The following is a 57,025-nucleotide window of genomic DNA, read 5'->3' on the forward strand; positions in this document are numbered from 1 at the left end:
TTCTTGATCGCGCTGGTGCCATTCCATGCGGCAGAGCAGGGAGGCCTCGCTTTTGAAATCACAAGCCTCTTGCGCTCAAGCCGCCACTTTTGCTAGATTGGTGCCTTGGAGCAAGAAATCCGCCCGCCCGAAAAGCATTGGGACGCCCCCATCCCAATTGGTTCACCCGCCCCCTGTTCATCGAAGTCACAGCCTCTCCATGCGATACCTCCTCGGAATAGCCGTAGCACTCGTCTTTTTGGCCTTGTTCCTGGCGCTGCTCTTCATGATGCCCGTGGAGTTTGGTGTGTCCTCATGGCATCTGTGGCGGGCCGATGCTGCCACAAAGGGCCGGGTCATCTCCTCTGATTCGAAGAGCCATCGTGGCAACACGCGCTCCCTCATCCGTTACCGCTACACGGTGGATGGACGCAGCTACGAGAGCGACCGGGTGCGGGCAGGCTGGATCAGCAACAAGGCCTACGAGTTCGGTGCCGGGGACCTCGCCAAGTCCCTGCGCCCAGGCAGTCAGGTCAGCGTTCGCTATGACTCCCATCATCCCGAGTTTGCCCTGCTTGAATATGGGTGGCCGAAGTGGAGCCTCGGATTCAGCCTGGTTGTTTGGGGGATGTGGCTTGGCAGCTATGTTTTTGACTCCCAGGACCGCAGGCCCAAAAGCCATGTGTTGTATGGTCTGACCCGTGGGATGTGCCTGCTGGGTTTCGTGATCATCTTCCTGCTCCCGCCCACGCTAGAGCCGAAGATCATTCCCACTCTCCTGGGCACTGGCCTTGCTCTCAGTGTCGTGGCCGGAGTTTACAGCTTGGTGCGTTACTCTCGGGTGGCACCAGGGGACCTCTTTTTGAAATAACGAGCCTCTTGCGCACAAGCCGTCAGTTTGGTTAGTTTGGCGTGTCAGGGAAGCATATCCGGCAGCCCTAATGGCGTCGGGACAAACCCAGCAAATCAGTTCACCATCCACCTGTCAGACGACTTGCCATGCGTATCTTTTTAAACACGCTTTTGCTGATTGTTCTCGCAGCGTGTTCCGAGTGGTCGTACGACACCCAATAGAAGAGCGGCGATTTTCGTCTCATCGCCATCGACACCCTGTCTCAGATGACCCTATTGCACGAGCCTTCGTCGATGTTCCTCGTCGAATCGACAATCTTCGCTGTCGGAGACGACGAAAAGCACATCGTTCTCAAGCAGCATCCATCAACCGAAGGCGGAAGGGAGTTCGATCGTTCAGTCACGAATTACTTCATTGTTGCGCGAGACAAGACTGTGCGAGGACCGCTCACCAAAGAACAGTTTGGCGCCTTAAGCACCTCGCTTTCGTTGCCGCCATTCACCAAAGTTTTCGACGAGTTGCAATGAACCGAACGTCGCAAGCGAACTCACCACCACCGCACCCATCCCATGAGCAAACTCCGCGTCGAAAGCTTCACCCTTTCCCTTGATGGCTTCGGCGCAGGCCCGGACCAGAGTTTGGAGAACCCGCTGGGCATCGGCGGCACGGCCCTGCATGGCTGGGCCTTCCCGACACGCACGTTTCAGACGCAGCTCTTCGGCAAGGAGGGCGGAGAGACCGGGATCGATGACGACTTCGCGGCACGCGGTTTCCACAATGTGGGCGCCTGGATCATGGGCCGGAACATGTTCGGGCCCGTGCGCGGCCCCTGGCCGGATGAGAGCTGGCGCGGCTGGTGGGGTGACAACCCGGTGTATCACAAGCCCGTTTTCGTGCTCACCCATCACCCGCGTGCGCCCCTCGTCATGGAGGGCGGCACCACCTTTCATTTCATCACCGAGGGCATCCACGTCGCGCTGGAACGCGCCCGCGCAGCCGCCAACGGTCAGGACGTCCGCATCGGCGGCGGTGCCTCCACCATCCGGCAATACCTGGAGGCGCGCCTGATCGATGAACTCCACCTCGCCATCTCCCCCGTCCTGCTCGGCGCAGGCGAGCGCTTGTTCGAAGGCATTCACCTGCCGGATTTGGGATACACCTGCACGCAGCATGTGGGATCGGAGCGGGCCACGCACATCGTGCTGACGCGCACGTAACACCTGCCAGCGCAAGCAGAGCAGCCTTGTTGCTGTGCAACAAAGAAGAGCCCTCTCCATCACACTGACATCACGGGCCCTAGACACGCTTCAGTTGGCCAAGCAGGGAAGGGATGATCGGCTGCTCAACCTGACAGCCCGGGCCCATTCCTGCTCCATAGGAACCGGGCTGCTTTATGGCGTTGTGTGAAATTGATTTTCCCCAAAGCGAACGTGCAGACGCTCGACGGCGCTTGGAGGACCAAGCGCCCTACCTCGCGCCGGGCCTGCGCATGCCCAGGGCAGGTAGGGCTGGTTGTCCTCAACCAGCCGCTGTCGAAGCCCATGGTCCTCGATCAAGAAACAGCCTGCAAAACGGCAATGACTTTTGCGAAGCGCTCCAGTCTCCGCCCTTGGACCTTCCCCTCATTCACCCCCTGACACCACTGCAGGGCGCACGGTGTGGCTCAGGGGCCATGAGGCGCGTTCGGGGCTGGGGTAGGGGCCTATTTTCTCCAGTGGGATGGACTTGAAGCCCAGCTTCCAGGCCGGGGAGTCCTCCTTGAGCCGAAAGTCTCCCTGCGCGGCATTCACAAAGCGGGGGTCCGCATCGATCAGATTGTTCTCAAAGGTCACCAGCGGTTTCGCCACATTGGCCAGGCTGCTCCACACGCCGCCCACGCAGATGTTTCGCGCGATGAGGTGGCCCTTCGGCAGCATCGGCTCGTCATCGAGAAGGGTCACCAGTCGGGGGTATCTGCCGGCCCACAGCTCGCTTTTGTAGGGCATCTGGTCCAGCTTGGCCTTCAGGCGGTCAAACCACACCTGTCCGCGTGTGGACACCTCCACCGCAGGCTGGCAGTCCACAAAGACGTTGTTGGTGATGGTGCAGTCCCGCCCGCAGGTGGACACCGCCGCCTTCATCGCTTTGGCGGAGTTTTCGATCTTGTAGAAGACATTGCCGGTGATCTCCGTGCCGCTGTTCATGTCATCCAGATACACGCCCAGGCAGCCGCGCCCATCCAGGCCGCTGAGGTGGTGCAGGTAGTTGTGGCGGATCACGGTGCCGCGCTCCGTCCAGTCCTCTCCCGCGTAGATCGCGCCGCCGTCATTGGCCTCGTAGCACACGCTGTGGATTTCGTTGAACTCGATGCGGTGGTCGTTGCCAGTCCACCAAAGGGCCTGGTGCGGGGCGTTGTCGATCAGGTTGTGGCTGGCCACATTCCCCACGCCGTTGATCTTCAGCGCCGGCTTGGTCATGCGCTTCCAGCGCGAGAAGTGGTGGACGTGATTGTTGTCGATCACCAGATTGCCCGGCGTCAGCGTCTTGCGGTCTCCGCCGGTGAGGTGGATGCCGCCGTAGCCCAGCTCTGAGAGATCGCATCCGGCGATCCGGCAGTTCTGCCCCCGCAGATCGATGCCCCAGCGGCCCGCATTGCGGACCGTGCAGCCGATGATCTGGACGTGCTCCACGTTCTTGAGCAGGATGGCCGTGCCCTGGCAGGCTTCAAAAATGAGGCCGCGAAAGCTCACGTGCGCGAGGTCGTGCATGAAGAGCAGGGTGGGCGCGATGGACACCACCGCCTTGCCCTGGCTGAGAGGAGCGGGCGGCCAGAAGTAGAGGATGCCGGTATCGCGGTCATGGTACCACTCGCCGGGGCTGTCCAGCTCCGGCAGCAGATTGAAGGCATAGTAATGCTGCCCCTGCCGGTAGCCTTTGGCCGGGTAGGGCGGTGCCAGCGTGATGACGTGGCGGCCCGCATCGATCGACTCGATGGGCTGGCGCGCATCGTTCCACTCCCAATACCAAGAACCGTGGAGCCAGGCGTCTTTTTCGTGAACCCACCGGCTGGGGCGGTCGCCCTCGTAGACGATGCGTCCTATCTTGCTGACCCTCAGGCCGCCGGGCGCTGTCTCCGCCTGATCATCGTCCACGTCTTTGATCCGTGTGGGGCCCTCATTGGGCCAGCGCGCCAGCGTCATGACCTTGTCCTGAAAGAACAGCTCCAGGCGGTCATGGTTCTCATCATCCAGCCCCACCGCCGAGCCCAGTTGTTTGATGCCCATGGCGTTCAAGTCTGCCTGCAGCACCTGCGGCCGCGCCGCCTCGTCGATGCGCTTCAGCGCTGCGGGATCCGTCACCGGCTTGAAGTCTTGGATCTCCACTCCGCCCGTGATCCGCACCACCTCGCCCGCCCGTGCCTGCCACACGATGGGCGCGCCCTCCGCGCCGGAATCCTCCGGCTCCAGCAGCAAGTTGGCCGTCAGAGGATATACCCCGCCGCGAATCTCCACCACGATGCCGCCCGCCGGCAGGCCCTGGGTTTTCCTGAGCTTGCGGATCTCATTGCGTGCCCGGCCCAGCGTGGCAAAGCAGCCGTCTGTCTTCGCTGCATTAGGCGCGTCCAGCATGCCGGACCACGCATCATTGCCATCCGGCCCCACATGGAGCGTCAGGGCAGAGCCCGGCGTGGCCCACGCCAGCGCCACCGCAAGGATGGCCGCCCTGAGGGGAAATGACCGATGGGAAACCTGGAGCACTGCGGGGAATTTCATGGGTGGAGTCATACGAACCCTCCCCGGCCTTTTGTTGGCCGAAACTGCCCGCGCCTTCGCTTTTGGCGGCAGCCAGTGCAAATCACCAACCGGCAAAGGGAAGATCAGGCGAGTCGAACACAAAACCCCTTGCATGATGAACCTATATCATGCCTTGATGTGTCCCCATGAGCGACGAAGCAACGCGGCGGGCAATGAGTCTTGAGTTTGTGGCGAAACTTCAAGGCGACCCTCTGGAGAAGCGCTGCGCACGGGCCACTCTGTGGTGCAGCGGCGACCTTCCGCCAGCGAGCGGAGAAATCCTCTGTGAACCCTCTCTGGATCAGGTGGCCCGGGGTCTGTTTGAGCCGGACAACTCAGCTTCTTTGGAAACGCTGGCATCCACAGCCCGCTACCTTTCGCTGGAAGTTCCTCATCTCCTGCCGATTCGGGTCACGGAGATTCACCCCGATTGTGAAGACCCCCATTTTCACTTTGAGGTCACCGGCCCCGCCACCAAATTGCGTCTGCCAGAAGCGTAAGAGCGGGCTCCTTCGCGGCCCATCTGGCTGGGAGACCTGCACGCCTGGAAAGCCCCCCCGGCTGCATCGGGTTGGGGTGCTCACCCCATGGCGAGAAAGACGGTGGCTGGTTAGTCTTGAACTGAGGGCAGTGTGAATCTGCCTTCGTTCCCGACTTATGAAATCCCATCCATTGATCCTCCTTGCTGCGGTGCTGGTCTGCTACGGCCCTGCCGCCGCCCAGAGCGGCATCCCACGCGCCTTGGAATATCAGCCCAAGGCGAGTGAGACGAGCACGGTGCATGACGGCATCGTGTTCTATCGCGGCCAGACCTACCTCATTCGCCACAGCCGTGCGGCGCTGGTGGATGTCACCTTGGTGCCGAGGGGCCAGGTACTGACCGCAGAAGGGCGGCTCGTGGCGCTGCCGTCCGATTTCGCCAATGCCTCCACCCCGACGCTGCGCGAGGGGCTCTTCGCCGTGCTAGGACAGGCTTATCTGATCCGCCACGGCCGCATGCAGCGGGTGAATGCAGAGCTGGTGCCGGAGGGGCAGGTGCTGACGGCGGAGGGGCAGCTCGTGCCGCTGCCTTTGGACTTCAGTGGTTTTGTGCTGGATCGTGCGCCGAATGGCTCGGTGCTGCAAGCGCCGCTCGTGCAGCCGGGGCCGCAGGTGCTCTCGCGTCAGGCGAGTGTGCCGCAGGTGCCCAGCGTCATTCCCAAGTCAGGCCCGCAAGTGCTCTCGAGGCATGCCGGTGTGCCGCAGGCGCCCACCATCATCCCCAAGGCAGGCCCGCAGACACCCACAGTCATCCCCCAGCGCACGCAACGCAGGTTCACGCCGATCAGCCTTGATTTGCCGCAAGTCGTGGCAGCCCCGGCAGCCGATTTGCCACGCATCGCGGCAGCCCCAGTCGCCCCGATAGCCGAGGAGATCCGCGCCGCAATGCCCCTGCCGGCGAACCTCCTCCCGCCAGCACCCCCAGCCAAGTAAACCCCGTGATGTGCCCGGATGGAAAGAGGTGGCCCACCCTTTCCTGAATGCCTTTCTGCGAGTGCCCATGAACTGCAGCCCCATGGGCTCACCAGCGATCATTTCAGAGAGAGGCTCAGGGTCACAGGGTCATTTCAGGTTCACAGGGTCACGACCTATATATAGGTCGTGACCCTGTGACCCTACGGGCCCGCCCAAGGGGCAGGGGGGACCTTCCTCCAGCCACCTTATGTGATGAAATGGTATCAAGCATCACAGGGGTATCAAATCGGTATCATGATACCAAACCAGAGCCCAATGGGTGATACTGGCAGACGAGGATCATCCTGATCCTCCGGGCTGGATGGAGCGAGCACGCTGGGTGTTGCGGGAGCGTGAGGGATCGGGACGATCCCTCTCATCTGTCAGCCAGTTGCCGCCGCCCTCAGAGACTCCAAGGGGGAGTTCTTCAACCGGCTGCCAACGCACCCCTTTTGACCCCATGGCGGGCATGCGCAGAGCAGTGATTCCAAAAATGAACTGGAATGGGGGCACCAGCAGCGACCGACTAGCTCATTTGATAATGCATATAAGTTGCGTTAAAGAGGTTATAATGCAATTTGTTTGCGTTATAGAACTTCACCCACTGATGCAAATAATGACACCGAAGCTCCCTGTCACCGTCCTCTCCGGCTTCCTTGGAGCTGGGAAAACCACCTTGCTCAATCACATCCTGCGAAACCGCGAGGGACGCAGAGTTGCCGTCATCGTCAATGACATGAGCGAGGTCAATGTGGATGCCCAGCTGGTGAAGGCAGGCGATGCCCAGCTCTCTCGCACCGAGGAGAAAATGGTGGAGATGAGCAATGGCTGCATCTGCTGCACGCTGCGTGAAGATCTGCTCAAGGAAGTCTCAAAACTGGCTCGCGAAGGCCGCTTCGACGCTCTGCTCATCGAGTCCACAGGAGTCTCTGAACCGATGCCAGTGGCCGAAACCTTCTCCTTCACTGACGAGTCAGGTCGCAGTCTCGGCGACCTCGCACAGCTCGACACCATGGTCACCGTGGTCGATGCGCGGAACTTTCTCAACGACTACTACGGCACTGAAGAACTCAGAGATCGTGGACAGCAGGTGTCAGAGGAAGATGGCCGCACCATCGTGCATCTGTTGACTGATCAGATCGAGTTTGCCAACGTCATCCTCATCAACAAGACAGACGCCGTGAACGCTGAGGAACTGCAGGACATTCGCGGGGTCATCCAAGCTCTGAATCCGAAAGCGAAAGTCCATGAAACACGCCAGTCGGAAGTGCCTCTGAGCGCGGTGCTAAACACCGGCCTCTACGAACAAGCGGAGTCTGAGCAAGCTGAAGGCTGGCTGGACTCCCTCAAGGGTCATACACCCGAGACCGAGGAGTATGGCATCAGCAGCTTCGTGTTTCGCGCACGGCGTCCGTTTCATCCGCAGCGGCTCCAGGAACTGCTCAACGCCACCTGGGAAGGCGTGATCCGCGCCAAGGGCATGTTCTGGCTGGCCACGCGCATGGAAATCGCCGGTTATCTCTCCCAGGCCGGCGTCCTGCGTGACACCCGCGCCTTTGGCTTCTTCTGGAGTGCCGTCAGCGAGTCCGAATGGCCCCAAGACGAGGAATCCCGCGCAGAAATCCGCCATCACATCGACGCCCTCTATGGCGACCGCCGCCAGGAAATTGTCATCATCGGTCGCGACATGAACCAAGCCGGCCTCATGACCCAATTCGACGCCGCACTGCTCACCGCAGCCGAATTCGACCAAGGCCCCGATGCCTGGATGCAACTGCCTGATCCTTTTCCAGAATGGCTTCCGAATGAGCCTCATACGCACGCTGCGTGAACCATTTCGCAGGATGTCCCGGCGGCCTTGGCCGGGGAGCCGGGAAGGGGGCCTCGCTGGGAGGGCAGGGGCCATCGGTTTAAGCCCTGCCACCGTCGTAGCTATACCCGACGGTGGCCTGCCGACTCGCAGGCCTGATCACTTACTGCGCGCAGTTCACGCGCCAAGTGAAGCATGCCTAATGGATGCCGCAACCTACTGAATTACAGATGAATACACAATCGGCATGCGTACTAAATGCCTGGCATCTTTTCTGGCATCTTTTCCGCTACGTAGTCGTAGGAATATTGATGCGATGAACATTTTACTTTGGTTTCTGAAGTGATTACCCTGACAAATGCAAATGCTTTGTGATACACCACTATCCAGCCAGACCGCCCAAGTTTGGGAGCATTGGGCATTGATCGGTGGCGTCGACGAATCGGTGGATTGCCTGAATAAGTGTTTGAGCCTGTTTTCTTTTAGAAGGGTCGCGATCCACGAGATGAGCAGAAAACTTCGTCTGATCTATGCCTTGCCGTGGCATGAACTTGATCCAGATGATTCTGAAATTAAAGTCTCGATCGAGTTTCATCGCGCCTGGTTGGTTCACAGTTGCCTTGGGGATATGGAATCGCTTAGCAGAGGGTACTTAGTATTTTTGGTGTCATCATTTGCAGCCGACGATCAAGGGGAACATTTGCCGGATGGTGGGTTAATGAAAAGGTGGGGCGACGGAGAAAGGATGGTTCACCGCGTGATACGAGCACTCCGGCTGCTAAAAAAGGGGGACTTTCGCACGACATCTTCATTCCTATTGAGCCCTGACGATGGAAAGCCTGGTGGAATCATGACTTCATCTTCAGGCCTTCCGTATGAAATTTCTTCTTTTTGCTCAAATGATCGTGAAATGTTTGATCGCTTGATGCAGATTCCTGATCAAGGCAACGAGCCCTATAGAACGGCTTTGGAATTTTTCGAGGCCTCCTATCGCGCAGGGGGAATCAGTCGTTTTCTCCTACAGGTAACTACGTTGGAAGCTATTTTCAATTCGGGCAAGGATCAGATAAGCCAGTCTTTCGCAAGAAACGGTGCTTTAATTATGGCGGAAGGCAATTTGGAGAGCTTCAGAGGCCATTATAAGCAATTGAAAAAGGCATATAGTACTCGTTCAGCCTTAGTTCATGGAGGAGCGCATAAATCGGTTCCTCCAGAGATTATGAATGCAGTTGATGAATGTGCGCGGAAGGCTCTTGTGATGTGGATATTGAATCCCATTGCCAAAAGCGAATTGGCTGATCTCTTCTTGGAGATGGGTTTTAACTTGGATTTTGGACCAAAACCGTCGGCGTAGCTGAGCCCTTCAAAATTTAATGCCCGGCATGGCCAAATGGCATTCACGATACACTAAATGACTGGCATCTTTTTTTTCACTTCCAGCTCTGAATGGAAGAACGCAAGGGGCCATCCGACAAACTAAACGACTGCTGGAACCACTTATTGGTGACGGGATCAAACACTTTTTTAACAAGCTCAGAGGAATCGTCCGGGAAATTTAAAACCCTGATTTCAACTTTTCCTTCACATGGGCATGTGCAGCGAAACTCGTATCGTTTCAGTGCTTCGTCGTTTGCTACAAGCACGACACCGCCAATGGAATCCTTGGCATCCCAAACTTCGTAACCGATGGATTTTGCGGACTCAATGTAGTCGTTGAAAAACCTACCGGTGTGAAATGTAGTGGATATCCATTCAGGGTTCATGGTCGGAAAGAAAAAACGTCATTGGTTTAATGCCTTGTCGGGCGTTTGCCCTATGAACTGAGAATCTCAAAGGAGGGCTGAGAGAGTCGAAGAATCAACTTTATCAACTTTCAATTGATACCAACCGTTTTCAACCTGCCATCCCCGCACCTTAATACTTTACATTACATTGATTGTTGGTAGTTAATATGGAAGGTTTTGGCAACCCTGTGAAGGGCTGTTTCAGTTCCATTCGGTTCGCAACGGGCGACCTACCCAACCAGCTTCAGTGTCCGTTTCTCCTGGGCGCTTTGGAATGCGGTATCGACGATCTGCTGGCCGATGCGGGAGATGTCGAGGCGGAGCGGGCCGATGAGGGGCGCGCCGGTTTCGAGGTGGTGGATGACGTGCTCGACGGGATTGCGGTTCGGGGCGAGGACGGGATCGACCGGGATCTCGTAGCCTTCCGGGCGGGCGCGGGTTTGGACGCGGACGGTGGGTTCGTAGTCGTAGCACGAGAGGGTGCCGTCGGTGCCTTTGAGGACGAAGCCGCACTTGGGCTGGGGCTGGTGGGTCCAGGGATCGGTGAAGGTGCCCCAGCGGGTTTCGCTTTTGCTGAGGCCGAAGCTGTAGCGGATGATGGCGACGGCGTGCTCGTCCACCTCAAGCCCGGCGGGTTCGTCCCAGACGCCGGTGACTTCCAGCGGGGCCCGGCCGCCGAGGTGCCATGTGCCGAGGGTGGTGCCGTAGCCCATGTAGTCGAGCAAGGAGCCCCCGCCCTGCGCCTTGCTGTAGAACCAGCTCGCGGCTTTTTCGGCGGCGCTGGGTTCTTTTTCGATCTTGTCGGCGCCGTGGTAGAGCGGGCCGCGATTGCCGCCGTGGTGGTGGAATTCGCGGACTTCGCCGATGAGGCCTTCCTGGATGAGGCGGTGCGCGGTCTGCTGCCCGGCATCCCAGACGAGCGGCCAGTTGACGGTGAGGAGCTTGCCGTGCGGCTGCATGGCGGCGATCATGGCATCGGCCTCGGCCAGCGATCCGGCGAAGGGTTTCTCCATGATGATGTGGGTGCCAAAGGGGGCGATCTTGGAAACCCAGTCGCCGTGACTCGAAGCGGCGGGACAGAGGATGACGATGTCGGGCTTCGTCTGCTCCATGCAGGCGCGGTAGTCGGTGAAGACTTGGGCATCGGTGAGGCTGAAATTCCGCTGGGCGTCCACGAGGCGTGCGGGCTGCTCATCGCAGATGCCCACGATCTCCGCGTTCGGATGCTCGGAGGTCTGGCGCAGGAGGTCGCCCATGTGGAAGTGATCGAAATTGATGCCGGCGATGCGCCATTTTTTGCTCATAGGGCAGCATCGAAGCCGAAGGGCGCGGGGATGACAATCGAAATCCCCCTTGCCTTGAGGCGGCGGTTCCCCTTTCATCGCCCCTGCCCCATGGCTGCCAATGAAATCCGCGACACCCCCGGCCGGCTGCTGCTGGGCTGGGCGGTGCTGCTCACGTCGCTGGTGATTCTTTCGTGGCGCATTCATCTGCGCCCGGCGGACTACGAGTGGACGGAATATCCGACAGCGCTGGGTGATGCGAAGTACTACACTATGCTGGGCAAGGATGATCGCTACGAGCCGAACCTGCGCTTTGCCGGGCAGGACGAGGGGCTGTTTCGCCGGGTGGAGGAGGCGGTGGAAATGGATGACGCGACAATGATGAAGCTGGGGCTGGATGCGACGGGGCGGCACTTCATTTATCAGCCGGAGGGTGCTGGAGAGAAGGGTCCCCTGCCCGTCTATCTGAAGAGCGGCGAGAACCGCTACGTGGAGTTTGGAGCGCGGAAGTTTTACCCGCCGTTTGTGCCGAAGGCGGGGCCTTGAGGGCGCGGCGTATTGAATGCGGTGGGTGAAAATGGGCGGATTTTAACCGCTGATTAGACGCTGATATGACGCTAATATCAGAGGTCCGGGAATGGGTGCGCCGCACGTGGCTGGCTACGCGATCAGCTCCAGAAAAGCCGCTGGGGCAGCGAAGCAGATAAGGGCGGCGTAGATGGCATCAAACCAGACCACGGAGAGCACGGCACCGATGTGGATCACGAAGACGACGGGAAAGGCGATGATGCGCAGGAGCCAGGAAGCGCCGGGTTTTCGAATGGCTGCCCAGAGGCTGTTGGCATCTCCGGTGCTGGGAAAAGCGTGCATGGCGACGGAGAATCCCACCCAGCCGAGCAGGAGATTCACCATGCCCAAGCCTTCATGGGCCAGCGCCACCGGCAGGCAGATGAGCAGGCCGACGATGGAATTGAGCAAAAAGGGCGCGACGGAAATGACGAAGTGTTTCCAGCCGGAGGAGGGTTCGTCGTGAATGACGTAGCCTGCGGGGTTGCCCGTCTGAAAATAGCAGACCTTGAGCACCGGGGTGCCGGTGAAGCGGCACATGAGCTGGTGCGCGGCCTCATGCACGATGACGCCGGGAAAGGTGGCCAGTGTGATGATGAATCCAGGGATGAAGATCATGAGGGTGGCGGCGGCGGGTTCAGCGGGTCTGAATCTGGATGGGGACGTTGTTCAACTGCAGAGGCTGCCCCAGCAGGATCTGGCCGGCGGGAGCTGTGTTCATCGGACTGGGCTGTCCTCCAAGCTGAATGGCTGGCTTGTCGGGCTGGAACGCGGAACCTGTGTCGGTCATTTGTAAAGACGGCCCTGGGGGCAGGAAGCTTCCAGTGGGCCGCTGCAGCTGATAGATCACTGAATTGGCGCGATGATTTTGGTCCTGTGTGGCCTCACGGCCGGAAAGCGATTTCATGGCCCCCGCTGCATCCACGGTGTGGCCGCTGTTCAGGGCGGCTTCGGCATAGCTCAGCAGCGTCTCGGTGTCATCGTACTCTTTGATGAGGGGGTGATAGCTTTGATAGGACTCCTCCCAGCGTCCTTCGCGTTTCATCTTTTTCGCATGGGCGATTTGAACGGCGGCATGAATGCGCTCGCGAGACAGAACCAAGGAGACAACCACCAAGGCCGCGATGACTGCGGCGGCCGCTTTGACCCACAGCGGAAAGGGAAACTTGATCAGGTCCACACGGCAGGGCTCGCACACCGGCAGCTTGGTCTGGGTGCTGAGGCGGATGGAGCCGCAGTTCACGCAGGCCTTGGGCGCGACCTCGTCTGTGGTTTCGGACGAAGGAGGCGGCGGTGGCGGCAGGCTCATGGGTTAAAGCAATGGCTTAAACCATTTCAGCAGCCGGGACGGATTGACAAGCAAATATCACCCTCAAGAAATTCCTCCCTTCGCAAGGCACAAAATTGGCTCGTGAAATGCGCTTGGCACCCCCATAATTCTCCCTTTAGTCCGCGCCCCCGAACTTCCTCCCAAGACACACATGCCCATCGCCCGCGCCCTGCTTTCTGTTTCTGATAAATCCGGCCTCCTCGACTTCGCCAAAGGACTGGCGGCGCTCGGGGTGGAGCTGCTTTCCACCGGGGGCACGTCCAAGCACCTGAAGGACGGCGGCCTGACGGTCACGGATGTGTCCGACCACACCGGCTTTCCGGAGATGTTTGACGGTCGCGTGAAGACGCTGCACCCGAAGGTCCACGGCGGCCTGCTGCAGCGCCGTGACAATGAGGAAGACAAGAAGAACGCCCAGAAGCACGACATCCCGTGCATCGACCTCGTGGTGGTGAATCTCTATCCCTTTGAGCAGACCATCGCCAAGAAGGACGTGACGCTGGAAGAGGCCATCGAGAACATCGACATCGGCGGCCCGTCCATGCTGCGCAGCGCGGCGAAGAATCACCGCTGGGTGACCGTGATCACCGATCCCGCCGATTACAGCGTCGTGCTGGAAGAGATGAAGGAGCACGCCGGAGACACCACCCTGGGCACCCGCGAGCGCCTGGCCTGCAAGGTGTTTCAGCGCACCGGCGCCTACGACACCGCCATCGCCGCCTACCTGAACAAGGAGCAGACCACGCAGAAGACCTTCAACCTCAGCCTGCCACTGTACGCCGAGCTGCGCTACGGCGACAACCCGCACCAGAAGACCTCCCTCTACGGCAACTTCGGCGACTACTTCGTGAAGCTGCACGGCAAAGACCTCAGCTACACCAACGTGCTGGACATCCACGCTGCGGCCGAGATCGCCCTGGAATTCCGCCGCCCCACCGTGGCCATCCTCAAGCACACCAACCCCTGCGGCGTGGGCTGCGCGGATGAAGATCTGCGCGAGGCCTGGCAGAAGGCTTTTGAAACGGACAAGCAGGCTCCGTTTGGCGGCGTCATCGTGGTGAACCGCAGCATGACGCTGGGCCTGGCCCGCATCATCTCGGAGATTTTTACCGATGTGATCATCGCCCCGGATTTCGATGCGGACGCACGCGCGCTGCTGCAGAAGAAAAAGAACCTGCGCCTGATCCAGATGCTGCCCGGCGTGGCCGAAGCTCTTACCGAGCCCGTGATCCGCTCCGCTCCTGGCGGCGTGATGGTGATGGACAGCGACTCCCGCGCCCTGGGCCTGGACGATCTGGAATCCAAAGTGAAGACCATCCGCCCGCCGACCCGCGACGAGCTCGAAGCCATGCGCTTCGGCTGGCGCGTGGTGAAGCACGTGAAGTCCAACGCCATCGTCTTCGCCACCAGCGACCGCACGCTGGCCATCGGTGCCGGTCAGATGAGCCGCGTGGATTCCTGCCGCATCGCCATCTGGAAGGCCAAGGAAGCCGGACTTTCCCTCAAGGGCTGCATCGTCGCCTCAGACGCCATGTTCCCCTTCCCGGACGGCCTGATCGCCGCTGCCGAAGCCGGAGCCACGGCTGCCATCCAACCCGGCGGCTCCGTGAAGGATGCCGAGGTCATTGCGGCTGCCGATGAGCACAAAATGGCCATGTGTTTCACCGGCGTGCGTCACTTCCTGCACTAGGATTGGCGCGTGTAAAAGGTGGCCAGTCCACTCAGGCTTAACTATTTAAGCATAGTAAATAGTTAAGCCATCTTAAATTAAGAGCAGTTGATCCCTGTAGGCCGGAGAGCTGACTGCTGAATTTTGTTCCTTGTGCGGACGCCGCTCCCGTCCATGCCTTGTGCCCCATGATTTTCGCTTACTACCTGCACGACCTCAGCCCGTTTGTGATCAAGTTCACGGACAAGATTGCCGTTCATTGGTATGGCCTCGCGTATGTGCTGGGGTTCTACCTCACCTACCGGGTGATGTACTTTCTGGCGAAGCGAGGGCTCTCGGAGATCAAGCCCGAGGCGGTGGCGGACTTCATCACGCTGGTGTCGCTCTTCGGCCTCGTGCTGGGCGGGCGGCTGGGCTACATGCTGCTGTACAACTTTGACGAATTCATCCATGCGCCGTGGACTTTCTTCCTGCTGAACCAAGGCGGCATGGCCGCCCACGGCGGCATCGCGGGAACGACGCTGTTCTGCGGCTGGTATGCGTGGAAGCACAAGATCTCCTGGGCGGGCATCGGCGACTCCATCGTGTGCGGTGCGCCGCTGGGCATCTTTCTGGGCCGCATCGCGAACTTCATCAATGGCGAGCTCTTTGGCCACGTGACCACGGTGCCGTGGGCGGTGAAGTTTCCGACGGAGCTGCTGCACGAGGACTTCGTAAAACAAGGGGGGGATCCGGCCCTGATGCACGAGATTTATGTGAACGGCCTGCAGCACAGCCAGGACATCATCGCTTACTTTGAGCAGCGTCGCGGTGGCCTTGCCGAGCTGGAGCAGATCCTGCACCCGCGCCACCCCTCCCAGCTTTATGAGGCTTTCGGTGAAGGCCTGCTGCTCAGCGCCATCCTGATCTTCATCCGGCTGCGCTTCCCACGGCTGCGCCAGGGCATCATCGCCGGCCTGTTCTTCATCCTTTATGCCATCGCCCGCATCGCGCTGGAGTATGTACGGCAGCCGGACAGCGGATCAGCGATGATTCTGGGCCTGACGAAGGGGCAGTTTTACTCCACCTTCATGTTCATCGTCGGTGGTCTTTTCATCGGCTACGGACTGAAGTGGGGCAAGAGCCCGCCCGGGCCTGATGCGGCCAAGGCTTGATTTTTCAGCAAGGCTATACAAAAGCCGGACCTTGTGGCGTTAGGGTGGACGTATATGTGTTGAACATGTACCTTCCCGCATGGAATCCGCCTTCGATTGGAAACAAACGTTTGATCACCTAGCTCCGCAGCTGGTGCTCTATGCGCGCCAACTGGTCGACTCCAAAGCCGATGCCGAAGACGTTGTCCAGCAGGCCTTTGTGCGCTGGTGGCGGCGCTTTCCCGAGGGGGACTCCAGCCACATTCCCCTGCTCTACGCCGCCGTCCGCACCATCGCCCTGGATCAGCGCCGCTCCGACCACCGCCGGGTGAACCGGGAGGCAAAGTCCGAGATCGCGGTGGCAGGTGAAAACGCGCCCGCCTTTGATCCCAAGCCCGAACAGAAAGAGACCGCCGCCATCGTGGACAAGGCGCTGCAGACCCTGCCCGAAGATCAGCGCGAAGTCATCACGCTGAAGCTCTGGGGCGACCTCACCTTCAACGAAATCGCCGCCATGACCGGCAGCTCGATCAACACCATCGCCGGTCGTTACCGCTACGCGCTGCAGGCGCTGCACAAGAAGCTCGGGCACCTGCGTGCCGATCTTCTCGGTGAATCCCCCTCTCCCGCCATCAACATCCTACCCTTTTCACCCACCACGGAGGCCATGTCATGAACAACGAAATCAATGAACAAGAACTCGAAAACCTGCTGCGCGGTCTCGCGCCGGCAGCAGCCTCCCCTGCCCTGGTGCAACGGGTGGATGATGAACTGAAACTGGACATGAGCTGGCTCAGCACCAGCCGCCGTAAACCGCATCGTCAGCCACGCTGGCTCATGTCTGCCGGCTGGGCCGCCATGGGTGCCGCCGCTGCCTTTGCCGTGATGAGCTACCTGCCAACGCAGCGCTCTCAGGGCGGTGCAGCATCGCTGGCCGCTGCGCCCGCCACCATTCGTGAATGGGATGACGAGCATGGCAACAGCCTCCACCGCGGCCGCAGCCTCAATGATGACAAGCTCGCCCTCGTCGTGTCCCGCGAGCTCGGAACCTGGGTGGATCCCCGCTACAGCTCACAGATGACCGTGGACATCTCCAGCAAGCAGCAGCTCCTGCAGCCGGTCTCCTTCAGATAAGCAAGGGTCCAACCAGCCTTTAGCTCCAGCCTTTCCCAACCATGAAACTGCCTCACACATTCCTCATCGCCTGTCTCGGCGTTGCACCGCTGTGTGCCCAGCAGGTGGAGCCGAAAACGGAAGCTCCCAAAACGGCCCCTGCTGAAGGGTCCGGTGCCAGTGGTGAGGGGAAAACCGAAGGCCGAGCCTCCAACGCTCCATCCGGCCATCACCATTCGCGTGGCAATGCCCAGGCTCAGCCAGAGCAGAAGCCGGTGGCCTACATCGGTGTGCTCACCCGTGAGGTGCCAGCGGAGCTGCGGGCGCAGTTCTCCCTGCCGGAAGGCTTTGGCCTGCTGGTGGATGAAGTGCTGCCCGACTCTCCCGCCAAGACCGCCGGATTGAAAGTGTACGATGTGCTGGTGAAGTTTGAGGACCAGCAGCTCGTGAACATGGAGCAGTTCATGGCGCTGGTGCGGGCAAAAAAGAAGGGCGACGTGGTGCAGCTCAAGGTCATCACCGGTGGCAAAGAAACCCAGGTGTCAGTCACGCTGGGCGAGCATCTGGTTGCTGCCAAAGAGCACCCTCAGCATCATCAAATGGGAGGGATGCCGCCGAATGGCATGGCTCCCTTCAATGGCGAGAAGTTCCGTGGTGGTGAGCAGCGCGAGCATGGCTTTCAGAATCACAACAACGCCCTGCATGAGCAGTTCGAGCGCCTGCGGAATTTTCAGAAGGAGCTGCGCGAATACCAAGAGCGCATTCAGGAGTGGTCGAAGGGCGGCAGCAAAGGCCCCATACCACAAGCGCCCATGCTTCAACTTCCCGGTCACGCTCAGCAGCCTGAAGGCGGCGGACACCGCCGCAACGGCCGTCAGCCACAAACCGGCCTCTCCATTCCACCCGGAACCGATCTGCAGCGCTTCCATTTCTCCCAGTCTCAATCCGCCGCCAACGTGACCCGGCGTGACGATACCGGTGAGTACACCCTCAAGAACGAAGACGGCAAAAAGACTTTCATCGCCCGTCCGAAAAACGGTCAGGAACAGAGCTGGCCCATCAACAACGACCAAGAGCGCGAGGCCGTGCCGCAGGAGTTCTGCGACAAGCTGCGCATGATGGATGGCGCGAACGGCGGCGTCCGCATTGAGATCCATCCCCGTCCGGACATGAATGCACCGGGCAATCCTGCGCCTGCAGGTGGTGGTAATGCTCCGGCTCTTCCGCCGGTCAAAGCGCAGACGACTTCGGCGTAGGGGATGGTTTGGGGAATGCGGCAAACGGCATGCATCTCCTGCCTTTCCAAGTTCAAAGGACGGCGCACCTTTTTGAGCGCCCACGACGCCACAGACCCGAAACTTCGGACCCGCACGGCGGTTCCCTACCAGCCCTGCGGCACGCGCTGCTCTGGGTGGTAGGGATGCGCTGTGCGCGTCCCTAGAAGTCTTCGTCCCATCGTGGGCTGCTGCCTCATCGCCTGCCCCCCTTTTCAAAAGCCCCGCCCCCCAGCGCACTTGATGCGTCCTGCATAATCGGGGCGTGGAATAGCGACACCTCCCATCAGACTCATTACATAAAAAGCGGCGACAACTCATTGAGTCATCGCCGCTTGGAGGAATGGAACTACCGAGCAGCTCCGCTTTACTTCGCTGCCAGGGCTTCTTTGATCGCGGCAGTGACTTCCGGGGAGTCTGGCTGCACCTTGGGCTCGAAGCGCTTGAGGATCTTGCCGTCTTTGCCGACGAGGAACTTGCCGAAGTTCCACTTCACATCGCCCGGGAAGGGAGAGGTCGGGCCGCTGAGCACCTGATAGAGTTCGCTCTTGTTGGGGCCTTTCACGGCTACCTTGTCAAACATCGGGAAGGTCACCTTGTACTTGAGGGAGCAAAACTCTTTGATCTCGGCATTGCTGCCGGGCTCCTGGCCGCCGAAGTCGTTGCAAGGAAAACCGAGCACGGCCAGTCCATCCTTCTTGAACTCCTGATTCAGCGCTTCGAGTTGCTTGTACTGCGGCGTGTTGCCGCACTTGGAAGCAACATTCACAATCAAGAGCACCTTGCCCTGATAGGCCTTCAAGGAGGTGTCTTTGCCATCGATGTCTTTCAGCGGCACATCGTAAACGGACTTGGGAGCGTCAGCCGCGCTGAGCGCAACGGCAAGGAGAAGAGAGGAGGCGAGGGTGAGCAATTTCATGGGACGACACCTACGCGCCAAACCTCGCTCCTCTTTGCAACAATCGCAGCTCCATCGGGAACATCACCTCCCCAGCACCAGCGTGGCGAGAGGAGGAAGATCAACGACGATGCTCCAAGGCTGGCCCTGCCACGGTGTTGGCTGGGCCTGGAATCCTGCGCCGGCGCTGACGCCTGAGCCGACGTAGTTCGGGGCGTCGCTGTTGAGCAGTTCGCGGTAGCTGCCGGCATCGGCAACGCCGACGCGATAGTCCTTGCGGGTTACGGGGGTGGCGTTGACGAGGACGGTCACCTTGTCGCCGTCCGACGAAGAGCGGGTGTAGGCAAAGATGCTGTTGTCCGCATCGTTGGCGTCCAGCCAGTGGAAGCCGCCGGGTTCGTGGTCCTTGGCATAAAGAGCCGGACGGGTGGTGTAGAGATGGTTGAGGTCTTTGACAAGCTTTTGCAGACCGCTGTGCTCTTCACCCAGGAAGAGATGCCAGTCGAGGCTGCTGTCATGCCGCCACTCATTCCACTGGCCGAATTCACCGCCCATGAAGAGAAGTTTTTTGCCGGGGTGCGTCCACATCCAGGAGAGAAACATCCGGAGGTTCGCGAACTTCTGCCAGCGGTCGCCGGGCATCTTGTTGATGAGGGAGCCTTTGCCGTGAACGACTTCATCGTGGCTGAGCACGAGGATGAAGTTTTCATCGAAGGCGTAAATCATGGCGAAGGTGGCCTCGCCGTGGTGATACTTCCGGTGCACGGGATCCTCGGCCATGTAGTGCAGGCTGTCGTTCATCCAGCCCATGTTCCATTTGAAGCCGAAACCCAAGCCGCCGGTGCTGACGGGTTTGGAGACGCCGGGCCACGCGGTGCTTTCTTCGGCGATGATGGTGGCACCGGGGTGCTTGGCGTAGCAGACGGAGTTCAGCTCGCGCATGAAGGCGATGGCCTCCAGGTTCTCGCGGCCGCCAAGGTGGTTGGGAATCCACTCACCGGCATTGCGTGAATAGTCGAGGTAAAGCATTGATGCCACCGCATCTACGCGCAGGCCGTCAATATGGAACTGCTCCAGCCAATAGAGGGCGTTGGAGATGAGGAAGTTCTTCACCTCATGGCGGCCGTAATTGAAGATGAGGGTGCCCCAGTCTTGGTGCTCGCCGAGACGTGGGTCTGCATGTTCATACAACGCGGTGCCGTCGAACTTGGCGAGGCCGTGGGAATCTTTCGGGAAGTGTCCGGGCACCCAGTCGAGGATGACGCCGATGCCGGCCTGATGGCAGCGATCAATGAATTCACGGAACTCGTCCGGGTTTCCAAAGCGGCTGGTCGGCGCGAAGTAACCGGTGACCTGATAGCCCCAGGAACCGTCAAAGGGATGTTCGGCGATGCCCATGATCTCGATGTGCGTGAAGCCGAGGTTTTTGACATACGGAATGAGATCGTCCGCGAGTTCACGGTAGGACAGCCAGCGGTTGCCCTCGCTTTCCTTGCGCTTCCAGGACCCGAGGTGGACCTCGTAGGCGCTCATGGGGGCGTGGTAGAGATCGCACTTCGCCCGCTTCTGCATCCATTCATTGTCGGACCAGCTGTAGCGCTCCATGTCGAAGACGAGGCTGGAGGTCAGCGTGCCATGCTGGGCGAAGACAGCGTAGGGATCGCTCTTCAGGCACATGTGGCCGTGGGCACCCACCACCTCAAACTTGTAATGCGTCAGCTCGGTGATGCCGGGGATGAAGATCTCCCAGATGCCGGCTTCGATGCGGTTGCGCATCACGTGCATGCGGCCGTCCCAGCGGTTCCAGTCTCCCACGACGGAGACGCGCTGTGCATTCGGGGCCCAAACGGCAAACTGGCAGCCGGCGATGCCATGCACTGTCTTCAGCCTTGCGCCCAGCACCTCCCACAGGCGCTGATGGCTGCCTTCGCGGAAAAAATAAATGTCCTGATCTCCGAGCAGCAGGCCAAAGGAGTAGGGATCGCTGAGACGGGTGGTCTCACCTTCAAACGGGGTCACTTCGAGCTCGTAGAGCCCTTTGGGCGTGACGGCTTCGAAGTAGCCGTCCTTGTGCAGCTTATCGGCCACGACGCGTTCATTGCCCACAATGACCGCCACTTCCTTGGCGTAGGGCTGCATGGTGCGAACCACCTGCTTCCCTGCCCCGGCCTCATGCGCCCCGAGGAACGCGAACACATTTTGATGTCGTGCAGCCAGCACGGCTTCGATCTCGGCATTCTTGGAATATGGACTCATTGAAGGCACTCATGGAGCCTTTCGACCAGAAAGCAACGGCTCTAACATCTCCTGTACAATTCGTGACCAGGCGAGCCGCGCCATCATCTGCCGCTGCGACTGCCTCATCTGGATGGCGGTGTCTTTTTTGATCTTGCGTGCGAGAGCCTTGGGGGAGGCTGTGAGCTTGAAAAAAGTGGCTCCCACCGCCACCTCCCGATGCGCCGGAATGCAGGAGCAGTACACGGGCACACCATGCATCGCGCCTTCGATCAGAGGAAGTCCGTAGCCTTCCTGCGTACTGGGCAAAAACAGCAGATCCGCCATGTGGTAGAGGCTGCGCACGTCATTGTCGGTCAAAGGGGCCTTTTCACCGAGAAAACGTACGCGTTTGGTCACGCCAAGTTCTTTGGCCAGTTGCTTCAATTCACGGAAGTACTTCGCTCCATCGGACTGATGCGGATCAGGAGCCGCCGTGACAATGTACAAGGCCTCAGGCAGTTCTGCGAGCAGCCGCAGGCCGAGTTCGATGTTCTTCCGCCGCACGAAACGCGTGGGCTGCAGCAGTACCAACCCCTGGTGCTCGAGCTTCAGGTCTCGAACACGTTCAGTAAGGCCCAGAATGGCGGCAGAGTCACAGCCATTGGGAATGACGTGGATCGGCTCATCCGTCACCAGCGCGTAGTCCTGCCGCCGGAACTCGGAAACCGCCACATGCACGGCCTCCGGCACTTGATCCCACCAGCGCACGTCATGCACCCAGTTGATCCAGCGGATGTCGGGGCGTGAGCGTGTGAGTGCGATAAGTTTCTTCGTCCAGGCAAGATCGAAGGGCATGGTGAAGACGTTATGAACGATGACCGCATCCCAAGCTGCCATGTGCCATTCCTCACGCGTGAGGACTTCCACCTCATGTCCCAGCATGCGCAGCGCGGCGGCCTGCTCGCCAATGACACGTTCCACGCCACCAATGACGGGAGGTTTTGAGTAATGAAGAATAGCTATCAACATGAATGAGGGGGCAATAGTGTCACTTTATGGTAATTATAGTTTCCTGAGGAACGAGCTTTATTTGAGTGTGGATTGATTTATTTTATTTAAGCCAGATTCGAAGTCCGCCCACCCTGCTCTTCCAATCTCGAACCTAGAACAGGAATGAATGCAAGCAACTCACAGTCAATGGGTTAACTTATAAATATGATTTTGTGACTGATGCGGTTACATGGGAAAAGTGCAGGCAGTCCATTCACTCTGAGTAAGACAGCATTCGGCCTCAAAGGCTCATTTATTTTACCACCCATCTTAACTTTTAAGTTCGGTGCAATTTGTAGGAGCTTTATATGACGTATAAGAAATGGAATTCTTTCGCAGCCCCATGACCAAACTAGGCAGCTCACCACATCCTCTTCAATGGGCCAGACTCGAACCACGATCCTCCCACCCTGCCCAGCATGACGATGAAGTTTTCGCCGGACTTTTCCGCATTCCACCATAGTTTGTCTGCTTGGTGGAAAGTGAGTCATGACCACCCACTTAGAAAAGGATGTACGCATGATACTTGACAGACATCAGCATTTTAACCTATGACGTCAATGTCATGAAAACGACTACACACTTAGCCTGGATTGTTTTTTCCCTCCTTATCGTCGCCTTGATGCCAGCACAGGCCAAAGACGAAACGGTGCGCCTGTCCTACCCATCCAAAGTCGAGTCATCGAAGGGCAAAGAGCGCGAGAAGCTTTTTACGCCGTGGATGAGCTACGACGCCCTGCGCATCCAGGTCGAGGAGAAGCGGGCCAAGGGCGAGCAGATCATCTACTTTGAATATAATGGCAGCATCTCCCAGGCCCGCGCCATTTTTGTGAACAAGCTCAAGCTGAACGGCCCCTACTCACGCTGGTATATGGCAACAGAGCAGGCCATGGAGGACAAACTCAACAGCGAGATTAAGGGCGGCCTCCAGACCGCCTTCGTCGTTCGTAACCTCAGCGGCGGCTACACCATGCTGTTCGTCTCACCACAGGACATGACGGCTGTGCGCGCACAGCTCACGACACTTGGCATTGGTGAGCCGAGGCTGAAAAAGTGATCGCGCTGGTCTGAATGTCTCCTGCTCTTGAAGCCATGAAAACGACTGCACACTCTGTCTGGTTTGCCTTGTCTCTCGTTTTGGTCGTCTTGAACCCGGCCCGGGCCAAAGACGAATTGAGGGTGTCCTATCCGTCCAAAGTCGAGTCATCGAAAGGCAAGGAGCGCGAGAAGCTCTTTTCCAAATGGATGAGCGCCCAGGCTGCCGTGGCTTATAACGAGGAAATGTGGAAGAAGGGTCAGCAGCTTGTTTACTTCGAGTACGACAGCACCCAGAACCAATGGCGCGCCATCCATTCCAGCAAGTTGAAGTTCAAGAGCCCCTACTCCTGGCGGGCGTTCATTGATGAAAAGGAGATGGAGACCCAGCTCAACACTGAGATCAAGCTCGGCCGCCAGCCAGCTTTCATCGTTCGGGAAAATGGTGCTTACGCCATGCTCTTCGTCACGCCGGAGGATCTGGACGCCGTGCGCCCAGAGCTCAAGGCACTGGGCGTCGGCGAGCCGAAGCTGAAGAAGTGAGCAGGCCGGGCTGCCGCTGAACAGCGTGGCTTACACCACGATGTTCACCAGCTTGCCCGGCACGACGATGATCTTCTTCGGTGTCTTGCCTTCCATGAACTCCTGCACGCGGGCGCTGGCGAGGGCGACCTTTTCGATCTCCTCCTTGGTGGCCTGAATGGGCAGGCGGGCTTTGTCACGCAGCTTGCCATTGACCTGGAAGACGATCTCCACCTCGTCCTCGATGAGGGCGGCGGGATCATACTTCGGCCAGGTGGCGTCGCTGAGCAGGCCCTGCACGGCCAGCGCGGGGAACTTGCTGGCGATGCGGGCATTCAGATCATCCGCGATGTGCGGCGCGAAGGGGCTGAGCACCTTGAGGAAGGTGACGACTGCGGAAGCAGGCATCACTTCTTCAGCCGTGAAGGTCTTGGTGCAGATCATCATCTGGCTGATGGCGGTGTTGAAGCTGAGCTTCTCAATGTCCTCACCACATTTCTTGATGGTCTCGTGCAGGGCTTTGGTGACCTGCTTGTTGGCAGGCACGTCTTGCAGCGCAGCGGACACGCTCCACACGCCTTCTTCACTGACTTCCATGACGAGACGCCAGACGCGGGCAAGGAAGCGGTACACGCCCTCCACACCCTTCATGCTCCAAGGCTTCACCTGCTCCAGCGGGCCCATGAACATCTCATACAGGCGCAGCGAATCCGCGCCGTACTCGCGCACGACGTCATCGGGGTTCACCACATTGCCGCGTGACTTGGACATCTTCTGCCCGTCTTCGCCGAGGATGAGCCCCTGGTTCACCAGACGCTGGAACGGTTCCGGCGTGCTGACGTAGCCGAGATCAAACAGCACCTTGTGCCAGAAACGGGCATACAGCAGATGCAGCACGGCGTGCTCGGTGCCGCCGACGTAGAGATCCACGCCGCCGGGTTTGCCGCCGCCCATCCAGTATTTCTCAGCCGCTTCGCCGACGAAACGCTCGCTGTTCTGCGCATCGCAGTAGCGCAGGTAGTACCAGCAGGAACCGGCCCACTGCGGCATGGTGTTGAGTTCACGCGTGGCCGTGGCGGAGTAGCGCACCCAGTCGGTGGCTTTGGAAAGAGGAGGCTCGGGCGTGCCCGTGGGCTTGAAGTCTTCCAGCGTCGGCGGCAGCAGCGGCAGTTCGCTTTCGGGAATGCTGCGGTGGCTGCCGTCTTCCCAAACGATTGGGAAGGGCTCGCCCCAGTAACGCTGACGGCTGAAGAGCCAGTCGCGCAGCTTGAAGTTCACGGTGCCTTTGCCCAGGCCTTTTTCTTCGAGCCAGGCGGTGATTTTCTTCTTTGCCTCAGGAGTGGGCAGGCCGTTGATGTCCACACCACCAGGAATCGGATTGATTGGGGAGCAAACAGCAAAGCCTTCGCCTGCTGCCGCTTTTTCCAACCATTCACCTTTTCCAATTGCTCCATGGCCAGGAACCATTTCGCCAACAACAACGATGTTGATGGGCAGTTCGAATTTCTTGGCAAACTCGAAGTCGCGCTCGTCATGCGCAGGCACGGCCATGATGGCGCCGGTGCCGTAGCCCATGAGGACGTAGTCGGCGGTCCAGATGGGAATCTGCTCGTTGTTGACGGGATTGATGGCGTACGCGCCGGTGAAGACGCCGGACTTTTCCTTGGCGAGTTCGGTGCGTTCCATGTCGCTCTTGCGACCGGCTTTCTCACGATACTCCTCCACAGCGGTGGCCTGCTCTTCGGTGACCAGCATGTCCACCAGACGGTGCTCAGGCGCGAGCACCATGTAGGTGGCTCCAAACAGCGTGTCGGGACGCGTGGTGAAAACGGTGATCGTCTCTTCGCTGCCGGCCACCTTGAATTTCACTTCGGCGCCTTCACTGCGGCCGATCCAGTTGCGCTGGTGCAGCTTGATGCTCTCCGGCCAGTCGAGGCCGTCGAGTTCGTCGATGAGGCGTTGGGCATAAGCAGTGATGCGCAGCATCCACTGGCGCATGGGGCGGCGCTCCACGGGGAATCCGCCGACTTCGCTCTTGCCATCCACGACTTCTTCATTGGCCAGCACGGTACCGAGTTCCGGGCACCAGTTCACGGGCGCGGAGGACACGTAGGCGAGACGGCGTGAGTCGATCTCTTCGCGGGAAACCCCCTTACCTTCGAGTTCAGCGATGGGGTGAGCTTTGCCATCGTCACCGACATACGAGTTGTACAGCTTCAGGAAGATCCACTGCGTCCACTTGAAGTAACCGGGGTCAGTGGTGTTCACTTCACGATCCCAGTCGTAGGCGAAGCCGAGGCGCTTGAGCTGGCCGCGGAAGCCTTCGATGTTCTTCTCCGTGGTGGCACGCGGATGCTGGCCGGTCTTGATGGCGTACTGTTCGGCCGGCAGGCCAAAGGCATCCCAGCCCATGGGGTGCAGCACGTTGAAGCCGGACATCTTCTTGAAGCGGCCGATGATGTCCGTGGCGGTGTAGCCTTCCGGATGCCCGACGTGCAGGCCCGCGCCGCTGGGATAGGGGAACATGTCGAGCACGAAGTACTTCGGCTTCGAGGCATCGAAGTCGGCATCACCAGGGTTCGGAGTGCGGAAGGCCTTCCTGGCCTCCCACACGTCCTGCCACTTGGGTTCAAACTCAGAGAATGGGAAGGCTTTGCGCTGCTCGCTGCTCATAGGGGGCGCGAAAGAAGGCGAGGGTCGCTATGAGGTCAATTAAGTACTCACGAGCTTTAGCTCGTTCTGGAAACGCCTCGCAGCCCCCAGAATCCGGAGTGAGCTAAAGCTCACAAGTACTTTGGGAGGCCGCTTTCATACATTGCGACTTCGGAGCGCGGAATTTATTCCGCAGCACTCCGCAAGCCCCCATGCCTCCGCTTTGCCCCCAGGCATCGCCGCTCCAACGGTGACAGCGGAGCCACGTTGCTTGCTGCCGAGGATGAGGAAATCCCCGGCTTGAAGAGGATGGTTCGTCGTTAAGAGACTGGCGCTTCGGCGGAGAGCTGCGGAATAAATTCCGCGCTCCATGGTGCTTCGCGTCAGCTACTTGACCCCTGCCCCTCCTACTTAAACAGCTTCGTTCCCGCCTTGAGATGCGCTTCGTGCTCCATCATGCGGAGTTCCACGCGCTCGCGGATCGTACGTTCCCCGATGCCGTCGTGCTTGGTGGCGACGAGGGCTTTGAGGAGGTCGATCATCGACTTCAGATCGTCCATCATCACAAATTCAGGCGCGATCTGGCGGGCGTCGTTGAGATTGTGGTAGTTCCCCAGCGGAATGGAGATGCCCGCGCTGCGGACACCTGCGGCCTGGGTGGCGGTGGCTTCGCAGGCACCGGCATCCAGCAGGCAGCGCTGCACGCGGATGCCCTGCTCTTTGGCGGTGGTCATCAGCACGGCCATGGCTTCGCTGTCAAAAATGGAAACACGGTCTCCGACGCGGAGGATCGGACCGCCGCCCATGACGGCGCCATTGACGGGACGGCTGGTTTCGAGGGAAAGGAAAACGCTGTCGGCACCAAAGGGCCAGTTTTGCGCGAGGTGCCAGGCTCCGAGCCAGCCCACTTCTTCCGCACGGGTGAAGGCCGCATGCACGGTGGTCTGGATGTTCAGGCGGGCAAGGTCGAGGAAAGTCATCACGATGGCCGCGCAGCCGATGATGTCGTCACAGGCGGTGGCTTCGATGCGGGTGTTGGTGATGTTCACCGGGAAATTCCAGGTGGCGATCTGCCCCTTGGCCTTGCGCAGGCCGCGCTTCACACCAGCGTCCACTTCGAGCTGGCCGACGCCGCCGAGGAAATCCCATTCATCGCGCTTGGTGCTGCCGGGTGGCTTGATGAAAGCGGGGTGGTCCATGTGGGCACCGAGCACCCAGGTGGGCTTGCTCTTGGATTTGCCGTTCTTGTAGGTGGCCAGCAGATTGCCAAACTTGTCATGCTTCAACTTCACATGCGGACAGTCTTTGAGCAGCGCCTCGATCTCCGCACGGACATGGTATTCATGAAACGGGGCCGTCGGCTGCTTGAGGAGTCGCTTGAGAATGTTGTTGAGGTTGGTGGCGGGCATGCGCCATCCTAAAGCGAATTTATGCAAACAACAAACGCCACGTGAAGCTGCTTCGATTTTTCTTCGAGCCCGCCGCATGGATGAATGCGGCTTGTGGTTGCTGTCACGACAAGGCTTTGTGGTTGATCGCAGGCATGCGCCGTCGTAACACGAAACGTCCCTCTTATACCCTTTGTGAAGAAGCTCCGATATTCTATTGAGATCATGCTGCTGGATCTGGCCGTGTGGCTGCTGCCACGACTGCCGCGTCACGTGCTCATGGTTCTGTCACGCGTCCTCGGCAGGCTGGCCTACTGGCTGGATGCGCGCGGACGTACCACGGCGCTGGACAATCTGCGCTGCGCCTTTGGCGATCAGTACACCCCAGCTCAAAGGGCAAAAATCGCCTGCGGCTCCTACCAGGTCTTCGCGCGCACTTTCGTGGATTTGTTCTGGTCCCCCCAGCTCAATGCGGAGAATTGGAAGCCGCATTTCGACATCATCACGGACGCCGCTGCTGAAGAAAGAGCACGTGAAAATGGCGCTGTGTGGGTGACGCCGCATTACGGTAATTTTGAACTCGTCAGCCAGATCTGGGGATTTCGTGGATTCCCCTTCACCGTCGTGGCGCAGGATTTCAAGAACCCGGCCATCACGCATCTTTTCAGAAGACTGCGGGAGCAGTCCGGGCACACTTTCATCTCGCAGGATAATGCGATGATCAAACTGATGAAGGCGCTTAAGCGCAAGGGCCATGCAGGGCTGCTCACAGACCTGAGCATCGCTCCCGGCAGGGCCGCGACGGCGATCCAGTGCTACGGCCTGTGGACCTCCGTGCCGACGCTGCATGTGGAGCTGGCGAAGCGCCTCGGTCTCTCGATCATCACCGGGGTATGCCGTCCTCTGGACGACGGACGCTATGAAGCGCACCTGTTTGAAGCCATTGAACCCAAGCCGGAGGACGACACACGTGAGGTGACGCAGCGCATCTGGGACCTCTTTGAAGCCGAGATCCGCAAGCACCCCGAGTGCTGGCTGTGGATGTACAAGCAGTGGCGCTACCGCCCGGTGGGCGAACTGAGCGTGCCGCACCCGGACTACCCGAGTTATTCCAATCTCAGCGAAGCCCTCATCCAGATGATTCCCGAAGCCCAGCGTCCGCAGCCGAAGGCGGAGTGAATGTCTCTGAAAGAGATCGCCGAATGCGCCTGTTTTTCCATTGCCCAGTGTGATCGGCGCTCGTAACCCTCACATCTTCCAAAAACCAACCCGCCAATGTCCATTCCCCATCTTCCTGCCCTCCGCAAAGGCCGCCCCTATGAGTCGCTCGACAAGGCTCAGGTCAAAGATCACAAAACCGGCGAGGTCTGCGCCGAAATCAGCCAGGTGAATGCCGGCATCGTGCGCAAGGATCTGGCGAAGATCGGCGAAGCACGCGCCGCGCTGAAGAAGTTCACCGTGGAGCAGCTCATCGAAATCACGGCCAAAGCAGGCGAGCTCTTCCTCAACGGCACCCTGCCCCTGGGCGACAAAGGCCACACGCAGACGCCGGAAGAATACATCGCCACGCTTTCCCGCACCAGCGGCCTGCCGCACGTGATGGTGAAGCGCAACATGGCCAAGCTGCACTTTGCGCTGACGAACATGAAGATGATCCTCAACGGCCTCACACGCGGCCTTGATTTGAGCGTCATCGATCGCGGCTTTGGCACGCAGTCCGGCTGCCCTGTCTCCTACTTCCCCACCACCAAGTCCCTCGGCCTCGTGATGCCGAGCAACTCCCCGGCGGTGAATTCCCTCTGGCTGCCCGCCATCGCGCTCAAAATTCCGGTGATCATCAAGCCAGGCCGCGAAGAGCCGTGGACACCTTACCGTCTCATCCAGGCTTTCATCGCTGCAGGCGCACCTGCCGAGGCCTTTGGCTTCTACCCGACCGACCACGAAGGCAGCGGTGAAGTGGTGAAGCTCAGCGGACGCAACCTCGTCTTTGGTGACGTGGCCATGGCGAAGATGTACGAAGGCAACCCCTCCGTGCAGGTGCATGGCCCGGGCTGGAGCAAGATCATCATCGGCGAAGACAAGATCGAAAACTGGAAGGACTACCTCGACGTGATGGTGGCCTCCATCAGCGACAACGGCGGCCGCTCCTGCATCAATGCCTCCGCAGTCATCGTGCCGAAGTATGGCAAGGAAATCGCCACCGCTCTCGCTGAACGCCTGGGCCCTGTGGGACCGACCACGCCTGAGGACGAAAACGCACGTCTCGCAGGCTTTGCGAACGTGAAGATGGCTGATTACATCGACAGCGCCATCGACAACGATCTGCAGACTGCTGGCGCTGAAGACATGACCGCCAAGTTCCGTGAGGGACCGCGCAAGGTGGAATTCCAAGGCGGCACCTTCCTGCGCCCCACCATCATCTGGTGCTCGGACAACAAGCATCCTCTCGCCAACCGCGAATTCCTCTGCCCTTACGCCAGCGTGCTGGAAATGCCGCAGAGCGAAGTGCTGGGCCGCATCGGCTACTCCCTCATCGTCACCGCCATCACGCAGGACCCCGCCTTCATCAACGACCTCCTTGAGTGCGGCGACATCGACCGTCTGAACATCGGGCCGATCAGCACCATGAAGATCAGCTGGGACCAGCCGCACGAAGGCAACATGTTCGAGTTCCTGTACAAGCGCCGGTCGATTGACTGCGCGTGATCCGAAGCCATCCTTCATGGAATCGGAAACGCAATCTTCTCAACAGACTAAGCCGAAGCTATTTTGCTTCGTGCTTATGCCTTTCCTTTCCGATTTTGGTGATGTCTATCAGATAGGGATTAAAGAAGCATGCCAAGCTGCTGGAGCTTATTGCGAGCGGGTCGACGAACAAATATTTTCGGAACGAATACTAGATCGAATATACAATCAGATAGCCAAAGCGGATGTGGTCATTGCAGACATGACAGGGCGCAACGCGAATGTGTTTTATGAGGTTGGGTATGCTCATGCATTGGGCAAACCGACTGTATTGCTGACGCAGAATGCAGATGACATCCCTTTCGACCTGAAACATTTCCCTCATATTATCTATGAATCGAAGCTAACAGTTCTTCGGGAAAAATTATCTAAAGTTATCCAATGGCATGTGAAACATCCAGCCACCATGTTAAATGAAATCATTTTTCCGCTATCACTGCAAATAAACGGGCGCAACCCTTTGAAGGAGCCAATAACCTTAATTGGTGACTATGCAGACCGTTCGTTTAAATTTGAACTAACCCTTGAAAATCAAGGAACGACCCATCTTGATGAGGCTGATTTCAGAATTGGATTGATAGATAATGGCACTATTGAACAGGTTCACATTAACAATGCTCCCACATCAAGAGCGACACTCGCCGACGGAAGGTCACAATTTACCTTCCCCACACTCAGAAGCCTCATGCCGGGTGAATTTTTAACTTACAGGCCAGCGCTTTATATTTATCAATATCCTAAAGCTCCAGGACCCTACTCGTTAATTTTTCGAGTATTCACCAAGACATCCAAACGTGATTTTGATGCATCTTGGCTTCCTAGAGGTAGTGAGAAAACGGAAAAATAAATCTCAATGTCCCTCGCCCCCTTCGACAACCAGCCGCGCACGCGGCTCATCTACGGCAACGGCACGCTCGCGCGAGTAGGCGAACTGGCGAGTGGTCTCGGCGGCACGCGTGCGCTGGTGGTGAGTGATCCCGGCATTGTGAAGGCGGGCTATGTGACACGCGCCGTCTCCTTCCTCATCGAGGCCGGGCTGCAGGCGCGGGTGTTTGGAGACGTACGGGAGAATCCCAGCACGGAAGATGTGGATGCCTGCGTGGCCGTGGCGCGTGAGTTCAAGGCGGACATCATCGTCGGCCTGGGCGGTGGCAGCAGCATGGACACCGCGAAGGGCTGTAACTTCATCCTGACCAATGGCGGCCGCATTCAAGACTACTGGGGCGTGGGCAAGGCCACGAAGCCGATGCTGCCGATCATCGCCATCCCCACCACCTCCGGCACGGGCAGCGAGTGCCAGAGCTTTGCGTTGATCTCCGATGCGGTGACGCATGTGAAGATGGCCTGCGGTGATCCCAAAGCCGCCGCGAAAGTAGCCATCCTCGATTCCGAACTCACCATTTCCCAGCCGCACCGCGTGACCGTTTGTACCGGCATCGATGCGCTGACGCACACGCTGGAAACCGCCGTCACGAACAAGCGGAATGCGTTTTCATCCCTCTACTCCCGCGAAGGCTTCCGCCTCTGCCACAGCGGCTTCAGCCGTGTGTTGCGCGATCCGAAAGACCTGGAAGCACGCGGCATGATGCAGCTGGGTGCCGCGTATGCGGGCATCGCCATTGAAAACAGCATGCTCGGCGCCGCCCACTCCTGCGCCAATCCACTTACCGCGAAGTTTCACGTCGTCCATGGCGAAGCCGTGGGGGTGATGATGCCGCATGTGATCCGCTTCAATTCGCACGATCCCGAGATCGCCGCCATCTACAAAAGCTACTTCGACGGCGACCTCGCCGACCGCGTGAGCGAGCTCCTCTGGGAAGCCCGCATGCCCCGCAACATCGCCGAATACGGCGTGAAGGAAGAGCACCTGAAAGACCTCGCCGAGATGGCAGCCAAGCAGTGGACGGCGCAGTTCAATCCGCGCCTGCCCAGCGTGGCGGATTTCGTGGAGCTGTACCGCGCAGCGCTGTAACGCACTCGCGATCTAAAGCTCGTGACTCCTTTCGACATCCGTGTTTAAGAGACGGCTGTGAATCCCGCCGAACATCTGGACGCCCTGCTGGCACGGCCTGAGCCGTTGCTGGCGCTGGCGCCGATGCAGGATGTCACGGACCTGGAGTTCTGGCGGCTGATGGCGCGCTACGGCGGGGCGGATGTCTATTATACGGAGTACTTCCGCGTGCATGCGGACTCGCACCTGGACAAGCCGATTCTCGCCTCGCTGATTCACAATCCCACGGGCAAACCGGCCATCGCGCAGATGATCGGGAATGACATCCCTTCACTGGTGCGCAACGCCAAGGAACTGCAGCACTACAACATCGCCGCTGTGGATCTCAATCTCGGCTGCCCTGCCCCCATCGTGTACAAGAAGTGCGCGGGCGGCGGCCTGCTGCGCGATGTGCCGCGCATCGAGGGCATTCTGGGCGCGCTGCGCGAGGCCATCTCCATCAAGTTCACGGTGAAGACACGCCTCGGTTTTGACGACACGGAAACGATCGACGCTCTGGTGCCGCTGTTTGCCAAGCATGGCGTGGACCTCGTCACCATCCATGGCCGCACGGTGCTGCAGATGTATCGCGACGGCGTACGCTATGACTTGATCGGCACCGCGACCGCCAACCTCCCCTGCCCCGTGCTGGCGAATGGCAACATCAGCTCCCACGTGGATGCGTCCGAGGTGACGGAGCAGACCGGTGTGCGCGGACTCATGCTCGGACGCGGGGCCATTCGCAATCCGTGGATGTTCGACCAGATCCGCCAGCACGTACGCGGCCAACCCGTCTTCCACCCCACTCCCGCCGACCGCCTGCGCTACGTGGAGGAGTTGTACGAATGCGTGACGCTGCCGAACACCCGGGAACTGGACATGGTGAACCGCATCAAAAAGCACCTCAATTTCTTCGCCTGGGGCTTGGCCGATGCCGAGGGCTTCCTCAGCGCCATGCGCCGCTGCACCACGCGTGCCGGCATCATGGAGGTATGCCAGCGGGCGTTTGGGGTTTGATTCCGCCGTAATTTTCACAGTCTTTCCTCGTATTGGACATCCGCCCAAGCCTATGCTATCGCCCGCACCCATGTTTTCTCCCCGAACACTCCTTCCACTTCTAGCCCTGGCTCCCGCGTTTCTTGGCGCTGCGGAGAAGATTGATTTCAACAAGCAGATCAAGCCCCTGCTCGAAGGTGCCTGCACCCACTGCCACGGCGAGAAAGAGGACAAGGGTGACTTCCGCATGCACACGCTGGAAGACATCAAGAAGGGCAACGAAAACGGCCCCGGCCTCACGCCCGGCGATTTGAAAAAAAGCGCCATCTACACCACGCTGCTGCTCGGCGCCGATGAAGACATGGCCATGCCACCGAAGAAGGAAGGCGCGCTGGAGAAGTCCCAGATCGAAGTGATCAAGGCCTGGATCGAGCAAGGTGCTGAGTGGCCGGAAGGCGTGGTGCTGGAGCAGACCCCGCGCATCAAGTTTGAAAAGCACATCCAGCCGATTCTGGAGCAGAACTGTGTCTCCTGTCACAATGCCGACAAGGCCAAGGGCGACTGGATCATCACTACGCGGAAGGAAGCCTTCACTACCGGCGAAAACGCCCCGAACATTCTCCCCTTTGACCTCAAGAGCGCGATCTACCATGCCACGACACTGGCCGCTGATGACGACGATTTGATGCCGCCGAAGAAGAGCGGCGGCCCATTGAGCAAGGAAGACATCAACTTCCTCCGCCTGTGGATCCTGCAAGGCGCGCCATGGCCTGAAGACCTCAAGCTGACCGCGAAGGAAAAGAAGGGCCCGGCTTCGACCAACCCGGACAATCTGGAACTGGTGAAGAAGATTCACGCCTTCATCGTGCAGACCTCCAAGGAGAAAAAAGAGGCGGAGATGAAGGCCTATGACTCCAAGATCCCGAAGACGGGCATCCCCTTCAGCATGGTGGTGATCAAGAGCGGTGAATTCACCATGGGCAGCCCTGACAGCGAAGCCGACCGTGGCGATGACGAAGGCCCGCAGGTGAAGAAGACCATGAAGCCCTTCTGGATGGGCAAATACGAAGTGACATGGGATGAGTATGAACCCTTCCAGCTCACCAGCATCGGCCGCAACAAGGACGGCTCCCGCCAGGTGTGGAAGCCGACCGACAAGCCGGAAGATCTGATCTCCCAGCCAACCCCGCCGTATCAGCCCATGGACTTCGGCATGGGCCGTGACCGCTACCCGGCCATCTGCATGACGCAGCACGCTGCCAACAAGTATTGCCAGTGGCTCAGCGCCCAGACCGGACAGTTCTACCGCCTGCCGACTGAGGCCGAGTGGGAATATGCCGCCCGTGCCGGGACCAAGACCGCTTATTTCTTCGGCGACGACAAGGCACAGCTCAAAGACTACGCCTGGTACTTCGACAACGCCCCGAACTTCCAGTACGCGAAGATCGGCCTGAAGAAGCCCAACCCTTGGGGCCTCTACGACATCTACGGCAACGTCTGCGAATGGTGCCTCGATCAATACACCCCCACGACGCCAGCCTCTTCGATTCTCGGCAACGACTGGGTGCGCTCCAAGACCCCCTACCCGCATGTGGCCAAAGGTGGCACTTATGACGACGATCCGGAACTTCTCCGCAGCTCCGCCCGCAAGGCTTCCGATCCGCTGTGGAAACAGCAGGACCCACAGCTGCCAAAGAGCATCTGGTACCTCACGGATGCTACCTGGCTCGGCTTCCGCATCGTGCGCCCTCTGGAAATCCCCACGGTGGAAGAGATGTTCGCCGCCTGGAACAATGGTGTCGCCAAAGAATAACGACATGCTTTTCCTCTGATCTTAAACAGGCCGCTGCTCCCCAGCGGCCTGTTTTTTGATCACCCACGACTCCCCGATACGTTCAAGCCTGCCACTCTCACCTCAAACTCCCCACTGACGCACTCATGACCCAGCCCAAATCCTCCAACAATGGTGCCATGGCCGCACTGATCGCCGCATTCCTCGGCTGGCTCTTTGACGGCTTTGAAATGGGGTTGTTCCCGCTTATCGGCAAACCGGCGTTGCAGGACCTGCTGCCGCAGGCGAGCGCCATCGTGCAGACCCAGTGGTTCACGGTGATCATTGCCGTCTTCCTCGTGGGCGCGGCCACCGGCGGCGTGTTGTTCGGCTGGCTGGGAGACAAGCTCGGACGCGTGAAGGCCATGACCCTGGCCATCTTCACCTACGCCATCTTCAGCGGCCTCTGCGCCTTCGTCACCGAGGCCTGGCACTTCGCCGGTCTGCGTTTCGTGGCCTCTCTCGGCATGGGGGGCGAGTGGGCTCTGGGCGTTGCTCTGGTCAATGAAATCTGGGGGAACAAGAACCGCGCCTGGATCGCCGGCATGATCGGTGCCGCTTCAAACATTGGCTTCCTGCTCACCGGCCTCATCAGTTGGAAGCTGAACGCCAGCCTGGACGTCGTCACCGGCTGGATTCATGCCATGGGCCTTTCCCCGGAGAACACCGAGTATCTGCTGCACAACCGTGCGTGGCGTTTCATTGCCGTCAGCAGCGCTCTTCCGGCCATCATCAATTTCTTCATCCTCGTCTTTGTGCCTGAGTCCCACAAATGGGAGGCGGAAAAGAAATCCGGCAGCACTTCGCACTGGGCCACGATGGATCTGCTGGGCGTGCTCATTGCCTGCCTGGCCGCCATGGGTATCATTTATGTGTGGTCGCCTTTGGCGAACCTCGGCGGCCTCGGAGCTGGCTTGGTGACAGTGGTGGGTCTTGCCATCGCTTTGTGGGGCTACATGCATCCGATGCGCCAGTACATGTCCCGCTCCGTGGCTGCCGGCAGCACGCTGACGGCCGACCGCAGCATCATCATGCGCAATCTTTTCATCGGGGCCGGACTCGCCGCCGTGGCATTGCTCGGCACCTGGGGCTCCGCGCAGCAGGCCGCCCGCTGGGCTTCCGATCTGGCACCCAAAGGCAGTACTCTGCCCGTGATCGATTTTGTGGTCATTTCTACCGCTCTGGGTGCGATTATCGCCACCCTGATCACCCCCTTCATCGCCGACAAGCTGGGACGTCGTGTGACCTACACCCTGCTCTGCGCCGCCGCCCTCGCGGCTTCGCTGGGTTTCTTCCGTTTCAATGTTCCCTTTGTTGGCGATGAGATTCCGACCACACTGATCACCACCGCATTCCTGCTGGGCGGCATCACGGCTTCCTTCTACGGCTTCTTCCCGCTCTACTTCCCGGAACTCTTCCCCACCAGCGTGCGCGCCACGGGTCAGGGCTTCTGCTTCAACTTTGGCCGCCTCATTGCCGCAATCGGTGCGCTGCAACTCGGAAATCTGACGGCCATGTTCAAGACAGACACCGTCACCGTGGTGCAGTCCGCTGCCAATGCCTACTCGGTCCTCTCCTGCATCTACCTCGTGGGAATGGTGCTGGTGTGGTTCGCACCCGAAACCAAGGGCCGCACTCTGCAATAACCCCCAATTGGGGACATTGACTCAAACCTCCCCCTGAAAGAGTGTTTGCTAATTCTCCTTTCATAGATAATAATAAGCGTACATTAACCTCTCACAAATAAGAAGTTATTCACCGCACTGAGTAAAAACTTATGGATTCTATGATTTTACCTTGATCCTACCAATGGATCTTGTTACATTAGTCATTATTCAAGAATTTCTCGGAAACCATAGCTCTAAGGACACCCTCCATGATTAACGGAACCAAAAACCCCGCCAAAGACCACGCCAAGCTGGCAGATTTCATCCTGTTCAGTCAGCGCGAGTTTTTGCTTAATCTCTCCCGTGAGCTGAACCGAGATAACATCTCCTTTGCTCAGTTCTTCCTGCTCGGCTACCTCGCTACGTCGAAAGAGCTGACCATGACCGACATCGCCCGCAAGATGGGACATTCCACCGCAGCCGCCACCGGCCTCGTGGACCGTCTTGAAAAACTCGGCCTCATGGAGCGCACCCATGCTGTGGATGACCGCCGCAAGGTGCTCGTTCGCATCACCTCCCGTGGCATCGAGCTCGTCAGCCGCCTGCGTGACGAACTGCAGAATCAAATCGCTGACGCCATGAGCGAAACCTCTTCCGCAGATGCCGACAGCTTCATGAACTCCTATCGCTCTCTGGACACAGCGGCGACGGCTCGTTAAGCGATTGTTTCCCTCTTCTTTTGCAAAGGCGCTCGGTTTATCCGTGCGCCTTTGTTTTTTTCATGGCAGAACAGTCCTGTGATGAACAACAATCAACCATGGATGACTTTCCCTGCGCTCGAAGCACTGCCCGGATTTGCGCATCGCTTCACCCTGCGGCACCCCGAAATTGATGTGAACGACGAGCGCGCCATCGTCGTGAGCCGCTTGTGGGACTGGCATCGCTCCCAGGCTGAGGAACTCGGGTTTTCGGGGGCTGCTCTGTGCATCGCCGAACAGGTGCATGGGCGGGAGGTTGCGGTGCTCACGGCACCCACGAGTGAAATTATTTCGGGAACCGACGGACTGATCTCAAACGTGCCGGGCCTGGTCATTGGCATCTACGTCGCCGACTGCTGCGCTGTCTATCTCGCCGATCCACGCACCGGAGCCTTCGGCGTCGTGCATTCGGGCAAAAAAGGTTCCGAATTCGGCATCACGACGCAGGCGATCGAGAAAATGCAGCAGCATTATGGCTCACGCCCGGAGGACCTGCACATCCAGTTGAGCCCCTGCATTCGACCTCCAGCTTATGAAATCGATTTTGCCGCACAGATTCGCCAGCAAGCCCTGGATGCTGGCGTTCCGACAGCGCAGATCCATGACACCGGGCTCTGCACTTCTTTGGATTTGCGCGGCTTTTATTCCTACCGCATGGAGAAAGGCCGAACCGGGCGCATGCTGGCGCTGCTCGGTCGCACTGCTTGATTAACCATGACATTTCATTCACCCGCCAAAATCAATCTCTGGCTGCGCATTCTCGGCAAACGGCCGGACGGTTTTCATGAGGTGCAGACCCGTCTGTGCCGGCTGGCCCTGGGAGACACGGTCGAGATCGAACACCTGGGCAAAGGCACGGATGTGACCCTGACCTGCTCAGACCCCACGGTGCCGCTGGATGAAACCAATCTGGCCATGCGCGCCCTGCGTGCTTTTGAAAACCGCACCGGCAGGCAGTCCTCCTGGCGCATGCATCTGGAGAAAAAAATACCAGCAGGCGCAGGTCTCGGCGGGGGCAGCAGCAATGCAGCTACGGTGCTGATGGGGGCCAATGAACTCGCAGGCTCACCGCTGACGCAGGCGCAGCTCATCGAGCTGGGTGCGCAGATTGGTTCGGACATCCCATGCTTTATTCTCGATAACCCGGCGGCTGATGGTGCCGGGAGAGGCGAGCAGGTGACTGGGGTCGATTTCCCCTGGCAGCTGCCGCTGGTCCTGATCAAGCCCCCCTTCCCCATCCCCACCCCCTGGGCCTACAAGAACTGGACCGACTCCAAGGAGATCCCCAGCATTCTCTATGCCCCGCAGCTTTGCCCCTGGGGTGCCATGTCGAATGATCTGGAGCGGCCCGTTTTCCAAAAACACCTGCTCCTGCCCACACTTAAAACCTGGCTGCTGGAGCAAAGCGAGGTCCACGCTGCCCTGATGTCCGGCTCCGGCAGCACCATGTTTGCCATCACTGAAACGCCGGCTCAGGCGGCAGAACTGGCCGTCAAAGCCCGTGAATGGTGCGGTGAGACTTCCTGGGTCCAATCCACCATGACGGCGGCGGCTTAGCAGCACCCGCTGAAAAGATTGAGGCCGGGCGGCTCCCGATTCCGCCCGGCCTCTGGTTTGTTCAACCTCAACTTGGCCCTGCGGTGAAGCAGGGGTTTTAGTCAACAACCAATCACTCTCAAGACCCAGTCAATGGAGGGCTGAAATCCCCGCATTTACTGTACCGGTGTTAGTCAGGGGTGGTTGGCAGAGTGTTGAAAAATGATGAAAATATTTTTGCTGAAGACTGTTCTTCTTACCCGCCCATGCCCGAACTCCCTCCATTGACCGACCCCGAACGTGCCATTTATGAATGGCAGATGTGGGTGCCCGGCGTGGGTGAGGAGGGCCAGCGAAAGATCAAAGGAGCCTCGGTACTGATTTCCCGCGTCGGCGGTCTGGGCGGTCTGGTGGCACTGGAACTCGCTGCGGCGGGCGTGGGAAAACTGGTGCTCGCCCACGGCGGCGATCTGCAGCCGTCAGATCTGAACCGGCAGCTGCTGCAAACTCACGATCATATCGGCAAACCGCGCATGGATTCCATCGTGCGCCATTTGCAGGAACTTAATCCCCGCTGTGAAATCGTGGGCGTCGCGGAAAACGTGTCCCCGGCAAACGCCGATGCGCTGGTGGCCCAGGCGGACTTTGTAGTGGACGCGGCACCTTTGTTCCAAGAGCGCCTGGCTTTGAACGCCGCCGCCATGCGTGCAGGCAAGCCGATGGTGGAATGCGCCATGCACACGCTGGAAGCCAACGTGACGACCTTTGTGCCCGGCAAGACGGGCTGCCTGGCATGCTACGTGCCCGAAGTGCCCCCCACCTGGAAGCGGCAGTTCCCGGTGTTTGGCGCGGTGTCAGGCACTGCGGCCTGCATCGGGGCCATGGAGGTCATCAAGCTGATCACCGGCGTTGGTGAGACGCTTTGCGGGGTGATGCTCTCCATGGATCTCTCCACGATGCAGTTCCGCAAGATTCGCCTGCCGAAGCGTGATGACTGCGCGGTGTGCGGAGGGTGAGAGAGCGATCTGTTTGTTCGTAGGATGGGTGTGGCGACAGCCCGCCCGTCCTTGAGCGTGCTGCAAACACCCTGGCCTGCGAAGGTCCTCGCAGTCGGGCGGTTTGGCGGAGGAAGCACTGGATGTTCCCTACGTACTGGACGCCAAACACACCCAACCTACGAAGCGACTGCGCGGTGTGCGGCTGATTTATTTCGCCACGAAATCGACCACGCAGACCTTGTCGAGCAGAGGCTTGAGCTTGGCAACGAAGGCCGAATGCTCTGGATGCGGAAGATACACGTCAAGGCCCGCCTTGTCTTTGAAGGTGACGAGGAAGCAATGCGTGAAGCCGTCATTGAGACCTTCCGGGCTCACATTCGTGCCCCATTCAAAAGCGGTGACCGTGTTGACCTTCTTGGTGAGTTCGATGAAGGCGTTTTCAATGCCCTGCACCTCGGCCGGTGTGGCGCTGTCCTTGAATTTGAAGAACACAACGTGGCGGTAGGGGGCGTCTGCGGCGGTGGCGAGGGTGGTCATGGCGGAAAAGAGAATGGCGAGGGCGAAGAGAGCAGCTTTCATGGTGCGCGAGAATGTCGCAAAGAGCACTTTGAGTCAATGCCTCAAACTGGTTGCGCCGTGGCATCGTGCATGCTCCTTAACAACTTATATGAGCCATTGGGACCGCTTTCAAAAGTACTTCGTTCGTTACTCCAACCTGGGATTCTCCATCGACATCAGCCGCATGGCTTTCGAGGATGACATCTTCAGCAAAATGGTGCCCCGCATCGAGTCTGCCTACAAGGCGATGATCGAGCTCGAAGCCGGTGCCATCGCCAATCCGGATGAGCAGCGCATGGTCGGCCACTACTGGCTGCGCAACGCCCGCCTCGCCCCCAATGACGCGCTTCAGCATGAAATCAGCGAGACCCTCGCAGCGACGCTGAAATTCGCCGCAGATGTCCACTCCGGCGCGATCACGGCAGCCAATGGCCAGAAGTTCACCCGCGTGCTCGTCGTGGGCATTGGTGGTTCGGCGCTCGGCCCGCAGCTCGTGGCGCATGCCATCACTCCGGCCAATCCGCCGCTGGCCATCTCCTTCCTCGACAACACGGACCCCGATGGCATCGACCGCGTGATGGCCCAGATCGGTGACGAACTGGCCACGACCCTCACCATCGTGATCTCCAAATCCGGCGGCACCAAGGAAACGCGCAACGGCATGCTCGAAGCCGAAACCGCCTACAAGGCCGCAGGACTCGACTTTGCCAAGCATGCCGTCGCCGTGACGGGCGTGGGCAGCGAGTTGGACAAGCATTCCACCGCGCAGGGCTGGCTGACCCGTTTCCCCATGTGGGACTGGGTGGGCGGACGCACCAGCCTGATGAGCGCCGTGGGCACTCTGGCCGCAGCCCTGCAAGGCGTGGACGTGCTGCAGTTCCTCGCCGGAGCCGCAGCGATGGATGTGGAAACACGCCAGCGTCCCGCCATCGAAAACGCCGCGATGCTGCTGGCGCTGATGTGGCACCAGGCCGGCAAAGGCAAAGGTCTGAAGGACATGGTCGTGCTGCCCTACAAGGACAGGCTGGTTCTCTTCAGCAAGTATCTCCAGCAGCTGGTCATGGAAAGCCTGGGCAAAGAGCACGATCTGAACGGCGCCGTGGTGAATCAGGGCATCGCCGTCTATGGCAACAAAGGCAGCACCGACCAGCACGCCTATGTGCAGCAGCTCCGCGATGGGGTGAACAATTTCTTCGTCACCTTCATCGAAGTGTCCAAGTCCCGCGACACCGCCTCCCTCGAAGTCGATCCCGGCTTCACCACGGGCGACTACCTTCAGGGCTTCCTGCGCGGCACCCGCAAGGCGCTGGCCGAGAAAGGCCGTGAATCGATCACCCTCACCATCCCCGAACTCAACGCCTTCACCTTGGGCATGCTCATCGCTCTGTTTGAGCGCGCCGTCAGCTTCTACGCCAGCTTGGTCAACATCAACGCCTACCACCAGCCCGGCGTTGAGGCCGGCAAAAAAGCCGCCACAGACTTCCTGACTCAGCTTGCCAAGGTGCGCGCTGCACTCACCGCTACAGGCAGCACGGCTGACGAAGTGGCTTCCAAGCTTGGGATTGATGCTGAGGATGCCTTCCACATGCTCAATCACCTGGCTGCGAATGCTCAGGCCCGGATGGTTGCCGCTGGGGACAGCCCGGCGCTCGATCAATTCGCAGCTCCGTGACAAATCGCCGTTTGCACACATTACATGGGCAACCTATAAATTGCGCCCCTGTGAAGCCTGCCGTCCTTCGGCGATAAAGTCATGCGTGATATTCCCATCCCCTACCAAATCGCCTGCGTCATACTGACCGCCCTTTTTATCTGGTCGTTCAGCATTGCGCGGGAACCACGAGGCTGGCGGCGGCTGTTTCAGTCCATGTTCTCCAAATCGGAGACCTTCTCCGTCAACAAGAACAAAGTCATCGACGAAGCCTTGAAGCGCTATGGCATCGTGATTGCCATGGTCATTCTAGTGATCGATGTCTCGTGCTTTGTCCTCGGTGTGACCGACCGCTATCGCGATAAGATGCGTGATCTCACTCCTGAACAGCGTGAAAGCATGCAGGAGATCAACAAGTATCAGAACAGCGGCAAACCGGGCGGCCCCATGTGATCACGCTTTCCGTTTGGTCACCAGAGTGTCTGCCACCAGATCGTGCAGGCAGCGGCGGTCTTTGCGGAAGATCATGAGGGAGTCAGCCATCAGCAGGGCCAGCCCCAGCCCTCCAAAGTAAATGAGGCCGGTAAAGACAAGGATGAAGAAGAGGACGGAGCGCAGCAGCAAGGCCTTGATAAAACCGGCCCGCGTCCCTTCAGGAAACCGCACCACCTGAATGCCCAGGCAAAGCTTGCCAATCGTCTGACCACGCAGGGTGAGCAACACCACATTCACGATCAAGGCCATGTCAAAAACCAAACTCGCGAGCGGCAGTTTCATGCCCCCCGATGCCTGGAGCTTTTCCGCCCGCTTCTGCATGGCGTTCACCATGGCCGTCGGATCGTTCTGCAGTTTCTGGGTTTCCTCCACAAACGCCTGATCAAAAACCATGGTGAGAACGACCCACAGCGGCACGATGATCAGGGCGAAATCGATGAGCCTGGCGGCAAACCTCTGGCCCAATGACGCCATCTCAAGGCGAATGACCTGATCCTGCCTGACTTCGGCGCGCAGAGCTGTGATGGAGGGCTGCTCGGAGATGGACGGCGCAGCTACCTCGGGATTTAGCTCCTGCAAATGATCCTTCAAAGTCTCCCAGTCCTTCATGCCTTCCGTCCAGCAAAGGTCGGTGGGTTTGAAACGTCCCTCCCGCAGTCCGGCGCTCACATCCAGATCGTTGAAGGTGCCGAGCTGTTCTTCGCCGCGTGCCAGATGGTATTTCATGTATATGCCTGTTGCTGTATGTCGTATGCTAGATAGCTGCTAACCCGCACGCATCAAGCTCCCATCCCGATTGAAAACCATCGCCCGCGTCTTTTCCTACCTTCGTCGTTACCCCTGGCTCGGCTCCGCCCAGATCGCCTGTGCCATCATCGGCACCCTGATGGTCATCGTTTTTCCGCACATCACCCGCGAGGTGATGGACGTCGTCGTGCCGGGCAAGCAGTGGGATCGCCTCGGCCCGCTCGCCTGCTGGGCGCTGGCCGCCTACTTTGCCCAGCATCTGTTCAATTCCCTGCGCATCCAGCTCAACAACACCTTTGAGCAGAAGGTCATCTACGACCTCCGCAGCGACATCTACCAGCGCCTGCAAACCTTGCCCCTCCGTTGGTTCGACAACCGCCCCTCAGGCGACATCATGACCACCGTCGCCGAGGACATCCCCTCTGTGGAGCGTGTGCTCATTGATGGCCTTGAGCAGGGGCTCATTTCCGTGCTGCAGATCATCGTCGTGGGTGGCTTCATGCTCCAGGCAGACGTTACTCTGACGCTTTATGCCCTCATCCCCCTGCCCTTTCTTATGGCCGGTGCCCTGCTCTACACCCGCACCTCCAAGAACCGCCACAGGAAGGTGCGCAAGGCCAGCAGCGCCATGAACTCCCTGCTTCAGGACAACGTCTCCGGCATGCGCCAGATCAAAGCCTACGCCATGGAGCGCGAGGAGCATGAACGCTTCAACCGCGCCAGCGGCGCTCTGCGCACCGCCACGCTCCACGTCATGCGCATCTGGTCCATCTACCGCCCGGGCATGAATTTCCTCACCAGCACCGGCATGGTCATCGTGCTCTGGGTGGGCGCACGCCAGCTCATGGCTGGCAGAATTCAAACCGGCGACCTCACCGCCTTCCTGCTGCTGCTCAAGTTTTTCTACGATCCCATCGAGAGCCTGCACCAGCTCAATCAGATTCTGCAAACCGGTCGTGCTGCAGGAGAGCGCGTCTTTGACATCCTGGATGCCGAACCGGAAGCCGACACCACAGGTGGCCGCGAACTGTCTGGCGTCACCGGTCATGTGCGCTATGAGAACGTCGGCTTCAGCTATGCGGGCAAAACACCCACCGTGCATGGCGTCTCGCTCGATGCACATCCCGGACAGACCATCGCCCTCGTCGGCCCAACGGGCGCTGGAAAATCCACGCTCATCAATCTGCTCACGCGCTTCTATGAGTACGATGAAGGCGTCATCACCATCGACGGTGCACCTGTTCACGAACTCAACAAAGCCTGGCTGCGCCGCCACATCGGCTACGTCACGCAGGAGAGCTTTTTGTTCAACGGCACCGTGCGGGAGAACCTCGTTATCGGCCGGCGTGATGCCACCGATGAGCAGCTCTGGGAGGCCCTGCAAAGCGCCAATGCGGATGCCTTCGTCAAGCGTCTGCCTGATCTGCTCGACACCCATGTGGGCGAGCGCGGTGTGAAGCTCAGCGTGGGTGAAAAGCAGCGCATCAGCATCGCCCGCGCCCTGCTGCGCAATCCGCCCATCCTCCTGCTCGATGAAGCCACCGCCAGCGTGGACACCGAAACCGAGCGCCAGATTCAGGAAGCACTGGAGCACCTCATGGCGCACCGCACCAGCTTCGTCATTGCCCACCGCCTCAGCACCGTGCGTAATGCGGACCGCATCTACGTCCTCGACCACGGCCGCATCATCGAGCAAGGCACACATGACGAACTCATCGCCCAGGAGGGCATGTACGCCCGCCTCTGCCGCACCTCTCTGATCGCTGCCGAAGTGCCGGCGGAGTGAGATTTGTGTTGAGTTATCAGGTCGAGCGCTGACAACAATCCCCCATGTCCCTCTCCCTTCTGCTGCGTGCCGTCTTCATGTTTGCTTTCTGCATCTCTGCAAGCTTGGCCAGTGCGGATGAACCCGTGACCCGCTGCCACAAGGTCAATGCCCCGGTGGGCCTTGTCATCCGCAGCAAGCCCGGCACCGATGGCAAACGCCTCGCGGTCTTGGAGGAAGGAACCAAGGTCACGCTCGCAGGCAAAGCAGTGGCCGATGACAAGAACAAGGTTCTTCCTGTCGTGTCCAAAGATGCCCAGGACCCGGAAGCTTCGTGGATTCAAATCTCCGCCCCCAAGGCAGGCTACGTGCTCTATCGCGTCAGCGGCAGCAGCCCCTACGACTACCTCGTTCCCTGCAAGTAACGCCTTCTACTCGCACAGGCAGCGGCGGAAGAAATCCACCGTCATGCCCAGCGCCTGACGGGCGATTTCGGCATCGTAGCGCAGGCCTTCATCACGCAGGAAGGCATGGGCAGCATTGAATTCATGCCAGGTGAAATTCACACCCGCAGCCGTCAGTGTCTGGTAGATCATGGCACGCCCCTCGGCAGGCACATGCGGGTCCTGCCGGCCAAACACCAGCATCATTTCGCCTTTGATGTCTGCCGCACGAGCCAGCGAATCATCGTTCATCCCTGCGCCGAGGCTGCGCTTGTGCAGATCCGTGGGGTAAAAGCATGTGGCAGCCGCGACATCCGGCTGCAACGCCGCGCGATAGGTCAGATGCCCGCCGATACAGGGGCCGAATGACCCCAGCTTGCCGGTGCAGTCTGCATGAGATTTCAAGTAATCGAGCACCGCACGATTGTCTGCATCGTAGGCCGCCACGGGTTTCTCAGTCTTGAGCTTGTTGCCCACGTCTGAGCCCGCTTGGTCATAAGCCAGCACCGTTCCCGCAGGCAGATACTCATGGTAGATCTCTGGCAGCGCCACGATGAAGCCATGCCCGGCGAGGAACGCCGCCGTGCGGCAGATGGGGCCGGTGTTTTGAAAGATCTCCGAGTGAAACAGCAGCCCCGGATACCGTCCCGCTCCCGCCGGGCGCAGCACCAGTGCACGCATGGGACCGGTGGGCGTGGTGAGTTCGACGATTTCAGGTTCGCGGAGAGTCATGGAGAGAAGAGTGGAATGAGCGGGCACGATGCCGATGACTGCAAGCACCTCAATTCACAGTTTTCAATTTTGATTCGTTTCACTCACCCTTCGGGCTGCCTGCGGCAGTCTATCTTCGCTGCGCTTCGATTCAGTTCGCAGTTTTCAGTCCCTCACAACGCCGCATGCGCGTAACGCTCCCATCAGTTCACACTCCTTTCCTATTCCATGACTCCCGACTCCTCCTCCCGCCTTGCCGGCATGCTGCAGGGCAGCTTCATCGCTGAATCCATCTCTCTCGGCGTTCACTGGATTTACGATCCCGCGCTGATCCTCAAAAAGCATGGCCGCGTGACTGGCTACCTTGCCCCGGGTGCGGAGTCCTATCACCCGCACAAGCAGGCCGGTGCCCAAGGGCATGCGGGAGATCAGGCCCTGCGTCTGCTCACTTTCCTTCAACGCGAGCGCCGCTGGGACGCCACCGCCTTTCTCACCGACTGGCAGGCCATGTGGCCGACCTACAACGACTACGTGGACAAGGCCACCAAAGGAACCCTCGCCAATCTCCAAGCCGGTGCCACAGCAGCCAAGAGCGGCGCACCGTCCGATGAACTCGCCGGACCTGCGCGCATCGCGCCTCTCATGGCCTTCCTCGCTGACAAGCCTGAGTCCGAAGCCGTCGCGGCTGCCATTGAGCAAACGGTGATCACCCATCGCTCACCCGAGACGATCGAATGCGCCGAATTTCTCGCCCGCTCAACGCATCGCCTGCTACAGGGCGGCGAACTGCAAAGCGTCATCACCGCCACCGCACCCGCATGGGCTTTGAAAGCCGCCGAGGCAGCCACGGACAGGGACGCTATCGGCCAGCTCGGTCGCGCCTGCCCCATTCCCCAGGCACTGCCCGCCGTGCTCTGGCTCATCCGCCATCACGGCGAAAACTTCGAGACCGCCACCATCGAAAATGCCATGGCCGGCGGCGACAACTGCGCCCGTGCCCTTGCGCTCGGCATGCTCATTGGAGCGGCCCATGGCATCGAAGCCATTCCCGCAGCCTGGCGCGAAGGCTTGCTCGCCAAGCCCCTGCTGGAGCGCGGACTTTAGTCCGCAGCACCCCGCCTAAACGCCAAGTTCTTACACATTCACTGTTCTCTTCGCGCCGAGCATCACCGTGCTTGCGACCTTCATCGTGGAAAACACCCTCCCAGCACAAGCGACCTGCTGCTGACTAAAGTGCCGCGCTCCTTTTTGTTTGCATGCTGCGGCAATTTTCGTTTTCTCGCTGCATGAGCGAACCACCTCATTCTCGTCGAGTCGGTCCACCGCAGCGGCCCAAACTGCGACGAGTGGTCGAGCGCCAGCGTGAGACCTTCCCGCAGCTAACGCGTGACGAGAAAATCCAAGGCTTCCAAGGTTGGAATGAGCGCGGTTATATTCCGCATCGCGATGAGCCCGGTCTCACCCAGTTCGTGACCTTCCGTTTAGCTGACACCTTCCCATCAGAAATGCAGGAAGAGTGGGAGAAGCTGCTGAACATCGAAGATGCCCGCGAGCGCCGCATTCGACTCGAAGCGTGGCTCGATCTCGGCCACGGCGAGTGCTACCTGCGAGAAGAACGGCTTGCGGAGCTTGTGGCGGAGGCTTTGCGAAAGTTCGACGGCACGCACTACCGACTCCACGCTTGGACGATCATGCCGAAGCATGTGCACGTGCTGTTTGAAGTGAGTGAGACGCCCATGAAAAAGATCCTGCAACAATGGAAAGGTGCGACTGCGCGTGCGGCCAATCTACTGCTGGGTCTTCAGACGCCATTCTGGCAGAGCGACTACTGGGACACTTTTATGCGCGATCCCGACCATCAGGAGCGGACCATTCGATACATTCGCAACAACCCAGTCAAAGCCGGCCTCGCCTCCGATTGGAAAGACTGGCCATGGACATACATTCGCAAAGAAGAATAATTCCCCGGAGCGCGGACTTCAGTCCGCAGCACTCCGCCACAGCCCCAATTCTTATCCACACACCAGTTCCCTCCACACCGAAAATCCACTCGCTTGCGGCGTTCAACGCGGGCAGCACACTCATGAGTACTGCGGCGCACGAGACTGAAGCTAAAGCGGAGGTATGGATGCTAGCGGAGTGCTGCGGACTAAAGTCCGCGCTCCGCTACCACTCGCTGAACGGCACCGCGCAGAGGTTCGAGTTCGTGTAGCGCATGTCGTGGCTCACTTCCTCGCCAACCCAATCGGGCAGCGCAAACGGCGTGTCTTCCGCAGGCAGTTCGATCTCCGCCACCACGAGGCCCTCATTTGCCCCGTGGAAGATGTCCACCTCCCACAGCATGCCTTCATGCACGACATGATGCCGCGTTTTGTCGATCAAAGGCTGATGGCAGAGCAGAAGAAGATCCCGCGCGTGCTCCAGCGTGATGGGAAATTCGATCTCCGTGCGCGTGATGCCCGTGCGGCGGCTCTTCACCGTCATGAAGGCGTCATCTCCGACAAGGCGCACGCGTACGGTGCGGTCGGGATCACGTGACAAATAACCCTGCGCCATGCGGCGGCCCGGACCGGTGGGCTGCCACTGGCCGGGCTTGAGGAGGTATTTGCGCTCGATCTCGGTGCCCATGGGGAGACTCAACCCTTGGAGGAGGAATACAGCGCCACGAGTGCGGCACCGATGGATTGAGAAAGCTCACCTAGTGTCGCTGGCACCAGCTGGAGTTCATCGCGCTGTTTCGGGAAAAGGTAAGGCAGCGCTGCGGCGCGGATGCCGCCGAGGTAGCGTTCGCGGAACTCAGGCGTCGTGCTTTCAGGGTCCACCAAACCACCGCCGATGACGATGATGCCGGGATCCAGGGCCATCGACAAATTCGCGACGTGGATGCCGAGGGCACGCGCCTGGATGTCGAAGATTTCGAGCGCAAGGGGGTCACCATTCTGCGCACGGCCGCGCAGGGAGAAGCCTTTGCTCCTCAGTGTGTCGTTGCTCAGAGCGAGTTCGTGATCCGGATATTTCGGCAGGAAGAACTCCAGGAACTGCGTCAGTCCGGAGATGGTGGAGTAGGCCTCGATGCAACCCCAGTCGCGACCGCAGCCGCAGCGAAACGCGGGCACTTCATCCAGGCCATGGCCAAGGAGGTGGCGTGGGATGGGCATGTGCCCGCCCTCCATGCCTGCGAGGTGATCGCCGCTCAGGGGCAGACCATTGGTATCGATGTAAGCAGCGCCCAGGCCTGAGCCGGGAGCCAGCAGGAGCACGGTGGCTTTGGTCGCGCCACGCACGCGGGCGGCCTCACCCACACCACCGAAATCGCCATCGTTCCCCACGTAGAGAGGGATCTCACGGCCTGCGGCCTTGGCGATGGCTGCGGAGTAGTCGGCATGAAAATTCCAACCGATGAAGCTGTCTGGCAGATTGGAGGATTTTTCGAGGACGCCATACCTCTGGTAAGGGCCCGGCAGTGCGAGTCCTGCAGCAGCCACACGGTCCCAAGTGAGGCCGTTGTCCTTGAGGAAACCCTCTGCGCCTTCGACCCAGCCGGCCACGACGGCGGCGGTGCCGTTTTGGGAATTGGTTGAGCTCTGGCGAAGCTGAAGGGAGACGGGTTCACCGTTGGCGAAGACGCCGCCGGTCTTGGAAGTGGTGGCTCCGGAATCGGTGCCGAGAAAGATGTCGCGAGTGGCTGATGGCATATCGGGGCCGCGAACTTGGAGAGCGAATGGGCGGTGGTCGAGAAGAATGCGCCGCGATGGGCATGCTTACTCGGCAGGCAAAGGGCCAATCAACACCCGAAAAGTCCCACCTCAGTCCTGATTGAAAGCTCTGTGCTCATCGTGCCTCTGTGGTTAACTCTGATTCATTTGCCCTCGCACCGAAGACTATTACTGCAGAGGCACGATGAACACAGAGGTATGAATTTGTGATACTGAATGGAATTCTCTGTGGCTGCCGTGTCTCTGTGGTTTAAAAATCGCCCCCATGAACATCAGTGCAGACAACCAACTCACCGGGGCCATCATCGGAGCGGCAATCGATGTCCATCGCCAGCTCGGCCCTGATCTTGATGAGGCCGCTTATGAAGAAGCATTGAATCTCAAGCTCACCCAACTTGGTATCATGAACAAACGCCAGGTTCCAATGCCACTGATCTATAAGGACGTGCGTCTCGATTGCGGCTATCGGCTCGACCTCCTGGCAGAGGAGCGTGTACCGCTGGAACTCAAAGCAGTCGTCGAGACTCTGAGTGTGCATGAAGCCCAACTGCTGACCTATCAGCGTGTGGGGCGCTTCCCTCTGGGTTTGCTGATTAATTTCAACGTGCCCGTGCTCAAGCATGGCATTCACCGCAGTGCCGAAACCCGAGTCTGGACACCTCCAAACGCAACTTCAGCCGAGGTTGATTCCGTCAAGGCCTTCGACCCTGTCTCTGCAGCCATCGTCCTCGCAGCCGTTGAAGTTCATCGCCACATCGGCCCAGGCATGCTGGCCAGTTCCTACCTTGCCTGCCTGTGTCATGAGTTGAGTCTGCGCAAGCTCACTTTTGAGAAGGAAAAACGGCTCCCGATCCTTTTCGATGGCAAACCTCTGAGCGCGCACGCTGAAGTGCCACTCGTGATCGAAAACGAAGTGCCGGTGTTCCCTATGAGTGCAGACTGCATCACCGCGCTTCATGTTTCCACCGCTCTCGCACGACTTCGGCAAGGCGGTTGGAGACAGGGACTCATTTTGAATTTCAACTCGACCAGCATGCTGGGAGGCATGAAGCGTGTCGTTCTTTGACTGAACGCCTGCTCAAAACCACAAAACGATATACACAGAGGCCTGAATTTGATCCTGAATGGAAAACTCTGCAGCCATCGTGCCTCTGTGGTGAAATCTGGCACCTCTGTCGCCTCGCGCCAAAGACTTTCACCACAGAGACACGATGAACACAGAGGTCTGAATTTTCAGTCCTCTACCTGTCGATGACCCAAGGCATATCAATCCTTGGCTCCCTCACGCAGTTCCTTCATCCAGTCTGCCGTGGTGCGGGCGCGCGTCCACCTTGCACCGCAAAGCCAATCATCGCCCGCGCACCGAGTGGGCGCACTTGAGGTGCCGCGGTTTTGAGCGCCTGCTGGCTGTCGAGCCAAGCCAGCAACTTGGAAGCAAGCTGCTCGTCGAGTCCCGCAACGCGTTGGATGGCAAGATCAATCGTGCTCATGGCATGAGGTTAGTTCAAATCGGCTGAATGGGCAAGGGGCTGAGTTAGTTGATCATCCAGGGAGCACAGTCTGCCTCAGCGACTGAGCAAACCCATCAATCCCCGGAAATAGGCTTTCGGCGGTGATGTTCATCTTCCGAAGTTCGCGTAGTCCAACTCGGCTAACCTCCTTGGTGAAGGTGACTTTTTTTATATGCTTTTTCGTATCCGACAACCACGCTGATCCAGGCCCGTTTTCTGCCGCTTCATTGAGCGCCATATCAACGAGGTTTGTTATGAAATCCTCATGAAGATTATGTGGCATAAGAAACAGTCCTTGCTGGACCGCAAGCCGTTGAATTTGCCGCGTAGGCTCAATCATCAAGATAGCGTTGTGTATTTTAACAGGTCTTCCACCACCTCTATATTCTTCGTGATATAGATTTAGTTGCTCATTAGCAACTTGGATCTGTTTACTAAGACTGTCCTCCCTTAGAAACTCATTCGCATCAATACAAGTGCGCAGCCATAAGTCATCAATTGACCATATGGCTGAATTCTCAAAGCTCGTTGAAAAGGCAAAATAGCATGCCACAAAAAAGGAATACGAAAAATCCAAAAGGCGCGTTGGTGCGCCGTGATGCTGCATCAGAGCAAGCCAGCCAACAACATCATCATGGTTTGGTAGATCTCGCGTGTAAAGATGAGCGCGGCGTCGAAATTCGACCAGCATTGCTCGTTCTTTCTGCAAGAAGTAGTCCTTCTGAATTTCCAATCGTTCAAACTCTCTTTCGAGCGATGTCTTCAGTCCCCATTTATCATCAGGCTGGCCTCGGAACACTGATGAGCCATGCTTTACTTCCGGCAGGTCATAAACCTGCATCCAATCGGTGATTGAAATCACCTCGAAAGCATCGTCTTTCATGAGTTCAAAACTGGTGATATTGTCACCCCACCGCCTCCACACACCGGCCGCATAGCGTCGGGTGCTCGGCGTTCGCTCCCACATCCGGCAGATACTTCCAGCAGCGGTCGCATTTGCAGTGGGTGGACTCCTGCACGACGGCGGAGAGGTCGCCGCCGCGGGTGATCTTGAGGTCGCTGAGGATGAGGAATTCGTGGAGGGTGGCGGGCTCGTTGAAGACTGGATGGTCGAAGCCTTCGGCGGGGAGGGTGAGGGCGACGGTGGCTTCGAGGTTGGAGCCGATCTTCTTTTCCTGGCGGGCTTTTTCGATGGCCTGCTGGATGACGCCACGGACCTTGAGCAGTTCATTCACAGCGAGGGTGGCATCGCTGCCGGGGAAGGCGGGATTCGGCTGCGGGAAGGACTGCAGGTGGACGCTGTCGGTGTAGCCGAGGTGCTCCCAGGCTTCGTCCGCCGTGAAGGCGAGCATGGGGGCGAGGAGGCGGCAGAGGGTCTCCGTGATCTCGCGGATGGCGGCCTGCGTGGCGAGGCGGCGCGGGCTGGTGGCAGCATCGCAGTACATCCGGTCCTTGGTGATGTCGATGTAGAGGGAGCTGAGGTCGCCGGTGATGAAGCTGTTGATGACACTGAAGACCTTGCGGAAGTCGTAGTGCGCGTAGGCGTCCACGCACTCCTTGGTGATGGCGTGCAGACGCTCGAGGATCCAGCGGTCCACGAGGGTGTACTGGGGGGCGACCGCAGCGGTTGCACGCGGCGCTTGGGAGCCCTGCGGCACGTCTTCATCGGGCAAGCGAGACGCCTGCTCGACGTCCACATCTGGCAGGCGGGAACCTTGCGTTGCTTCTCCGCTGAGGTTGCCGAGCAGCACGCGCAGGGTGTTGCGGATGCGGCGGTAGTTTTCGCTGTTCTGCTTGAAGAGGTCTTCAGAAAACGGCACTTCGTTTTGATAGTCCACGCTGGCCACCCAGAGGCGCACCATGTCGGCGCCGTAGGTGTTGTAGTAGTGGTCGGCGGTCATGGGCTTGGAGCTCTTGCCCGCGCCCTGATCGCTCTTGCTGATCTTCTTGCCGCTGGTGTCCACCACGAAGCCGTGGGTGATGACGGCCTTGTACGGCGCGTGCCCACGGGCGATGATGCTCATCATGAGGCTGCTCTGGAACCAGCCGCGATGCTGGTCCGTGGCCTCAATGTAGAGATCCGCCGGAGCGTGGAGCTCGGGATGGCGGTCCAGCACGCTGACGTGCGAGCAGCCGGAATCGATCCAGACGTCGAGCGTGTCATTGCCACGCTTCGTGCCCGCAGGCAGGCCGACTTCCTCAGCCCACCAGGCGTCATCTTTTTCAAACCAGAGATTGCTGCCGTGCAGCTCGATGACCACGGCCACCTTGGCGATGACCTCGGGGTCCATGATGATCTCGCCACTGGCAGTGTAGAACACCGGAAGCGGCACACCCCAGGTGCGCTGGCGGCTGATGCACCAGTCCGGACGGCTCTCCACCGTGCCGTAGATGCGGTTGCGCCCCCAGGCGGGCATCCAGTGGACGGTGTCGATCTCGTAGAGAGCCTTGGCGCGGATATCGTCGATCTTGATGAAGAACTGCTCCACCGCACGGAAGATGATCGGTGTCTTGGAGCGCCAGCAGTGCGGGTACTGGTGCACGTACTTCTCGTTACCGAGGATCGCGCCTTTCTCTTCAAGCAGGGCAATGATGCCGTCATTGCTCTGGAAGACATGCTTGCCCACGAACTCGGGCAGTCCGCACTCAGCGGTGTATTTGCCATCGGCATCGACGGGCGAAAGGATTTCCAGACCATGCTCGCGGCCGGCCTGGTAGTCGTCCGCGCCATGACCTGGGGCGATGTGCACTGCGCCGGTCCCGGTGTCATCCGTGACGAAGAGGGTGTTGATGACCTTCGAGGTGCGCGGCAGGAAAGGATGCTGCGCCTCGCAGCCATTGAGCGCGGTGCCCTTGAGTTCTTCGTTGGCGTGCTCGGTGTTCAGCTTGAAGCCGGTGACGGCTCCGAAGGCTTCGACGCGAGACTTGGCGATGACGAGTTTCTCCACACGGCCGCTTTCATGCGTGAAGGTGCCGCTGACGTAGTCAAACGTGGGATGCAGCGCGATGGCGAGGTTGGCAGGCAGCGTCCACGGCGTAGTGGTCCAGATGACAAGGGATGCGCCATCGCAGCCGGGCGGTGGATTCACCAGCGCAAACTTCACGTACACCGCAGGGGAGGTTTTCTCCTTGTACTCCACCTCAGCCTCCGCCAGTGCGGTCTGCGCACCGTAGCTCCACAGCACGGGGCGCTTCATGCGATAGACGAGCTTCTGCTCCACGGCTTTGCCAAAGGTGCGCAGGATGCCGGACTCGTAGCCGGGGTCCAGCGTGAGGTAGGGGTTCTCCCAGTCGCCGAAAACGCCGAGGCGCTTGAAGCTGTTGCGCTGGATGTCGATGTACTTGCGTGCCTCCGCCTCGGAGCGCTGGCGCACCTCCACCGGGGTGAGACCGGCGGCGGATTTGACGACTTTGAACTCGATGGGCAGCCCGTGGCAGTCCCAGCCGGGCACGAAGGGCGTGTGAAAGCCCGCCATGGTCTTCGACTTCACGATGAGGTCCTTGAGGATCTTGTTCAGCGCAGTGCCCATGTGCACGTCGCCATTCGCAAACGGCGGGCCGTCATGCAGGATGAAGGTGGGCTTGCCTTTGGACTGCGCCACGATGCGCTGGTAGAGCTTCCCCTCCTGCCATTTCGCCAGGCGCTGCGGCTCCCGTGCGACGAGATCGGCCTTCATGGGAAAGTCGGTCTTCGGCAGCAGGACGGTGTCTTTGTAGTTCTTGGCAGTGTCAGGGGCGCTCATGGTTCGGGAAAAGGAGCGCGAAGCCTAGCGAGATGGGGGCGCGTGGCAAGGACGGAGGGCTTCGTCCTTGATCCTGCCTCGTTCGCCCCAAATCTGCCTCCCCGCGCCAATTCCCGCCCACAACAGCCATTTGCCCTCCCGGCAGCATGGCGTATCGCTCCGCAACCATGTTCCCGACCCGTTCTCTGCTCCTCGCGTTCACTGCGTCCCTGCTTTCCACCGCTCATGCCCTGGAGGTCAAGGTCTCCCCTGCCCTCACGCTGCCTCAGGCGCTCGAACAAGTCCGCGCCGCACGGAAAGGCGGCGACAGCTCCCCCGCGACCATTCTTCTGCCGGAAGGCGTCACGGAACTGACGCAGCCGATCCAGCTCGAAGCGCAGGATTCGAACCTGACCATTACAGGCACGAAGAGCGCCCTCATCGGCGCACCCCTCGTAACCGGCTGGGAGCCGCACGAGGGCAAGATCGTTAAGGCGGATGTCTCGAAGCTGCTGCCGAAGGGGTTCATCCCCAAACAACTCCTCAGCAATGGCGAGCGGCAGATCCTGGCGCGCTACCCGAACTTCGATGCCAAAGATCCGCTCTACGGCGGCTGGGCCTTCGTGGCCGAATTCCCGCCCGCAGGTGCTCCCGAAGGCCACCTGTGGAAACGCACGCTCTACGTGAAACCCGAGGATGTGCGCACGTGGGCGCACCCTGAGGACGTGGAGCTCGACATCTTCGCGCAGTACGGCTGGTGGAATTTTGTCGAGCCCGTGACCTCGCTCGATCCGCAGACACGCAAACTCACGCTGAAAAAGGACTGCGGCTACGATCTGCATCCGTACAACCGCTACCATTTTCAAAACGCCCTCGAAGAACTCGACGCACCCGGAGAGTGGTTTTACGCCAAGCACACCGGCACGCTCTACTTCTGGCCTCAGGAAAGTGATGTGGGCACTCCTGCCCGCACTTCCGATCCTGCGGGCAAGAGTGCCCGCATCACTCCAGAAGTCCGCATCCCCACTCTCGACAGCTTTTTTAAAGTGAAGGCGGGCGCGAAAAACGTCGTCATTCGCGGCCTCACACTCACCGGCTGCCATGGCTCCGCCATCACCTTTGAGCGTGCGGAAGACTGCCTCGTGGAACACTGTGTCATCACCCAGGTCGGTGCCTTCAATGGCAGCGGCATTGGCGTGAGCGATGGCAAGAACGTGCGCCTCTCCCATAACGAAATCAGTTACACCGGCAGCAACGGCATCAGCCTCAGCGGCGGAGACCGCAAAACACTCACCGGCCCCGGCCACATTGCGGAGGACAATCACATCCACCACATGGGCGTCTTCAACAAGAACGCCTGCGGCATCAGCATGTATGGCGTGGACAACACCGCCGCGCACAACCACATCCACGACGGCCCG

Annotated in this window: 52 protein-coding genes (1 of these 52 cut by a window edge); 34 read left to right on the top strand and 18 right to left on the bottom strand. The window is 59.3% G+C overall.

All coding sequences use genetic code 11. The features are described from left to right. Window positions 1-199: 199 nt before the first annotated feature. The 3 genes from AC24GY_RS23655 to AC24GY_RS23665 all read left to right on the top strand — a co-directional run bounded on the left by AC24GY_RS23655 (window position 200) and on the right by AC24GY_RS23665 (window position 2,049). Window positions 200-850, top strand: a complete 651-nt coding sequence (locus AC24GY_RS23655) for a DUF3592 domain-containing protein (RefSeq protein WP_487687942.1) — start codon at window positions 200-202, stop codon at window positions 848-850. Between the two features lie 248 nt (window positions 851-1,098). After that, entirely contained in the window at window positions 1,099-1,359 is a 261-nt protein-coding gene (locus AC24GY_RS23660) for a DUF3997 domain-containing protein (RefSeq protein WP_487687945.1), read from the top strand. Window positions 1,360-1,401: 42 nt separating this feature from the next. Continuing rightward, the gene (locus AC24GY_RS23665) at window positions 1,402-2,049 is read left to right on the top strand and encodes a dihydrofolate reductase family protein (RefSeq protein ID WP_487687948.1); all 648 of its coding nucleotides are present in this window, start codon (window positions 1,402-1,404) and stop codon (window positions 2,047-2,049) included. Between the two features lie 405 nt (window positions 2,050-2,454). Here the strand turns inward: AC24GY_RS23665 and AC24GY_RS23670 are convergent, their stop codons facing one another. Continuing rightward, window positions 2,455-4,584 (bottom strand): right-handed parallel beta-helix repeat-containing protein, encoded by a 2,130-nt coding sequence (locus AC24GY_RS23670; protein WP_487687951.1) that lies wholly within the window; start codon window positions 4,582-4,584, stop codon window positions 2,455-2,457. A 167-nt stretch (window positions 4,585-4,751) separates the two neighbouring features. Here AC24GY_RS23670 and AC24GY_RS23675 point away from each other — a divergent pair, with 167 nt between their 5' ends. The 4 genes from AC24GY_RS23675 to AC24GY_RS23690 all read left to right on the top strand — a co-directional run bounded on the left by AC24GY_RS23675 (window position 4,752) and on the right by AC24GY_RS23690 (window position 9,263). Then, on the top strand, window positions 4,752-5,105 hold the full coding sequence (locus tag AC24GY_RS23675; protein ID WP_487687953.1) for a hypothetical protein: 354 nt from the start codon (window positions 4,752-4,754) through the stop codon (window positions 5,103-5,105). A gap of 157 nt (window positions 5,106-5,262) precedes the next feature. After that, complete coding sequence (locus AC24GY_RS23680) at window positions 5,263-6,078, top strand: hypothetical protein (RefSeq protein ID WP_487687956.1); 816 nt, start codon at window positions 5,263-5,265, stop codon at window positions 6,076-6,078. Between the two features lie 628 nt (window positions 6,079-6,706). Then, complete coding sequence (zigA, locus tag AC24GY_RS23685; protein WP_487687959.1) at window positions 6,707-7,930, top strand: zinc metallochaperone GTPase ZigA; 1,224 nt, start codon at window positions 6,707-6,709, stop codon at window positions 7,928-7,930. Between the two features lie 337 nt (window positions 7,931-8,267). Beyond that, window positions 8,268-9,263: a hypothetical protein gene (locus tag AC24GY_RS23690; protein WP_487687962.1), complete on the top strand. Its 996-nt coding sequence runs from the start codon at window positions 8,268-8,270 to the stop codon at window positions 9,261-9,263. 76 nt (window positions 9,264-9,339) lie between these two features. Here AC24GY_RS23690 and AC24GY_RS23695 read toward each other — a convergent pair whose 3' ends face one another. Further along, the gene (locus AC24GY_RS23695; protein ID WP_487687965.1) at window positions 9,340-9,672 is read right to left on the bottom strand and encodes a hypothetical protein; all 333 of its coding nucleotides are present in this window, start codon (window positions 9,670-9,672) and stop codon (window positions 9,340-9,342) included. A gap of 251 nt (window positions 9,673-9,923) precedes the next feature. Then, window positions 9,924-10,997 carry a Gfo/Idh/MocA family protein gene (locus AC24GY_RS23700; protein WP_487687968.1) on the bottom strand — a complete coding sequence of 358 codons (1,074 nt, stop codon included), beginning with the start codon at window positions 10,995-10,997 and terminating at the stop codon, window positions 9,924-9,926. A 90-nt stretch (window positions 10,998-11,087) separates the two neighbouring features. Between AC24GY_RS23700 and AC24GY_RS23705 the strand changes: the two genes are divergently transcribed. Further along, window positions 11,088-11,522, top strand: coding sequence for a hypothetical protein (locus tag AC24GY_RS23705; protein ID WP_487687971.1), 435 nt, complete (start codon window positions 11,088-11,090; stop codon window positions 11,520-11,522). Window positions 11,523-11,636: 114 nt separating this feature from the next. Here the strand turns inward: AC24GY_RS23705 and AC24GY_RS23710 are convergent, their stop codons facing one another. Beyond that, entirely contained in the window at window positions 11,637-12,161 is a 525-nt protein-coding gene (locus tag AC24GY_RS23710; protein WP_487687973.1) for a DUF3267 domain-containing protein, read from the bottom strand. A gap of 19 nt (window positions 12,162-12,180) precedes the next feature. After that, window positions 12,181-12,852, bottom strand: coding sequence for a hypothetical protein (locus AC24GY_RS23715; RefSeq protein ID WP_487687976.1), 672 nt, complete (start codon window positions 12,850-12,852; stop codon window positions 12,181-12,183). 172 nt (window positions 12,853-13,024) lie between these two features. Here AC24GY_RS23715 and purH point away from each other — a divergent pair, with 172 nt between their 5' ends. The 5 genes from purH (at window position 13,025) to AC24GY_RS23740 (ending at window position 18,044) form a co-directional block, all read left to right on the top strand. Next, complete coding sequence (purH, locus tag AC24GY_RS23720; RefSeq protein WP_487687978.1) at window positions 13,025-14,563, top strand: bifunctional phosphoribosylaminoimidazolecarboxamide formyltransferase/IMP cyclohydrolase; 1,539 nt, start codon at window positions 13,025-13,027, stop codon at window positions 14,561-14,563. A 167-nt stretch (window positions 14,564-14,730) separates the two neighbouring features. Then, window positions 14,731-15,696, top strand: a complete 966-nt coding sequence (gene lgt, locus AC24GY_RS23725; RefSeq protein ID WP_487687981.1) for a prolipoprotein diacylglyceryl transferase — start codon at window positions 14,731-14,733, stop codon at window positions 15,694-15,696. A 79-nt stretch (window positions 15,697-15,775) separates the two neighbouring features. Further along, a complete protein-coding gene (locus tag AC24GY_RS23730; RefSeq protein WP_422321020.1) occupies window positions 15,776-16,351 on the top strand; it encodes an RNA polymerase sigma factor in 576 nt (191 codons plus the stop codon). Then, window positions 16,348-16,809, top strand: coding sequence for a hypothetical protein (locus AC24GY_RS23735; RefSeq protein WP_487687984.1), 462 nt, complete (start codon window positions 16,348-16,350; stop codon window positions 16,807-16,809). The genes AC24GY_RS23730 and AC24GY_RS23735 overlap by 4 nt, the downstream gene beginning before the upstream one ends. Before the next feature lie 41 nt (window positions 16,810-16,850). Beyond that, on the top strand, window positions 16,851-18,044 hold the full coding sequence (locus AC24GY_RS23740) for a S1C family serine protease (protein ID WP_487687987.1): 1,194 nt from the start codon (window positions 16,851-16,853) through the stop codon (window positions 18,042-18,044). Window positions 18,045-18,429: 385 nt separating this feature from the next. Here the strand turns inward: AC24GY_RS23740 and AC24GY_RS23745 are convergent, their stop codons facing one another. From AC24GY_RS23745 to AC24GY_RS23755, 3 genes are all read right to left on the bottom strand, one after another. Further along, on the bottom strand, window positions 18,430-18,981 hold the full coding sequence (locus tag AC24GY_RS23745) for a glutathione peroxidase (protein WP_487687989.1): 552 nt from the start codon (window positions 18,979-18,981) through the stop codon (window positions 18,430-18,432). Between the two features lie 63 nt (window positions 18,982-19,044). Continuing rightward, window positions 19,045-21,216, bottom strand: a complete 2,172-nt coding sequence (gene glgB, locus AC24GY_RS23750; protein ID WP_487687992.1) for a 1,4-alpha-glucan branching protein GlgB — start codon at window positions 21,214-21,216, stop codon at window positions 19,045-19,047. Window positions 21,217-21,225: 9 nt separating this feature from the next. Then, entirely contained in the window at window positions 21,226-22,158 is a 933-nt protein-coding gene (locus tag AC24GY_RS23755; RefSeq protein WP_487687994.1) for a glycosyltransferase family 4 protein, read from the bottom strand. A 634-nt stretch (window positions 22,159-22,792) separates the two neighbouring features. Between AC24GY_RS23755 and AC24GY_RS23760 the strand changes: the two genes are divergently transcribed. Together AC24GY_RS23760 and AC24GY_RS23765 are read left to right on the top strand one after the other, a co-directional pair. Continuing rightward, complete coding sequence (locus AC24GY_RS23760) at window positions 22,793-23,284, top strand: hypothetical protein (RefSeq protein ID WP_422321014.1); 492 nt, start codon at window positions 22,793-22,795, stop codon at window positions 23,282-23,284. Between the two features lie 35 nt (window positions 23,285-23,319). After that, on the top strand, window positions 23,320-23,805 hold the full coding sequence (locus tag AC24GY_RS23765) for a hypothetical protein (protein WP_487687998.1): 486 nt from the start codon (window positions 23,320-23,322) through the stop codon (window positions 23,803-23,805). Between the two features lie 30 nt (window positions 23,806-23,835). On the opposite strand, the gene leuS is transcribed toward AC24GY_RS23765, so the two are convergent. Both leuS and AC24GY_RS23775 read right to left on the bottom strand, forming a co-directional pair. Further along, window positions 23,836-26,457, bottom strand: a complete 2,622-nt coding sequence (gene leuS / locus AC24GY_RS23770) for a leucine--tRNA ligase (RefSeq protein ID WP_487688000.1) — start codon at window positions 26,455-26,457, stop codon at window positions 23,836-23,838. A gap of 386 nt (window positions 26,458-26,843) precedes the next feature. Beyond that, on the bottom strand, window positions 26,844-27,845 hold the full coding sequence (locus tag AC24GY_RS23775) for a M20/M25/M40 family metallo-hydrolase (protein ID WP_487688003.1): 1,002 nt from the start codon (window positions 27,843-27,845) through the stop codon (window positions 26,844-26,846). 174 nt (window positions 27,846-28,019) lie between these two features. Here AC24GY_RS23775 and AC24GY_RS23780 point away from each other — a divergent pair, with 174 nt between their 5' ends. The 11 genes from AC24GY_RS23780 (at window position 28,020) to AC24GY_RS23830 (ending at window position 40,303) form a co-directional block, all read left to right on the top strand. Then, a complete protein-coding gene (locus AC24GY_RS23780; protein WP_487688005.1) occupies window positions 28,020-29,003 on the top strand; it encodes a lysophospholipid acyltransferase family protein in 984 nt (327 codons plus the stop codon). 96 nt (window positions 29,004-29,099) lie between these two features. Next, complete coding sequence (locus AC24GY_RS23785; RefSeq protein ID WP_487688007.1) at window positions 29,100-30,530, top strand: aldehyde dehydrogenase family protein; 1,431 nt, start codon at window positions 29,100-29,102, stop codon at window positions 30,528-30,530. A gap of 16 nt (window positions 30,531-30,546) precedes the next feature. Then, window positions 30,547-31,416 carry a nucleoside 2-deoxyribosyltransferase gene (locus AC24GY_RS23790; RefSeq protein ID WP_487688010.1) on the top strand — a complete coding sequence of 290 codons (870 nt, stop codon included), beginning with the start codon at window positions 30,547-30,549 and terminating at the stop codon, window positions 31,414-31,416. Between the two features lie 6 nt (window positions 31,417-31,422). Beyond that, window positions 31,423-32,541, top strand: a complete 1,119-nt coding sequence (locus AC24GY_RS23795; protein WP_487688013.1) for an iron-containing alcohol dehydrogenase — start codon at window positions 31,423-31,425, stop codon at window positions 32,539-32,541. A gap of 57 nt (window positions 32,542-32,598) precedes the next feature. Then, window positions 32,599-33,576: a tRNA dihydrouridine synthase gene (locus tag AC24GY_RS23800; protein ID WP_487688015.1), complete on the top strand. Its 978-nt coding sequence runs from the start codon at window positions 32,599-32,601 to the stop codon at window positions 33,574-33,576. 70 nt (window positions 33,577-33,646) lie between these two features. Beyond that, entirely contained in the window at window positions 33,647-35,368 is a 1,722-nt protein-coding gene (locus AC24GY_RS23805; protein ID WP_487688018.1) for an SUMF1/EgtB/PvdO family nonheme iron enzyme, read from the top strand. 125 nt (window positions 35,369-35,493) lie between these two features. Continuing rightward, window positions 35,494-37,032 (top strand): MFS transporter, encoded by a 1,539-nt coding sequence (locus AC24GY_RS23810; protein WP_487688021.1) that lies wholly within the window; start codon window positions 35,494-35,496, stop codon window positions 37,030-37,032. Between the two features lie 230 nt (window positions 37,033-37,262). After that, window positions 37,263-37,712: a MarR family transcriptional regulator gene (locus AC24GY_RS23815; protein WP_422315030.1), complete on the top strand. Its 450-nt coding sequence runs from the start codon at window positions 37,263-37,265 to the stop codon at window positions 37,710-37,712. 102 nt (window positions 37,713-37,814) lie between these two features. Next, a complete protein-coding gene (locus tag AC24GY_RS23820; RefSeq protein ID WP_422315032.1) occupies window positions 37,815-38,459 on the top strand; it encodes a purine nucleoside phosphorylase YfiH/LACC1 family protein in 645 nt (214 codons plus the stop codon). Between the two features lie 6 nt (window positions 38,460-38,465). Continuing rightward, entirely contained in the window at window positions 38,466-39,308 is an 843-nt protein-coding gene (gene ispE / locus AC24GY_RS23825; RefSeq protein WP_487688024.1) for a 4-(cytidine 5'-diphospho)-2-C-methyl-D-erythritol kinase, read from the top strand. 245 nt (window positions 39,309-39,553) lie between these two features. Then, a complete protein-coding gene (locus AC24GY_RS23830) occupies window positions 39,554-40,303 on the top strand; it encodes a HesA/MoeB/ThiF family protein (RefSeq protein ID WP_487688027.1) in 750 nt (249 codons plus the stop codon). A gap of 189 nt (window positions 40,304-40,492) precedes the next feature. Here AC24GY_RS23830 and AC24GY_RS23835 read toward each other — a convergent pair whose 3' ends face one another. Then, window positions 40,493-40,864: a Dabb family protein gene (locus tag AC24GY_RS23835; RefSeq protein ID WP_487688029.1), complete on the bottom strand. Its 372-nt coding sequence runs from the start codon at window positions 40,862-40,864 to the stop codon at window positions 40,493-40,495. Window positions 40,865-40,952: 88 nt separating this feature from the next. Here AC24GY_RS23835 and AC24GY_RS23840 point away from each other — a divergent pair, with 88 nt between their 5' ends. Together AC24GY_RS23840 and AC24GY_RS23845 are read left to right on the top strand one after the other, a co-directional pair. Further along, on the top strand, window positions 40,953-42,515 hold the full coding sequence (locus AC24GY_RS23840; protein WP_487688033.1) for a glucose-6-phosphate isomerase: 1,563 nt from the start codon (window positions 40,953-40,955) through the stop codon (window positions 42,513-42,515). A gap of 81 nt (window positions 42,516-42,596) precedes the next feature. Further along, window positions 42,597-42,947, top strand: a complete 351-nt coding sequence (locus AC24GY_RS23845; RefSeq protein WP_422314865.1) for a hypothetical protein — start codon at window positions 42,597-42,599, stop codon at window positions 42,945-42,947. Here the strand turns inward: AC24GY_RS23845 and AC24GY_RS23850 are convergent, their stop codons facing one another. Further along, the gene (locus AC24GY_RS23850; protein WP_487688035.1) at window positions 42,948-43,715 is read right to left on the bottom strand and encodes an RDD family protein; all 768 of its coding nucleotides are present in this window, start codon (window positions 43,713-43,715) and stop codon (window positions 42,948-42,950) included. A 70-nt stretch (window positions 43,716-43,785) separates the two neighbouring features. Here AC24GY_RS23850 and AC24GY_RS23855 point away from each other — a divergent pair, with 70 nt between their 5' ends. After that, window positions 43,786-45,522, top strand: a complete 1,737-nt coding sequence (locus AC24GY_RS23855) for an ABC transporter ATP-binding protein (RefSeq protein WP_487688038.1) — start codon at window positions 43,786-43,788, stop codon at window positions 45,520-45,522. Window positions 45,523-45,566: 44 nt separating this feature from the next. Further along, the gene (locus tag AC24GY_RS23860) at window positions 45,567-45,926 is read left to right on the top strand and encodes a hypothetical protein (protein ID WP_487688040.1); all 360 of its coding nucleotides are present in this window, start codon (window positions 45,567-45,569) and stop codon (window positions 45,924-45,926) included. 6 nt (window positions 45,927-45,932) lie between these two features. Here AC24GY_RS23860 and AC24GY_RS23865 read toward each other — a convergent pair whose 3' ends face one another. Beyond that, complete coding sequence (locus AC24GY_RS23865; RefSeq protein WP_487688042.1) at window positions 45,933-46,676, bottom strand: dienelactone hydrolase family protein; 744 nt, start codon at window positions 46,674-46,676, stop codon at window positions 45,933-45,935. A gap of 207 nt (window positions 46,677-46,883) precedes the next feature. Here AC24GY_RS23865 and AC24GY_RS23870 point away from each other — a divergent pair, with 207 nt between their 5' ends. Both AC24GY_RS23870 and AC24GY_RS23875 read left to right on the top strand, forming a co-directional pair. Beyond that, complete coding sequence (locus AC24GY_RS23870; RefSeq protein ID WP_487688044.1) at window positions 46,884-47,759, top strand: ADP-ribosylglycohydrolase family protein; 876 nt, start codon at window positions 46,884-46,886, stop codon at window positions 47,757-47,759. A gap of 182 nt (window positions 47,760-47,941) precedes the next feature. Next, the gene (locus AC24GY_RS23875; RefSeq protein ID WP_487688046.1) at window positions 47,942-48,616 is read left to right on the top strand and encodes an REP-associated tyrosine transposase; all 675 of its coding nucleotides are present in this window, start codon (window positions 47,942-47,944) and stop codon (window positions 48,614-48,616) included. 205 nt (window positions 48,617-48,821) lie between these two features. Here the strand turns inward: AC24GY_RS23875 and AC24GY_RS23880 are convergent, their stop codons facing one another. Then, a complete protein-coding gene (locus tag AC24GY_RS23880) occupies window positions 48,822-49,283 on the bottom strand; it encodes a CYTH domain-containing protein (protein ID WP_487688049.1) in 462 nt (153 codons plus the stop codon). A gap of 8 nt (window positions 49,284-49,291) precedes the next feature. Beyond that, window positions 49,292-50,350 carry an ROK family protein gene (locus AC24GY_RS23885; RefSeq protein WP_487688052.1) on the bottom strand — a complete coding sequence of 353 codons (1,059 nt, stop codon included), beginning with the start codon at window positions 50,348-50,350 and terminating at the stop codon, window positions 49,292-49,294. 286 nt (window positions 50,351-50,636) lie between these two features. On the opposite strand from AC24GY_RS23885, the gene AC24GY_RS23890 reads away from it, so the two are divergent. Beyond that, entirely contained in the window at window positions 50,637-51,437 is an 801-nt protein-coding gene (locus AC24GY_RS23890) for a GxxExxY protein (protein ID WP_422316947.1), read from the top strand. 229 nt (window positions 51,438-51,666) lie between these two features. Here AC24GY_RS23890 and AC24GY_RS23895 read toward each other — a convergent pair whose 3' ends face one another. Genes AC24GY_RS23895 through ileS form a run of 3 tightly spaced genes read right to left on the bottom strand, consistent with a single transcriptional unit; the run spans window position 51,667 to window position 55,625 of the window. Then, on the bottom strand, window positions 51,667-51,861 hold the full coding sequence (locus tag AC24GY_RS23895; protein WP_487688055.1) for a hypothetical protein: 195 nt from the start codon (window positions 51,859-51,861) through the stop codon (window positions 51,667-51,669). 52 nt (window positions 51,862-51,913) lie between these two features. Next, window positions 51,914-52,765, bottom strand: coding sequence for an FRG domain-containing protein (locus AC24GY_RS23900; RefSeq protein WP_487688058.1), 852 nt, complete (start codon window positions 52,763-52,765; stop codon window positions 51,914-51,916). A 22-nt stretch (window positions 52,766-52,787) separates the two neighbouring features. Beyond that, window positions 52,788-55,625 (bottom strand): isoleucine--tRNA ligase, encoded by a 2,838-nt coding sequence (gene ileS / locus AC24GY_RS23905; RefSeq protein WP_487688060.1) that lies wholly within the window; start codon window positions 55,623-55,625, stop codon window positions 52,788-52,790. A gap of 167 nt (window positions 55,626-55,792) precedes the next feature. Between ileS and AC24GY_RS23910 the strand changes: the two genes are divergently transcribed. Further along, window positions 55,793-57,025, top strand: partial view of a right-handed parallel beta-helix repeat-containing protein gene (locus tag AC24GY_RS23910; RefSeq protein ID WP_487688063.1) — the 5' end (the start) only. Its footprint extends 1,341 nt past the window's final position; the window shows 1,233 of its 2,574 coding nt (coding positions 1-1,233); it begins with the start codon at window positions 55,793-55,795; the stop codon falls past the right edge of the window.

This window comes from Prosthecobacter sp. Pr1, assembly GCF_057652315.1.

Coding starts and splice junctions, on each gene's coding strand:
- AC24GY_RS23665 (WP_487687948.1), top strand. CDS start 1,402: ATGAGCAAACTCCGCGTCGAAAGCTTCACCCTTTCCCTTGATGGCTTC.
- AC24GY_RS23810 (WP_487688021.1), top strand. CDS start 35,494: ATGACCCAGCCCAAATCCTCCAACAATGGTGCCATGGCCGCACTGATC.
- AC24GY_RS23695 (WP_487687965.1), bottom strand. CDS start 9,672: ATGAACCCTGAATGGATATCCACTACATTTCACACCGGTAGGTTTTTC.
- AC24GY_RS23895 (WP_487688055.1), bottom strand. CDS start 51,861: ATGAGCACGATTGATCTTGCCATCCAACGCGTTGCGGGACTCGACGAG.
- AC24GY_RS23745 (WP_487687989.1), bottom strand. CDS start 18,981: ATGAAATTGCTCACCCTCGCCTCCTCTCTTCTCCTTGCCGTTGCGCTC.
- AC24GY_RS23740 (WP_487687987.1), top strand. CDS start 16,851: ATGAAACTGCCTCACACATTCCTCATCGCCTGTCTCGGCGTTGCACCG.
- AC24GY_RS23885 (WP_487688052.1), bottom strand. CDS start 50,350: ATGCCATCAGCCACTCGCGACATCTTTCTCGGCACCGATTCCGGAGCC.
- AC24GY_RS23845 (WP_422314865.1), top strand. CDS start 42,597: ATGCGTGATATTCCCATCCCCTACCAAATCGCCTGCGTCATACTGACC.
- AC24GY_RS23670 (WP_487687951.1), bottom strand. CDS start 4,584: ATGAAATTCCCCGCAGTGCTCCAGGTTTCCCATCGGTCATTTCCCCTC.
- AC24GY_RS23655 (WP_487687942.1), top strand. CDS start 200: ATGCGATACCTCCTCGGAATAGCCGTAGCACTCGTCTTTTTGGCCTTG.
- AC24GY_RS23840 (WP_487688033.1), top strand. CDS start 40,953: ATGAGCCATTGGGACCGCTTTCAAAAGTACTTCGTTCGTTACTCCAAC.
- AC24GY_RS23805 (WP_487688018.1), top strand. CDS start 33,647: ATGTTTTCTCCCCGAACACTCCTTCCACTTCTAGCCCTGGCTCCCGCG.
- AC24GY_RS23865 (WP_487688042.1), bottom strand. CDS start 46,676: ATGACTCTCCGCGAACCTGAAATCGTCGAACTCACCACGCCCACCGGT.
- AC24GY_RS23880 (WP_487688049.1), bottom strand. CDS start 49,283: ATGGGCACCGAGATCGAGCGCAAATACCTCCTCAAGCCCGGCCAGTGG.
- AC24GY_RS23775 (WP_487688003.1), bottom strand. CDS start 27,845: ATGCCCGCCACCAACCTCAACAACATTCTCAAGCGACTCCTCAAGCAG.
- AC24GY_RS23875 (WP_487688046.1), top strand. CDS start 47,942: ATGAGCGAACCACCTCATTCTCGTCGAGTCGGTCCACCGCAGCGGCCC.
- AC24GY_RS23660 (WP_487687945.1), top strand. CDS start 1,099: ATGACCCTATTGCACGAGCCTTCGTCGATGTTCCTCGTCGAATCGACA.
- AC24GY_RS23900 (WP_487688058.1), bottom strand. CDS start 52,765: ATGAAAGACGATGCTTTCGAGGTGATTTCAATCACCGATTGGATGCAG.
- AC24GY_RS23860 (WP_487688040.1), top strand. CDS start 45,567: ATGTCCCTCTCCCTTCTGCTGCGTGCCGTCTTCATGTTTGCTTTCTGC.
- AC24GY_RS23785 (WP_487688007.1), top strand. CDS start 29,100: ATGTCCATTCCCCATCTTCCTGCCCTCCGCAAAGGCCGCCCCTATGAG.
- AC24GY_RS23715 (WP_487687976.1), bottom strand. CDS start 12,852: ATGAGCCTGCCGCCACCGCCGCCTCCTTCGTCCGAAACCACAGACGAG.
- AC24GY_RS23735 (WP_487687984.1), top strand. CDS start 16,348: ATGAACAACGAAATCAATGAACAAGAACTCGAAAACCTGCTGCGCGGT.
- AC24GY_RS23850 (WP_487688035.1), bottom strand. CDS start 43,715: ATGAAATACCATCTGGCACGCGGCGAAGAACAGCTCGGCACCTTCAAC.
- AC24GY_RS23890 (WP_422316947.1), top strand. CDS start 50,637: ATGAACATCAGTGCAGACAACCAACTCACCGGGGCCATCATCGGAGCG.
- AC24GY_RS23760 (WP_422321014.1), top strand. CDS start 22,793: ATGAAAACGACTACACACTTAGCCTGGATTGTTTTTTCCCTCCTTATC.
- AC24GY_RS23700 (WP_487687968.1), bottom strand. CDS start 10,997: ATGAGCAAAAAATGGCGCATCGCCGGCATCAATTTCGATCACTTCCAC.
- AC24GY_RS23730 (WP_422321020.1), top strand. CDS start 15,776: ATGGAATCCGCCTTCGATTGGAAACAAACGTTTGATCACCTAGCTCCG.
- zigA (WP_487687959.1), top strand. CDS start 6,707: ATGCAAATAATGACACCGAAGCTCCCTGTCACCGTCCTCTCCGGCTTC.
- AC24GY_RS23680 (WP_487687956.1), top strand. CDS start 5,263: ATGAAATCCCATCCATTGATCCTCCTTGCTGCGGTGCTGGTCTGCTAC.
- lgt (WP_487687981.1), top strand. CDS start 14,731: ATGATTTTCGCTTACTACCTGCACGACCTCAGCCCGTTTGTGATCAAG.
- ispE (WP_487688024.1), top strand. CDS start 38,466: ATGACATTTCATTCACCCGCCAAAATCAATCTCTGGCTGCGCATTCTC.
- ileS (WP_487688060.1), bottom strand. CDS start 55,625: ATGAGCGCCCCTGACACTGCCAAGAACTACAAAGACACCGTCCTGCTG.
- purH (WP_487687978.1), top strand. CDS start 13,025: ATGCCCATCGCCCGCGCCCTGCTTTCTGTTTCTGATAAATCCGGCCTC.
- AC24GY_RS23765 (WP_487687998.1), top strand. CDS start 23,320: ATGAAAACGACTGCACACTCTGTCTGGTTTGCCTTGTCTCTCGTTTTG.
- AC24GY_RS23790 (WP_487688010.1), top strand. CDS start 30,547: ATGGAATCGGAAACGCAATCTTCTCAACAGACTAAGCCGAAGCTATTT.
- AC24GY_RS23795 (WP_487688013.1), top strand. CDS start 31,423: ATGTCCCTCGCCCCCTTCGACAACCAGCCGCGCACGCGGCTCATCTAC.
- AC24GY_RS23710 (WP_487687973.1), bottom strand. CDS start 12,161: ATGATCTTCATCCCTGGATTCATCATCACACTGGCCACCTTTCCCGGC.
- AC24GY_RS23675 (WP_487687953.1), top strand. CDS start 4,752: ATGAGCGACGAAGCAACGCGGCGGGCAATGAGTCTTGAGTTTGTGGCG.
- glgB (WP_487687992.1), bottom strand. CDS start 21,216: ATGAGTCCATATTCCAAGAATGCCGAGATCGAAGCCGTGCTGGCTGCA.
- AC24GY_RS23820 (WP_422315032.1), top strand. CDS start 37,815: ATGACTTTCCCTGCGCTCGAAGCACTGCCCGGATTTGCGCATCGCTTC.
- AC24GY_RS23870 (WP_487688044.1), top strand. CDS start 46,884: ATGACTCCCGACTCCTCCTCCCGCCTTGCCGGCATGCTGCAGGGCAGC.
- AC24GY_RS23835 (WP_487688029.1), bottom strand. CDS start 40,864: ATGAAAGCTGCTCTCTTCGCCCTCGCCATTCTCTTTTCCGCCATGACC.
- leuS (WP_487688000.1), bottom strand. CDS start 26,457: ATGAGCAGCGAGCAGCGCAAAGCCTTCCCATTCTCTGAGTTTGAACCC.
- AC24GY_RS23690 (WP_487687962.1), top strand. CDS start 8,268: ATGCAAATGCTTTGTGATACACCACTATCCAGCCAGACCGCCCAAGTT.
- AC24GY_RS23815 (WP_422315030.1), top strand. CDS start 37,263: ATGATTAACGGAACCAAAAACCCCGCCAAAGACCACGCCAAGCTGGCA.
- AC24GY_RS23705 (WP_487687971.1), top strand. CDS start 11,088: ATGGCTGCCAATGAAATCCGCGACACCCCCGGCCGGCTGCTGCTGGGC.
- AC24GY_RS23830 (WP_487688027.1), top strand. CDS start 39,554: ATGCCCGAACTCCCTCCATTGACCGACCCCGAACGTGCCATTTATGAA.